This window comes from Streptococcus sp. HMSC076H09, from assembly GCF_001811765.1.
Lineage (GTDB): Bacteria > Bacillota > Bacilli > Lactobacillales > Streptococcaceae > Streptococcus > Streptococcus agalactiae.
On the sequence record NZ_KV806614.1, the window covers coordinates 1 to 57,671 of the forward strand.

Consider the following 57,671-nt stretch of genomic DNA (forward strand, 5'->3'; position numbering starts at 1 on the left):
CGCCGCCAACGCGATGTTGAGAACAAGAGCCAAGTAGGTCAACTTATAGAGAAAAATCCACTTCTTTCAAAGTCAACTGTATCTAGAGAAAATAATCACTCTAGTCAAGGTGACTCTAACAAACAGTCATTCTCTAAAAAAGTATCTCAGGTTACTAATGTAGCTAATAGACCGATGTTAACTAATAATTCTAGAACAATTCCAGTGATAAATAAATTACCTAAAACAGGTGATGATCAAAATGTCATTTTTAAACTTGTAGGGTTTGGTTTAATTTTGTTAACAAGTCTCTGCGGTTTGAGACGCAATGAAAATTAAGTATAATCAACCATTTAGTAACTATTATAATGATATATGCAATCAATAAAAAGGAATCGGATACGAGATTCCTTTTTATAATTAGGTTGGTTAGGGTGACTTTTTTCATTTGGCTATTCTTGAAAGTTTATAAAAATGTAGTATAATAGTCACATTAAAATGTTTTGAAAATATTGATGAACAACATCAACAAATAGAGGTCATTATATGGGATATACCGTTGCTATCGTAGGTGCTACAGGTGCCGTAGGAACACAAATGATTCGTCAATTAGAACAATCGAATTTACCAATAGAACAAGTGAAACTTTTATCATCAAGTCGCTCAGCAGGTAAGATTTTACATTTTAAAGATGAGGCTATACGTGTTGAAGAGACAACTAAAAAATCATTTTACGATGTTGATATTGCCTTGTTTTCAGCTGGTGGATCTATTTCAGCAAAGTTCGCTCCTTATGCAGTAAAGTCTGGAGCAGTTGTAGTAGATAACACGTCATATTTTCGTCAGAATCCTGATGTTCCACTAGTTGTTCCTGAAGTAAATGCTCATGCCATGATTGGTCATAATGGTATCATAGCTTGCCCCAATTGTTCTACTATTCAAATGATGATTGCTTTAGAGCCCATTCGTCAAAAATGGGGGATAGAGCGTGTTATAGTTTCCACCTATCAAGCTGTTTCGGGTTCAGGTGCACGTGCTGTTGAAGAAACTAAGGAACAGTTGAGACAAGTTTTAAATGATAACCTTTCACCTGATCAATTAATTGCAACGGTCTTGCCATGTTCTAGCGATCAAAAACATTATCCTATCGCATTCAATGCATTACCTCAAATTGATATTTTTACTGATAATGATTATACGTACGAAGAAATGAAAATGACTTTGGAGACAAAGAAAATTATGGAAGATGCTACTATTAAGGTTTCAGCTACCTGCGTCCGCATTCCCGTTTTATCGGGTCATTCTGAGTCTATTTATATTGAGACGAAAGAATTAGCCTCAATCTCTGAAATTAAAAAGGCTATTGCAAATTTTCCTGGTGCCGTCCTACAAGACCTTCCATCTCAGCAAATTTACCCTCAAGCGATTAATGCTGTAGGCCATAGGGAGACCTTTGTTGGTCGTATTCGAAAAGACCTTGATCAAGAAAATGGTGTTCATATGTGGGTAGTTTCAGATAATCTACTGAAGGGGGCAGCTTGGAATTCTGTTCAAATCGCAGAAACATTGCATAAGAATGGGCTGGTTAAACCAGCGAAAGAGTTAAAATTTGAATTAATATAGAAGAATATGACATTGCTTAATACTTATACTGACTTCTAGTGATATTAATTTTTCATCAATATCAGGTAAAACACTTGACAAATTATGAAAACATTTGCATAATGAAATTAACAAATGAAAATGATTGCAAATCGTTTTAACATTGTTTCCACATTAAGGAGGGGCTCTTATGCAAATCATCAAACGTGATGGACAGATTGTTGAATTTGATCCTGAAAAAATCTACCAAGCTATCTTGAAAGCTGCTCAAACAGTTTATGTGCTTGATGAGTCACTTCGTCAAGACCTTGCTCAAGTGACTAAAAAAGTAATCTTAGATTTAGAGGATGCTCAGGTTGAACGACCAACGATCAATATGATTCAGTCTTTGGTTGAAAATCGTTTATTGGATGCAGGATACATTCATATTGCTGAACACTATATTTCATACCGTTTGCAACGTGATTTAGAGCGAAATGGTTATGATGATCAAATCACTGTTCATTTACACTTTGAAAAAATTAAGTAAGGTTTGACTTTTAAGTTTAAACTCTCTATACTTGTATATGGAACTTACTATGTAATGTGCTAATTTAAAAACTTGTAGAGTGTCTCTATGAGTTTTTTAATAACCTCTATTATCAATCAAAGGATTTTAAATGAGTATTTTAGAAGTAAAAAACTTAAGTCACGGTTTTGGTGATCGTGCTATTTTTGAGAATGTTTCTTTTCGCCTTTTAAAAGGTGAACATATAGGACTTATTGGTGCTAATGGTGAAGGAAAATCAACATTCATGTCAATTGTTACAGGTCATCTTCAACCTGATGAAGGAAAAATTGAATGGTCAAAATATGTAACTGCTGGTTACCTTGATCAACATACTGTGTTAGAAGAAGGTCAAACAGTTCGTGATGTTTTGCGAACAGCATTTGATGAACTTTTTAAAACAGAGGCACGTATCAATGATATATATATATCCATGGCAGATGATGGCGCAGATGTAGATAGCCTTATGGAAGAAGTTGGAGAACTACAAGATCGTTTAGAATCACGTGATTTTTATACGCTTGATGCTAAAATTGATGAAGTCGCACGGGCATTAGGAGTTATGGATTTTGGTATGGATTCTGATGTTACTGAATTATCTGGTGGTCAAAGGACAAAGGTTCTTTTAGCAAAACTGTTATTAGAAAAGCCAGATATCCTCCTGCTTGATGAGCCTACAAACTACCTTGATGCTGAACATATTGATTGGTTAAAACGCTATTTACAAAATTATGAAAATGCTTTTGTTTTAATCTCACACGATATTCCATTTTTGAACGATGTTATCAATATTGTCTATCATGTTGAAAATCAAGATTTAGTAAGATATTCCGGTGATTATACTAATTTTGAATCAGTCTATGCAATGAAAAAGGCTCAATTAGAAGCAGCCTATGAACGTCAACAAAAGGAAATAGCTGATTTACAAGATTTTGTTAATCGTAATAAAGCACGCGTTGCAACACGTAATATGGCAATGTCTCGTCAAAAGAAACTAGACAAAATGGATATTATTGAGTTACAAGCAGAGAAACCAAAGCCAAGTTTTGAATTTAAAGAATCTCGCACACCAGGACGTTTTATTTTCCAAGCTAAAGATCTTCAAATTGGATATGATCGTGCTTTAACAAAACCTCTAAACCTAACATTTGAACGTAATCAAAAAATAGCTATTGTTGGAGCAAATGGGATAGGAAAAACAACATTACTTAAGAGTTTACTAGGTATTATCCCCCCTATTTCTGGTAATGTTGAACGAGGTGATTTTATTGATTTAGGTTATTTTGAACAAGAAGTACCCGGAGGGAATCGCCAAACTCCACTTGAAGCAGTATGGGATGCTTTTCCTGCTTTGAACCAAGCAGAGGTTAGGGCAGCTCTTGCTCGTTGTGGTTTAACTTCAAAGCATATTGAAAGTCAGATTCAGGTGTTATCTGGTGGGGAGCAATCAAAGGTCAGATTTTGCTTATTAATGAATCGCGAAAATAATGTCCTTGTACTTGATGAACCAACCAATCATTTAGATGTAGATGCTAAAGATGAGTTAAAACGTGCTTTAAAAGCTTATAAGGGATCAATCTTGATGGTATGTCATGAACCGGACTTTTATGAAGGATGGATGGATGATGTTTGGGACTTTAACCAACTTAGTTAAGTGGCTAGGGTAATAAAGTAGAAGGCAGGGCCAAATAAGATGCAAAATGATATGAGCGTTGTTCTTAGAGCTGGTAAATTACTGATTGAAAGCGGAGCAGAAGTCTATCGTGTCGAAGACACAATGAAGCATTTTGCTAAGGCTCTTCAGATAGAAAATTTTGAAGCTTATGTGGTTAGTAGCAGTATTATCGCTTCCGGGATTAACCGCTATGGTAAACAAGAAGCTAAAGTATGCAATACAGATGGTGTAACAGCAAATTTAGGTAGACTTGAAGCTGTTAATAACCTTTCTAGGCAAATTGCTAAACAAGACTTAGTATCTCCAGAAGAAATTGTAAAGCAGTTAGACTTAATTGAACATCAAAAAGATTATAGTTTGCTTGTTACTTTAATTTCTTATTTTTGTGGAGCGGGTAGTTTTTCTTTAGCCTTGGGTAGTTCCTTATTAGATTCATTTTCCGCTGCTGTAACAGGCTTAATTTTAGGATATTTTTTGAATTTGATGGAAAGTCGTATACATACAGGATTTCTTTTGACCATTCTAGGTAGTTCTGTAGTGGCTTTAAGTGCTAATTTATTATATTTTTCAGGATTAGGTGAGCATCGTAGCATTATCATATTAGGGGCACTAATGGTTATGGTGCCAGGGGCTGCCTTTGTTAATTCGGTGAGAGAATTTTCACAGAATAATTTTTCAACAGGTTTAGCTTTGATTATGTCTGCTTTACTCATTTGTATTTCTATATCAGCAGGCGTGGCTATTACAATTGAAATTATTCCGTTTGCAGAACAAATGACAGGTTCTTTTTCTGGTGTTCCTAATACCATCCTTGAGATTATCATCAGAACACTAATGGCCGGTTTAGGGACGATAGCCTTCTCTATTCTCTACCATGTTCCAAAACGTTATTTCCTTGACTTAGGTATACTAGGAGCAATATCTTGGATGCTCTACCTGATCTTATGGCAACAATTTCATATGGATGCTATAGCCGTATTTTTTCCAGGGCTTTTCATCACTTATTTTTCACGGCTATTAGCTGCTAAACGTAAATGTCCTGCCACTGTCTTTTTAGCGACAAGTATGTTTCCTCTTATTCCAGGACTTAGCTTCTATAGAGCTGTTTACTTTTTATTGACGGGAGCAGATGCTTTAGCAATGGAATATTTTAGATCCTGTTTTGTAACAGCTTTTACAATTGCTATAGCAATCAGTATTGTACAGCAGATTCCTCTATCGTTCTTTATTAGACGTAAAATGATAAAATAATTTAGTATTTATTTGACAAAATGATTGTAAACTTGTAGAATACCTACAAATGTATCTTTAAGTGAGTCCAGAGAGGCGAACAAGGTCACCATCATAAGTCAAATAGCGAGTGCTTTTTCGCTAACTTTTTATGAAACCTTGCCCTCAGGCAAGGTTTTTTGTGTCATACTGGTACATTTCCAACAATTATTATTTCTATAGAGAGGAATTATATGTTAGAAAAATGCCCTATCATTGCCTTAGATTTTTCTGATTTGGCTTCTGTAACAACTTTTTTAGAACATTTTCCAAAAGAAGAATTACTTTTTGTCAAAATAGGAATGGAGCTTTATTATTCCGAAGGTCCCTCAATTATTAGATATATTAAATCCTTAGGACATCGCATTTTTTTGGATTTAAAATTACATGATATCCCTAATACAGTTCGATCATCTATGTCTGTCTTAGCCAAATTAGACATTGATATGACTAATGTCCATGCTGCAGGAGGAGTCGAAATGATGAAAGCAGCTAGAGAAGGTTTGGGGGAGGGTCCAATACTATTAGCAGTGACACAATTAACCTCGACTTCACAAGAACAAATGCAGGTGGATCAACATATTAACTTAAGTGTAGTTGATTCGGTTTGCCATTATGCTCAAAAAGCTCAAGAAGCAGGCCTAGATGGAGTAGTCGCATCGGCTCAAGAGGTAAAGCAAATCAAGAAACAGACTAACGAACATTTCATTTGCTTAACGCCTGGTATCAGACCTCCACAAACCAATCAGTTAGATGATCAAAAAAGAACGATGACTCCTGAGCAAGCACGTATAGTTGGGGCTGATTATATCGTTGTGGGAAGACCTATAACGAAAGCAGAAAATCCATATCAAGCATATCTAGACATAAAAGAAGAATGGAATCGTATTAAATAAAGGAGTACTGAGATGGATTTAGCAAGACAGATTGCCATGGAACTATTAGATATTCAAGCTGTTTACTTAAGGCCCCAACAACCCTTTACTTGGGCTTCGGGAGTCAAATCGCCAATTTACACTGATAATCGTGTAACCTTATCGTATCCTGAGACAAGGACACTGATTGAAAATGGTTTTGTTAAACAAATACAGAAACATTTCCCAAACGTTGATATCATCGCAGGGACAGCGACTGCAGGCATACCACATGGCGCTATTATAGCTGATAAGATGAATTTGCCATTTGCCTATATACGCTCGAAGGCAAAGGATCATGGTGTGGGGAATCAAATCGAGGGACGTGTTTACTCAGGCCAAAAAATGGTTATCATTGAAGATTTGATTTCAACAGGAGGATCTGTTTTAGAGGCTGTTACGGCTGCGCAGAGTCAAGGTATTGAGGTTTTAGGGGTAGTAGTGATATTTACATATCAATTAGCTAAGGCTGAACAAGCATTTCGTGAAGCTGATATTCCTTTGGTGACTTTGACGGATTACAATCAATTAATTAAAGTTGCTAAAGTTAATGGATATATTACAGCTGACCAACTGGTATTACTGAAAAAATTTAAAGAAGATCAAATGAATTGGCAAAGTTAGAGAGGACAGATATGTATATCATTAAAAACGGATTGATTATCGACCCTCAAAGTGGTTTTAATCAAGTATCAGACATGCTGATTGATCAAGGAAAAATTAAACAAATATCGAAAGAAATTGATATTAAAGGCATTCCAATCATTGATGCAAGCAATAAAATTGTAGCTCCAGGATTAGTCGATATTCATGTACATTTTCGTGAGCCTGGACAGACACATAAAGAAAATATCCATACAGGGGCCCTATCAGCTGCAGCAGGTGGTTTTACGACAGTTCTTATGATGGCCAATACTAACCCAACGATTTCTAGCCTAGAAATTGTAAAACAAGTTAAGGAGAGTGCAGCAAAAGAAGCAATTAAGATTGAAACAGTTGCTACAATTACTAAATCCCTGAATGGTAAAGATTTAGTTAATTTCGAAGAACTATTAGAAGCTGGAGTTGCTGGATTCTCAGACGATGGTATTCCTTTGACAGATACTAAGGTTTTGCAAGAAGCTATGAACTTAGCTAGAAAACATGATGTTGTCCTATCGTTACATGAAGAGGATCCATCGTTAAATGGCGTTCTTGGTATCAACGAACATATTGCTCAGAAAATTTATCATGTCTGTGGAGCTAGTGGTCTTGCTGAATATTCAATGATTGCGCGAGATGCTATGATTGCTTACCAAACACAGGCGAAAGTCCATATCCAGCATTTGTCAAGTTCAGAATCAGTAGAAGTAGTTGATTTTGCGCAGAAGCTTGGTGCTAACTTAACAGCAGAAGTAACCCCCCAACATTTTTCAAAGACAGAGGACTTACTTTTAACTAAGGGTGCTAATGCAAAATTAAACCCACCACTGCGACTTGAAAAGGATAGACAAGCCCTCATTGATGGTCTTAAAAGTGGTGTTATTTCAATTATTGCAAGTGATCACGCTCCCCATCATATTATGGAGAAAGCAGCAGATAATATTAGTCAAGTGCCCTCTGGTATGACTGGCTTAGAGACATCATTAGCCTTAGGGATTACTTATTTAGTATCTACTAAAGAACTCTCAATGATTGACTTTTTGGCAAAAATGACATGTAATCCTGCACAGTTATATGGATTTGATGCAGGTTATCTCAGAGAAGGTGGACCTGCAGATATTGTTATTTTTGATCAAGCTGAAGAGAGAATAATAAAGGCAGAATTTGCCTCCAAATCCAGCAACTCTCCTTTTATCGGTGATAAATTGAAGGGAGTTGTTCACTACACAATTTGCAATGGTGAAATAGTCTATCAAAAAGATAGCCACGCAGCAACATTGGTATAGGTAAAACATTTCTTATTAATATCCTTTAAGGTATTGTCCAGAGAGGCAAACAAGGAATTGCGTTAACAAATAGTAAGTTAGTTCTCTATCTAGCTTACTATTTTGCAGAGCCTCCTTGTTTTAGGAGGCTTTTTTCTAGCTAAAATTTATAGAAAGAAATTATCATGAATCATCAAACACAAACACTTTCATTAGAACATTTTGTCAGTTTAGAAGAATTATCAAATCAAGAAGTTATGTCTTTGATAAAGAGAAGTATCGAAGTCAAAGAAAATCCTAGCAACATTGGTTTTGATAAAGATTACTATGTGTCAAATCTCTTTTTTGAGAATTCAACAAGAACACATAAGTCATTTGAAATGGCAGAACTCAAATTAGGATTAAAAACAATTGAATTTAATGCTGATACAAGTTCTGTTAATAAAGGAGAAACCCTTTATGACACTATCTTAACAATGAGTGCTCTAGGATTGGACGTTTGTGTCATTAGGCATCCTGATATTGACTATTATAAAGAATTGATTGCTAGTCCGAACATTCATTCAGCTATTGTCAATGGGGGTGATGGCTCAGGCCAACATCCAAGTCAATCACTTTTGGATTTGGTAACTATTTACGAAGAATTTGGATACTTCAAAGGGCTAAAAATTGCGATTGTAGGAGATTTAACTCACTCACGGGTAGCTAAATCTAACATGCAAGTGCTAAAACGGTTAGGAGCTGAAATTTTCTTTTCTGGACCAAAAGAATGGTATAGTAGTCAGTTTGATGAATATGGGCAATATTTACCAATAGACCAGTTAGTTGATCAAATTGATGTCCTTATGCTTTTACGTGTTCAACACGAACGTCATGATGGTAAAGGGGTGTTTTCAAAAGAAAGCTATCATCAACAATTTGGTCTTACAAAAGAACGCTATAAACATTTAAGGGATACAGCAATTATTATGCACCCAGCGCCCGTCAATAGGGATGTAGAGATTGCTAGCGATTTGGTAGAAGCAGATAAGGCTCGAATAGTGAAACAGATGAGTAATGGCGTCTATGCAAGGATAGCTATCTTAGAAGCAGTGCTCAATAGCAGACAATAAAGGAGATAAAATGAAGCGTCTATTATTACTGGAAGATGGTAGTGTGTTTGAGGGTGAGGCTTTCGGAGCGGATGTAGAAACAAGTGGTGAAATCGTTTTTAGTACAGGAATGACAGGGTATCAAGAATCTATAACAGATCAATCTTACAACGGTCAAATCATTACTTTTACTTATCCTCTTATTGGAAATTATGGGATAAATCGAGACGATTACGAATCTATCAGACCAACATGTAAGGGAGTAGTTGTTTATGAATGGGCAGAGTATCCAAGTAACTGGCGTCAACAGATGACACTTGATGAATTTTTAAAATTAAAAGGAATACCTGGAATTTCAGGTATAGATACTCGAGCATTAACAAAAATTATTCGAAAACATGGAACAATGAAAGCTTGTTTAATAAACGAGGGAAATTCTATTCATGAAGCACTAGAAAACCTTCAAGAAAGTGTTCTTTTAAATAATCAAATTGAACAAGTATCAACCAAATTAGCTTATGCTTCGCCTGGAGTTGGCAAAAATATTGTATTAGTTGACTTTGGTTTAAAACATTCTATTCTAAGAGAACTGTCACAACGTCAATGTCATATCACAGTGATCCCTCATACTACGACAGCGCAAGAAATCTTAAATCTCAATCCAGATGGAGTACTCTTATCTAACGGCCCTGGGAACCCAGAACAATTACCGAATGCTTTACAAATGATCCAAGAAATTCAAAGTAAAATTCCAATTTTTGGTATTTGTATGGGACATCAACTATTTGCTAAAGCCAATGGTGCAAAGACTTATAAAATGACTTTTGGTCATCGAGGTTTTAATCATGCTGTTCGTCATTTGCAAACAGGACAGGTTGATTTTACAAGTCAAAATCATGGTTATGCTGTTTCGAGAGAAGATTTCCCTGAGGCTCTCTTCATTACACATGAAGAGATTAATGATAAAACCGTCGAAGGTGTTCGACATAAATACTATCCTGCCTTTTCAGTGCAGTTTCACCCAGATGCAGCACCAGGGCCGCATGATACATCTTATCTTTTTGATGAATTTATTAATATGATTGATGATTTCCAGCAAAAAAGCTAGCTTTAAAATATAGAATTAGAGGAGTTTGATATGCCAAAGCGCACAGACATACGTAAAATTATGGTTATCGGTTCTGGCCCGATTGTGATTGGACAAGCAGCAGAGTTTGACTATTCTGGTACACAAGCCTGTCTCTCTTTAAAAGAGGAGGGATACCAAGTTGTTTTGGTCAATTCGAATCCGGCTACTATCATGACAGATAAAGATATTGCTGATAAAGTTTATATTGAACCTATTACCTTGGAGTTTGTCACAAGAATTCTCAGGAAGGAAAGACCTGATGCTCTCCTTCCAACTCTTGGAGGTCAAACTGGATTGAATATGGCTATGGCTCTATCAAAAAATGGTATCCTAGAAGAATTGAATGTTGAACTATTAGGGACCAAATTATCAGCCATTGATAAAGCTGAAGATCGTGATTTATTTAAACAGTTGATGGAAGAACTCAATCAACCTATTCCAGAATCCGAGATTGTTAATTCGGTAGAAGAAGCTATTCAATTTGCAGAGCAAATCGGGTATCCATTAATTGTTCGTCCTGCCTTTACTTTAGGAGGTACAGGTGGAGGCATGTGCGATAATCAAGAACAATTGGTTGACATCACGACGAAGGGGTTAAAGTTATCGCCTGTGACACAGTGCCTTATTGAACGTTCAATTGCCGGCTTTAAAGAGATTGAATACGAAGTTATGCGTGATGCAGCAGATAACGCTCTTGTTGTTTGTAATATGGAAAATTTTGATCCTGTTGGTATCCATACAGGGGACTCTATAGTTTTTGCACCCGCACAAACGTTATCTGATGTGGAAAATCAGTTATTACGAGATGCGAGTTTAGATATTATAAGAGCTTTGAAAATTGAAGGAGGATGCAATGTTCAACTAGCCCTTGATCCGAATAGTTTTAAATACTATGTCATTGAAGTTAATCCAAGAGTATCAAGATCTTCTGCTTTAGCTTCAAAAGCTACTGGATATCCAATTGCTAAATTAGCAGCTAAGATAGCTGTTGGTTTGACACTAGATGAGGTAATTAATCCTATTACAAAAACGACTTACGCTATGTTTGAACCTGCTTTAGATTACGTAGTCGCAAAAATGCCGAGATTTCCTTTTGATAAATTTGAAAGTGGCGATAGAAAATTGGGAACACAGATGAAAGCTACAGGCGAAGTCATGGCAATAGGACGGAATATAGAAGAATCTTTGTTGAAAGCTTGTCGTTCACTAGAAATAGGTGTCGATCACATTAAAATAGCAGATTTAGATAATGTATCAGATGATGTTTTATTAGAAAAAATAAGAAAGGCAGAAGATGATCGCTTATTTTATCTAGCAGAAGCTTTACGTAGACATTATAGTATTGAAAAATTAGCAAGTTTGACTAGCATTGATTCTTTCTTCCTTGATAAGTTAAGAGTGATTGTAGAGTTAGAAGATCTATTATCTAAAAACAGACTGGATATCAATATTCTCAAAAAGGTTAAAAATAAAGGTTTTTCAGATAAAGCTATAGCGAGTTTATGGCAAATAAACGAAGATCAAGTTCGTAACATGCGAAAAGAAGCAGGAATTCTTCCAGTTTATAAGATGGTTGATACATGTGCGTCTGAGTTTGATTCAGCAACGCCCTACTTTTATTCGACTTATGCCGTAGAAAACGAGTCATTGATATCAGATAAAGCCTCTATTTTGGTTTTAGGATCGGGCCCAATCCGAATTGGACAGGGAGTTGAATTTGATTATGCAACGGTTCATTCTGTTAAAGCCATCAGAGAGTCTGGTTTTGAAGCGATTATCATGAACTCTAATCCAGAGACGGTCTCAACGGATTTCTCTATTTCAGATAAGCTTTACTTTGAACCTTTGACTTTTGAAGATGTTATGAATGTTATTGACTTAGAAAAACCTGAAGGGGTCATCTTACAATTCGGTGGTCAGACTGCTATTAATCTAGCAAAAGATTTAAACAAGGCAGGGGTTAAAATACTAGGCACACAATTAGAAGATTTGGATCGTGCTGAAAATAGAAAACAATTTGAAGCCACTTTACAAGCTCTAAATATCCCTCAACCACCAGGTTTTACCGCCACTACGGAGGAAGAGGCAGTTAATGCAGCGCAAAAGATTGGTTATCCCGTGTTGGTTAGACCATCATATGTTCTTGGTGGACGAGCTATGAAGATAGTTGAAAACGAAGAAGATTTACGTCATTATATGACAACCGCGGTAAAGGCAAGCCCAGATCATCCAGTGCTTATAGATGCATACCTTATAGGTAAAGAGTGTGAGGTTGATGCTATATCCGATGGTCAGAATATACTGATTCCTGGAATAATGGAGCATATAGAGCGAGCTGGTGTTCATTCAGGAGATTCCATGGCTGTATATCCTCCTCAAACATTGTCTGAGACCATTATCGAAACTATTGTAGATTATACAAAACGCTTAGCAATTGGATTAAACTGTATCGGTATGATGAATATTCAGTTTGTAATCAAGGATCAGAAAGTATATGTTATTGAAGTTAATCCTCGTGCTAGTAGAACACTTCCATTCTTATCAAAAGTAACTCACATTCCTATGGCCCAAGTAGCAACAAAAGTTATCTTAGGAGATAAACTCTGCAATTTTACATATGGTTATGATCTCTATCCAGCTTCAGATATGGTCCACATTAAAGCCCCTGTCTTTAGTTTTACCAAACTTGCTAAAGTAGATAGTTTATTAGGTCCTGAAATGAAATCAACAGGCGAAGTGATGGGATCAGATATTAATCTTCAGAAAGCCTTGTATAAAGCCTTTGAAGCAGCATATCTCCATATGCCAGACTATGGTAACATTGTTTTTACAGTAGATGATACAGATAAAGAAGAAGCTTTAGAACTTGCAAAAGTCTATCAAAGTATTGGTTATCGTATTTATGCTACCCAAGGGACTGCAATTTATTTTGATGCTAATGGTTTAGAGACAGTTTTAGTAGGTAAGTTAGGAGAGAACGATCGAAATCATATTCCTGATTTAATTAAAAATGGTAAGATTCAAGCAGTTATCAACACAGTTGGACAAAATAACATTGATAACCATGATGCTCTCATCATCAGACGTTCTGCAATTGAACAAGGAGTTCCTCTATTTACATCTTTAGATACTGCACATGCAATGTTCAAAGTTCTTGAAAGCAGAGCATTTACATTAAAAGTACTAGATTAATCAAACGATCAAGGTAAAATTAACTTCCAGCAAAACAGAATCGGACTAGATTAAATATAGCTTGTTCTGTTTTTATAAAAAAAGCCTAATTGTGATAAAATAGGGAACAAACTTAAGGAGTTAATTATGTTAAAAACACGAACACATATTAATGAATTAGAAACAAAAATCGCCCTTGATTTAGTACACAGATATCTAGGTATTCAACAACTTGTTTTTTCAAAGTGGAGGCATTCTTTAGAAACTGGTTCATGGTCTTCTATTATAACAATAAATGGCGTTAATATTATCAATTACATTGTTGATGATATTAGTGACAGTAATAGTATTTCAGGTATTATTTGTCATCCTAAAAGTTTTCATCTCAGACCTAGAGAAAAAAAGGAACCTATTCAGTCTATTGATGAGTTAGATATCACCTGGTCTTTGAATAGAGAGGAAAATGAATGATTCCAGATAGTAGTTTTAAAGTGCTATCAGATATGGCATATAATATTGAAAAATCCAAAGCAGAAAGTAATGGACACCTTCAAATTATAGAAGGTAGTCAAATTATTGATTTCCATCAAAAACGCTCTTTTATGGTATTAGAGGTTAATGATGATATCAATAATGGTATGCAGGCTATGGCATGTCAGTCTTTGGATGAAAGTAATCATATTGTTATAGCATATTCAGGAACGAACGCTTTTAATAAGAAAGATATCTTAACAGATATCGATTCAGTTGTATTGGGGAAGAACAATAAATTGCTAACTTGTCCTTCAAGTATTACCCTGAGAGAGGATGGCATTTCTCTGCCTTGTAAAAATCCAAGTCAAATTACAACATCTAAACTATTTGCACAAAAAATTAAGATGAACTATCCTGATGCAACCCTCTGGTTAACAGGCCATTCTCTAGGTGGTTATTTGGCCATGATTGTGGCTTCAGAAATGAGATTATCAGCGCGTGTTTTTAATTCCCCTAGTCCCATTAACAATATGTCTGAAGCAGCCACATCCTATGTAATTTCACATCCAGAGAAGTATCATAGTTACCGTATTAATAAAGATTACATTGGTAATTTTGGTATTAATAGTTCAGATGATAAATTAGGTATTTCTAAAAGAGTCAATGCTAAGAAGCAACATGGTTTTTATAAAAAGATTTTCTTTCACGAATTGACACGATTTCGATTAAATCAACAAGGACAGATTGTTGATATAGATGAAAATAAACAGGATTAAACAATAATATTAAAAATAATTTTAAATAATGCAGTAAATTTGAATATATTTTAAAAAATATGTTGTAATAATTATGCAGTTGTTGCAAAAGTGTTTATAGAAAAAGGAGAAAATTTATGGCACAAATTAAATTAACACCAGAAGAACTTCGCTCATCAGCACAAAAGTACACAGCTGGTTCTCAACAAGTAACAGAAGTTCTTAATTTGCTTACTCAAGAGCAAGCAGTTATTGACGAAAATTGGGATGGATCTACTTTTGATTCTTTTGAAGCACAATTCAATGAATTATCTCCAAAAATTACAGAATTTGCTCAATTACTCGAAGATATTAACCAGCAATTATTAAAAGTTGCAGATATCATTGAGCAGACGGATGCAGATATTGCTTCTCAAATTAGTGGATAGTATCGTATCATAGTCTATAAGTGAATAGGAAGGCAAAGCCTTCCTATTTTGTTGAAAATAAAATATATTTTAGGAAGAATTATGAAAAGAAATAACTTTAGAATACTTTGGTATATTATAGCTGTTGCTCTCTTTTTAGTAGCTATTGCTGGCCTTAATCTTAAGCTTCAAGGCGATCATGCAAAAGAGAATAAAACAACACAGTCAGCTACTAACACTAAACTAAATATAGCATTAGTCAACGAAGATCAAAATGTATCTAATGGTAAAGAAAGTTATAATTTAGGAGCTAGTTATATTAAGTCTATCGAACGTGATAATAGTCAAAATTGGTCAGTTGTTAGTCGAGGTACTGCTCAAAATGGATTAGACAAAGGTGATTATCAATTAATGGTTATCATCCCTAATAACTTTTCTCAAAAACTTCTTGATGTCAATAAAGCAAATGCAGAGCAAACAACTATCTCTTATAAGGTTAATGCCAAGGGGAATTTAGCATTAGAGAAAAAGGCAACTGAAAAAGAGAAAGATATTGTTTCAGAGTTAAATAGCCACTTAGTAAATATGTACATGGCAAGTATTTTAAGTAACTTATATACAGCTCAAGAAAATGTACAGGCCATGGTAAATGTTCAGTCAGGTAATATCTCAAATTACCAAAAAAATCTTTTAGATTCTGCAACTAATTTCCAAAATATCTTTCCAGCCCTCGTTAACCAGTCTAGTAGTTCCATTACTGCTAACGAATCACTGAAAAAATCTTTAGAAGCTTCTGATAACATGTTTAATGATTTGGTGACAACCCAGACAAATACTGGAAAAGATTTATCAAGCTTAATAGAACAGCGCCATCAAGATAGCATTTCGTATGAAGCGTTTTCGACCTCATTACTAGAAATGAATAACGAGTTATTAGAGAAGCAATTATCTGATATTATCACACAAGCACAAAAAGACCAAGAAACATTATCATCACAACTCAATAGTATTATGGGTGATGATAACAATCATAATCATAAAGAAAACTCATCAGCTTATCTAAATGTTGCAAGGCAAAAAATCCAAGAACTATCTGAAGCACTCAAGTCACAAGATAACATTGCTAAAGATCAAAGTGAACAACTAGATAAAATTGTTAGAGAGGGACTAGCAAGTTACTTTGCTAAGAATAATAAAGATAATATTACTTTATTAGAATTATTGAAGAGTCATTCTACTAATGAGAAGACTTTGAAAGATTTTAAAGCTAAGGTAGCAGATTTCACAAATTCTCTCATTTCAAGCATTCCTTCACTAAACCTTTCGGAGTTGCACTTAACCCAAGAAGAAGAAAAAGCCATTCAGTTTACATCTTCTGATTCGGAAATCATTAAAAAAGTAAGCAACGAAAGAACTCTGTATTTAAATACTAATTTATTGAATCGTCTTTTTGAAGCTAGGAAAAATAGAGATGAAGCTAAAATAAAGTTAATCAATTAAAATTGTCATCTAGTTCTACTCGAACTGGTGAGCAGATAGTTTCTGTTGAATCAAATAATCCAGATTACAGGGTAGATACCTGGACGGTTAATGGTAAGCAAACAAGAACCTTGGACCCCAGCCAAAACAATAATATTATTATCAATAGCAGTTATCAAAGGGAATCATCTAACTCTAGTATTACGAAACCAAGCTATACAATCACTATCGGGAATCAGAAACAAATTGTACAAAATGATGACGGTAAAATCCAACGGTCTTACTTTGAGGCAGAGGCAACGTATCAACGAACTCTACAAGAAGTAAATGATGCATATAACACCACTCACGGATTAGTAGCTAAATACTACATTATTTCTGATGGCGAAGAACCGCAAAATTTATTTGATCAATTTTTAAATCAAAGTGTTAACGATACGATGGTTGATCTGGTCAAAAATGGTATAACTAAGTATTTGATGGATGAAAACACTGCTGATGCGCAACATAAAGTTAAAGATGTCATGGAGGAAGTTGAAAATAGTCAAGATGAATTGGCGGATCAAATGGCAAAAGTAACTGAGACAAATGTACGACTAACAGATGCAATCAAAAAACAGCTTGAAACCCTTCAATCAATTAACATGAAGGTCCAAAACATCACACAGGATCAATCTAAAGTAAACGACTCACAGAAAACAACTGATCAACAATTATCTGATTTGAAGAACCATCTAGATGGGCTAATGACCTCTGCAGCGGGCGTAAAAGATATGTCCAAATCTAATAGTCAAGAGGCGGACCAAGTTAATCAAATATTCACATCATTCAATAAAGATGTTCAAGATGCTAAAAATTCGGGCAACAAACTTTCGACGGATGCAACCGATTTAATGGCTAACTTCCAAAAAGAATTGGCCAATAATGGTGATTTCGTAGCTTCTTTCTCTAAAGTTTTTAATACTGCTTATAAAAATGGAGTGCCAAATGATATTCTCCTTAATTTCTTATCACGACCTGTCGCTGAATCAGCGTCTGCAGTTAGGGCAACTGAAAATACTTATCGCCCATTCACTTGGATACTATTATTAGAAGTTGTTAGCCTATTTACAGCATATATCTTTGCGACTCAAAACCTTATTAAGAAATTGACAGATAGGTATAATGTCAACCGCTGGCTTCAAACAGACTTTTTAAATGTCATTGTCATTTCAGGCCTCTCTCTTGTTATTGGTTTAGCACTGGGAGTTATCTCAAGCAGAAGTCTTCATGTCATGCCTGAATATGTACCATCTTGGTTCCTAGTTATGACTCTGTTTAGTTTTTTATTAATTCATAGTCAGTATTTCTTTATTAAAAATTTTAAAGCAGTTGGTATGGGTTTGGCTTTGTTTATGATTATTAGTTTTGTGTATCTATCAAATGCCGTAGGCACAGTAGCGACTGTTAGTGGACTTCCAAAATTACTAAAAGCTATTAATCCACTATCTATCCTTGAAAATCAATTATCATCTTATTTTGATAATGTGACAACTGGATTTATTTTCCTTATCTTAGTACTTCTTGTGGATGTTGCTTTTATTATCATGAATATTTTTATCACCTTAAATTTTGAAGCTAAAGTAAAAGAGTGAGGTTGTTGATGAAGTTGAAACGATTTTTAGCCTGTCTACTAATATTATCCTGTATGAGTCAAACATCAGTATTTTCTGATGGGTTAAAGAATAATGATATTCATTTTGATACAAAACGTTTAGAATCAGATTCACAAAAAAATTCTGGTTTTCAAACTGAATTAACTAAAGATTTATTTAAAAAAGAAGACCTTAAAAAATTGGATAAAAACCGTCAATCTAAAGTCTCACTCCAGAAAAAGCAGTCTAAGCAACTGTTTCAATATTCAAATAAAGGACAATCTGATAGGAAAAAACGTATCAAACAATTATTTTCTGAAGAAAGTAATCAATTTAAATTTGTTACAAGAACAGAAGAACCGACTGTTTCGGCTGATATTGGTCATATAATTATATACCTGGTTCTCATTAGTTTGGTACTAATATTAGCTTCTATAATGACTTTTAAAATAAAGGACAAAAAGGATGAATACACATATTAACATTACTCTAGATATGGGGGAAACCTCAAAAGATTTACGTATCCCTTTGAAAATTAGCGTTAAGCAATTAGTAATGGAATTAGATAGTATTTTTAGCCGTACTGAAAGGCGTACCAAATATCAACTAAGAGTTATAAATAAAGGTATTTTATTGGGAGAGAACGATATATTAGCGCACCATCCAGTAACAACTGGTGATCGTATAAGGATAGAGGAGTTTTATTAATGGAAACAGATTCGTTTGTATTTGAAGAACAAGACTTTCAATTTGAAAAAGGACCAGATTTTTGGCAGTTATCTCTTAAGCGTTCAAAAGTAGGAACTCAAAATCTGCAACAACTGCAATTGTTAGAAATTCACCATTCTTTGTTGATGCCTATGACAACTGCAATTGATGCAGATACCATTCAATTTCAATTCCAGACAGAAGCGCACGCTCTATTTTTTGAAAGCTTTAAAAAAGAAACTTTATCTGAAAAATTACGATTAGCCTTGAATGTCTTGGATTTAGATAAGGCTTTGTCTTTGTCAGTAAATTTCATTTTGCATCCCTCTAATCTATTTTTAACAAAAAATGCAACTGCTAAAATAGCTTATCGTAGCCTTCCTGGGATTATGAGACCTGAGAAATTTGGTCCAGAAGAGTTTTTATATCAATTCAAATGTTTTGTCTTTGCATTATTGACGCAACATGACTATATAGAGTTGTATAATGGTGCTATTTCTGTTATTGAAGTATCAGATTTCCTAAAAAGCATTTATCATGCAGAAACTATTCAGGCTGTTAGAGACATCATTACTATTGATTATGAGCAGCAAGTAGAAGTAGAAACTCATACGTTAGCAAAAGTATCAAGGGCAAAATATAAGCTTTATAAATACATAAGTGTTTGGCTAGGAGCTTTATCTACAATACTCTTGATTCCGCTAGTATATCTGGTTTTTATTCACAATCCATTCAAAGAAAAAATGTTGGCAGCGGATACTTCATTTATTAAAGTTGATTATAATCAAGTGATTAATCGACTAGAACATGTAAAAGTAAGTTACCTTATACACAGAAGTACGAGTTGGCCTATTCCTATATTAATGGAATGTCATTTTCTGAAGAACAGCGTGAAGTTATTTTAAACAATGTTACGCTCAAGACTGATGAGCTCTATCTTGATTATTGGATTAATATTGGCCGTGGTTTAGATGATGATGCTATTGATGCTGCCAAACGTTTAGACGATTCTGACCTTGTTATTTATGCTATTGTTCAGAAAATGGATCAGGTTAGAAAAGACAATAGTTTATCTGGTAAAGATCGTGAACAAAAACTTTCTGAGCTACAAACAGACTATGATAAATATTGGAAAGACCGTAAGACAGCCTTAACAGATGAGGAATCCAAATCGAAAAATAGCAATAATCATTCGACAAATTCCAACAAAGAGTCATCTGAATCATCAAGTACTACAGCAAGTACATCTTCTAAAACTAAAAGTAGGTAGGTGGATATGTTAGTTATTTGTTATTATCAATCACTCCGCTACGAATTTAATATTGAAGAGGAGAAATCCTTTCTAATATCATCAAACGGCAAGTCGCCAATACCAGTATTAGATTTAGAAAATGACATCACGCTAAAAAATATACAAGGTCAATTGGTATATATTATTGACCAAAAAGAAAAAGAGTTAACTAATGGTGTAGAGATTTCAGGAATTGTCTTCTATTTAGCGAATAATCAAAAAGAAATTTATACTCCCTTAGATTACGAAGATATATTAATCGGTGATAAAGAAGGGTATCGTGTCCGTTTTAAAGAAGGAGCCCCTAATTTATTACTGAAAAAAATAGAAAGTAATTGGCAGCTTAATTTATTTGAAGGTGATATTTATCTGAATAATCATCTTCAAAAAGTAGTGCAGCAGTTACCTTTAAGTTTAGGTGATGAGATTAGCTTCCAAGGAACAATTGTTAAGCTTTTCCCAGATGAAATTCAAATCTGGGGGGGGGCTGATTATGAAACATCATTAACTAAGAAAGTTATGTCAGCTTATCAATTTTACGAAGGCTATCCTGATTTTCACCGCTCACCTCGTATTATTTATCGTTCCAGTGAAGATAAAATTACAGTTAATGCGCCTGGTAATGAACCTAATAAGTCTAAAGATGAACTGTTAAAATTAATTGTTCCTCCTCTAGTGATGATTGGAGTCAGCATTCTTATTTCTATTTTTCGTCCTCGTGGTATCTATATCATTGCAACAATGTCAATGGCTCTAGTGACGATGATTTTCTCTATCACTGGTTACTTTAAAAATCGTAAACAGTATAAGCAGGACTTACAAGAACGCATTGATTCCTATCATGACTATTTATCTGATAAGTCAATTGAACTTCAGAAGTTAGCTAAAGAGCAAAAGCGTGGGCAACACTATCATTACCCAACGATTGAAGGTTTACAGGAAATGGCTGATACTTATCACCATCGTATTTATGAAAAGACACCACTTCATTTTGACTTCTTGTATTATCGCCTAGGTTTGGGAGAAGTACCAACGAGCTATAATATTCATTATTCTCAACCAGAACGTTCTGGGAAAAAAGATCCTTTAGAGAACGAAGGCTATAACCTCTACTTTAACAATCGTTATATTAAAAATATGCCGATTGTTGCGAATTTATCACATGGACCAGTTGGCTATATAGGACCACGAGGTTTAGTATTGGAGCAACTCCAATTGATGGTTAATCAATTAGCTTTTTTCCATTCTTACCATGATGTTCAATTTATTACTATTGTTCCAGAGGAAGAGATGGATAAGTGGTCTTGGATGCGTTGGTTGCCACATGAAACCTTACAAGATGTCAATGTTCGTGGCTTTGTTTATAATCAAAGAAGCCGTGATCAAGTGCTCAACAGTCTTAACCAAATTTTAAAATTACGTCGCACACAACGCGAAGATAAATCTGCCAAAGAAGGGACTTTATTTTCTCCGCATTATGTCGTTATTGTAACTGATGAAAAGTTAATTTTAGATCACGTCATCATGGAATTCTTTACGGAAGATCCTACAGAATTGGGATGTTCTCTCATCTTTGTTCAAGATGTTATGAGTTCACTTTCAGAAAATATCAAAACCATTATTAATATTAAAGACCGTAATACTGGTCAGTTAGTTATAGAAGAAGGAGAGCTTAAAGAAACAGATTTTGAATTAGATCATTTCTTAGAGGATTATGACAAGGAAAATATTTCACGTCGCCTAGCTCCGTTAAATCACCTACAAAATCTTAAATCTTCAATACCAGAAGCAGTTACTTTTATGGAAATGTATCAAGCAGAAGAATTTGAAGATTTGCATGTTCAAGAGCGTTGGATAAGCCATGCTCCGTATAAAAGCTCAGCTGTTCCACTTGGCTTACGTGGTCAGGATGATATTGTTTATCTAAACCTACATGAAAAAGCTCATGGTCCTCATGGATTAGTTGCAGGAACAACGGGATCAGGGAAGTCAGAAATTATACAGTCCTATATCCTTTCTTTAGCTGTTAATTTCCATCCACACGATGTAGCTTTCCTTCTCATAGACTACAAAGGTGGGGGGATGGCAAACCTCTTTAAGGACCTGCCACACTTACTTGGCACCATCACCAACTTAGATGGTGCCCAATCGATGCGTGCTTTGGTTTCTATTAATGCTGAATTGAAACGTCGTCAACGTTTATTTGCTAAAGCTGATGTTAATCATATTAACCAGTATCAGAAGAAATACAAACTTGGAGAAGTTTCAGAACCAATGCCTCATCTCTTCTTAATCTCCGATGAGTTTGCCGAATTGAAATCCAACCAACCTGAGTTTATGAAAGAGCTTGTCTCAACAGCGCGAATTGGGCGTTCCCTAGGGATTCACTTAATCCTAGCGACCCAAAAACCATCTGGTGTGGTAGATGACCAAATCTGGTCAAACTCACGCTTCAAACTAGCTCTTAAAGTAGCAGACCGCGGCGACTCCATGGAAATGCTCCATACTCCAGATGCCGCCGAGATTACACAAGCAGGACGTGCCTACCTCCAAGTTGGTAATAATGAAGTCTATGAACTCTTCCAATCAGCATGGTCAGGAGCAGATTACCAACCTGAAAAAGACGACCAAGGGATTGAAGACCATACCATTTATTCCATCAACGACCTTGGCCAATACGAAATCCTAAATGATGATCTTTCAGGCTTAGACCAAGCCGAAAATATTAAAGAAGTACCTACGGAATTAGATGCTATCGTTGAAAACATTCAAGCTTTAACCAAAGAAATGGGCATCTCAGACTTACCTCAACCGTGGCTACCGCCTCTAAGCAATCAGATTGCAGTAACCGATCTCCGTAAGGAGGGATCAGTAGACCTCTGGAGCAAGGCCCCATCTTACAAAGCTGTTCTTGGCTTTATGGATATACCAAGCCAACAAGCACAAGAAGTGGCTTACCACGATTTTGAAGACGATGGGCATTTGTCAATTTTTGCAGGACCAAGTATGGGGAAATCAACAGCCCTTCAAACTGTAACAATGGACTTAGCACGTCATAATAGTCCAGAATTTTTAGACCTTTACCTCTTTGATTTTGGTACCAATGGCCTCTTACCTCTAAGACGTTTGCCACATGTAGCAGATTTCTTTACCATTGATGATGACGAAAAAATAGCCAAGTTTATTGCCCGTATCAAAGTTGAAATGTCTGATCGTAAAAAAGCCCTCAGTCGCTACAATGTCGCGACAGCAAAACTTTACCGTCAGGTATCTGGGGAAACCATGCCTCAAATCCTGATTGTTATTGACAGTTATGAAGGGCTACGGGAAGCTCAAACACCGACTAACTTAGAAGCTTGTTTCCAAAATATTTCGCGTGATGGGTCGTCACTTGGCATTTCCTTAGTTATCTCAGCTGGTCGTACGGCAGCTTTGAGGTCGTCCTTAATGGCAAACCTTAAAGAACGTATCGCTCTTAAATTAACAGATGACTCTGAATCACGGACACTTGTCGGTCGTCACCAACACATCATGGAAGATATTCCAGGACGTGGATTAATCAAACGTGATGACATTGAAGTGTTACAAGTGGCTCTCTCAACAGAAGGCACTGAAACCTTTGACATCATCAATAACATCCAAAACGAATCTGACGCCATGAACAGCAAATGGACTGGACCAAGACCAAAAGCAATACCAATTGTTCCCGAAGAATTAACCTTTGACGACTTTATGGCTACAGATAGTGTTCAAGCTGACCTATCAGCTAATCGTTTACCACTTGGGCTTGAAATGGTTGACGTTGAAAGTTATAGTTTAGCACTTAATCGCTTTAAGCATATGCTTTACATGTCTGATTCTGACGAGTCACTCGAAGCAGTTGGTTCCCATATCATCAAGGTCTTGCTTAACGTCCCAAATTACCATACCATGATCATCGATTCGCTTGGCGAATATGAAAGCTATCAAGGTCAGGTACGTACTTATGTGGGTTCTGATATGATTGAAGATATGGCGGATCAGTTGATCTATGAGTTGCAGCAACGTGAAAGCCAATCTGAGATAGCTGAATGGTTTATCATGATTCCAGATTTTGAAAGCTTTGTGGCTAAGAGCAATATGAAGCTTGAACAGGTTCAGGCATTGCTTGACAATGGACCACGCTATGGTTTACATCTGATTCTTGGATCAAGCTATAACTATGTTGGGACTAAGATCGATGCTGTGCCTAAATACGTTCGCACAACGACCCAGTATGTGCTGGCTGGCATGAGGCTCATGGATCAAACCTTCCTTGAAAAAGTGTATAATAGTAAGGAAATCCGTCCAAACAAAGACGAAGCCTACATTCACGATAGAAAAACCTATCAAAAATTAAAACTCACCATAGACTAAGAAAGGAGACCAAATGGCAAAAATACAAAGTGATGCCTCCGTCGCATCCACCTGTGCAACTGCAATACAATCAGGAGCCAGTGGAATCACAGCAGTAGGAGCTCCAACTAAGGATTCAAACAGTGATTATAGTGGTAATAGCGATGCTTCAACTTACATCGATGGAGAGGCAAGTAGTAGTAGCCAAATTGCTGAAAAAATAAATGAGTTCATAGCTCTCATTCATTCTACGGTGAATGAGTTTGAAGCTATTGACCAAAAAATTAGCCAAGAGATTGCGGCAAATACTAAATATACAATGCCTAGTAATGACAGCTCTGTTATATCAAATCCGGATTTTAAGCCTAAATATGGTTTGTTTTAATAGGTGATGTTATGACTGAACGAACATTCGAAGATATTGAACTTGACTTAAAGTTATTCCAAATAAAGCTTGATAATGCTGAGAATAGTAAAAGGCTCTTACAAAAATTGAAAAACGACGTCATGGAGTTACAAATAGAGTTACTAGAATCATTAAAACTCGGTGATGCCTATTTAACAGAATCAGAAGAATTAGAAGAGAATAATGACTTTATTCTAACGGTAAATAGTGAAACACTAAGTTTAGAAGAATCCTATGACAATAGGATAAACTTAGTTTCTAAAGAGATTATGGATTATGAAAATGCATTAGATAAGTTGTATTATGAAAAACAGAGTTTGATGCAAAAAAGTAATGAAAGAAAAGGAGGTTAAAAATGGTAAAAGTTAGTGTAAGTTCTGTAGGAACTCAAGCATCAACAGTAGCTATTTCTATGTTTAGTCGTGTATCGGCTTTAAATGATGCAATAACAAAACTATCATCTTTTGCAGAGGCTGCAACTCTTCAAGGGACTGCTTATTCAAATGCAAAAAGCTATGCTACTGGAACGTTAACTCCGATGCTTCAAGGAATGATTCTTTTCTCTGAAACATTGAGTGAGAAATGTACAGAATTACAAACCTTATATGTCTCAATTTGTGGTGATGAGGATTTAGACTCTGTCGTTTTAGAATCAAAATTAGCAAGTGATAGGGCATCATTAAAGATTGCTGAAGCACTTTTAGAGCATCTTAACGATGATCCAGAACCTTCCAAATCTGCCATAAGTTCTACAAAAAGTAATATTAAAAAATTAAAAAAACGTATAAAATCTAATCAAAAGAAATTAGACAACCTTAATGAATTTAACGCCCATTCAGCAACAGTATTTGCGGACATTTCTAATGCACAGTCAACTGTTAACCAAGCACTAGCGGCTGTTTCAACAGGATTTTCTGGATATAATAGTAAAACCGGAGCTTTTGGAAAACCAACATCCGGACAGATGGAATGGACAAAGACAGTTAAGAAGAATTGGAAAGAGCGAGAAGACGCCAAAGCTGAAGAACTGAAAAGTAAAAAGGCTGAAGAAAGTAAGAAAGCTTCAAAAATTGAAAATACTACTAAAAAAAGTAATGTTTCAGTTGATAAAAAGAAATTAATAAAAGCGGCTAATGAAGCGTATAAATTAGGAGAAATTAAAAAAGATACCTATGAATCAATTATCAGTGGTTTAAGTAATGCATCGGCTGCCTTACTTAAAGAGGTAGCTAAATCAAAATTGACTGACACAGCTCGGCTATTGATGTAAATCCTTCTTACGCTAACTTCATTAGAGGCTCGAGCCAATTTGTAAAATATGGAGCGCCTGTACTTGGGGCTGCAATTGACTTTGGAGCAGCTCAAGTAAAAGGTGGAGAAGATGTAGAAGATGCAACTATGAAGACAGGAGCACCCGTAATAATTGGTAGTGCTGCAAAAGTTGTAGGAACGGCTGCGGGTACCGCAACAGCTGGACTATTAATTTCAACAGGTGTACTTGCACCGCCTGCTCCTGTTGTTGGTTCTGCTGTGGACTTTGGTGCTACAGCAGTAATAGGTGTAGGTGGATCGATGGTGTTCGATTATGTTTATGATAATAAAGATGAAATAAATCATATTATAAAAAGAGCATCGAAGGATACAATTAACAATGTTAGTGATTTTTTTGAATTAATGTATGATTCAACAGGTAGTATAAATTGAGAAGGAATTTATTTTGATACATAGAGAGAAATCATATGCAGAAATATATCATGACGGAAATCAAGGTTATTATTATAATTTTGATACAAAAATTTTTTACATTAAAAGTTTTGAAACGCCTAATTATCAAAAAGAAAATTTAGAAAATATTAAAAAATATTCTAGTATTATTACGTTTCTTGTTCTCATACTCATTCCTATTAATAATTGGTATAGAACAATAGCTAATTTAAAGTTGAATTTAATTCTTGCAATAATGTTTATCGTAATTGCACTAGTAGTAGTTAACAAATTAAACAATATAGTTTCGAAACAAAAGAGAAATATCGATAATATTAGTTACGAGAAAATGGAATTTGACAAAGAAAAAATAGCAAATATAATTGTTTCTGCTGAAGAATTGTCGAATAAACTGTTATTTTTATTAGTAATTTCATTATTTATATCCCTACTCCTAATAATGTTATATTTTAAATACTCAGTATTGATATTTTTTCCTATAGCACTTATGTTACTAATATTATCAAGATTGTTATTAGAAAATATTGATTTTTTTGAAAGAAAAAATGCAATAAATGAAATAAAAAAGCAATATAATTTTTAATTGTAAAAATAGAAGAAAAAATGGATAAAATACATACTCTAGGAAGTGTCATTGAATTAAAAAATGATAGTCAGAAAGTCATGATTACATCAAGATTTCCGTTATATGACAATGAAGGTCAATTGGGATATTTTGATTATTCTGGATGTATTTTCCCAATTAGTATAGTTGGAAATGAAACTTATTTTTTCAATTTGGAAGATATAGATAAAGTCTTGTTTGAAGGTTACTATGATGAAAATGAAGAGGAGATGCAAAAAATATTTTTGAAATAAATAAAAGATATCAAATACCCTCACTTTTCAGTAGACGTTTTAAAATAGTCATCTGAAGAATAAAAGAAAAGTAATTTTTAATATTAAATTCTTTAAACACTCTATAAACTATTAAGGAAAAACGTTTTGAAAAAAGATAAATATATTGCATTGTGTTTGTTGTGTGCAATTGCCACGTCAAACTTATCGGCTGTTACGGTTTTTGCTCAGGATGCACAAACTATTTTGACGCAAGCTACGACTGTAACTGATCAAACAAGTGAAAAAGCTGGAGAAAATTCATCAGCTGAGGCGACAAGCGCTTCTGAGTCAGTTTCATCAGAAGCGACGACAGTGGTACCTGAGGCAAGTCTGCCTTCAACTGATCTCCATGCCCAACCAGCAGATAGCAAAACAGCTCCTACTGAGACTGTAATTGAGGGACAAACAGAAACTAATCCGACGACTAGTCCAGATAAACAGTTCCTTCAACAAGTGATTCCAAAGGAGAAACACAGGCTGGGACGCAAACAGATACAAGCAAACCCGAAACTCCAGCTCCTAGTCAGTCTGTAACACCAGTGGTGCCAAGCCAACCTCAAGTGACAGCAACACCTCAGAAATCTGAAGTTGTGACACCAGCCATTACGAGTGGCATTGATTTGCCAGATGTTGCCATACCTACGGCAATGGCTAGCGCAGCTTATGTCAAACACTGGATAGGCAATGATGCTTATACACACAATCTATTGTCTCACCGTTACGGCATTACTGCCGCACAGCTTGATGGATTCTTACAGTCGACAGGTATCACATACGATAGCAGTCGCATCGACGGTCAAAAAATCTTAGACCGAGAGAAATCATCTGGTCTGGATGCGCGTGCAATCATTGCCATTGCTATCGCAGAAAGTTCGCTTGGTACACAAGGCGTTGCCACAGCACCAGGTGCTAATATGTTTGGTTTTGGGGCAGTTGACAACAATACAACTAACGCTCAAAACTTTAGTGATGACAAGGCTGTCATTAAAATGACGCAGGAAACCATCATCCAAAACCAAAACACCAGCTTTGCCATTCAAGACCAAAAAGCACAATTCTTGTCAACTGGCAACTTGAATGTAGCGGCTCGAGGTGGGGTTTACTTCACGGATGCTAGCGGTTCTGGTAAACGTCGTGCGGCCATTATGGAGAGCATTGACAAGTGGATTGACGCGCATGGCGGAATTTCTGAGATTTCAAAGGAACCGCTCAACACGTCGTCCGTCGCTATGATGGCAGTCCCAACGAGTTACTCTGTTTCAAGAGCTAATCAAGCGGGCAACTATGTGGCAGGCACTTACCCTTGGGGCCAAAGAACTTGGCTACCAGTTTGGACCATTTATGGGTAATGGTGGCGATTGGAAAAATAAGCCGGGCTATCAAACCACACACGAGGCAAAAACAGGCTACGCCATCTCATTTAGCCCCGGCCAAGCTGGTGCTGATAGAACTTACGGCCACGTGGCCATCGTCGAAGACGTTAAGGAAGACGGATCTATCCCGATCTCCGAATCAAATGTCCTAGGACTTGGCACCATCTCCTACCGCACCTTCAGTGCAGCAGAAGCAGCACAATTGACTTATGTAGTTGGGGAGAAGTAGATAATTATTCTTTGAAAAACAAAAGGTTCTTAGCTTGTCAAAATCTAAGACCCTTTTATCTTTCATAAGAACTTTAAAATCAACAGATTTTTATCACCAAATGGACTGGACCGAGACCAATAGCCATTCCAATTGTTCCAGAAACACTTACCTTTGAGGAGTTTAAGGCATATGAGGATGTTAAAAAAGCAAGTGAGACTAATCAGATTTCACTTGGTATTAGCTTAAAAGAAGTTGATAATTGTAGCATTCCACTTTCGAAATTCAAACAGTTACTTTTTACTTCTGACAATCCAGATAATTTGTCTAACTTGATGCGCTTCTTAGTTAAATCTGTTTCATTGATTAAAGATAGTAAGTTTATCTTTTAGACACTGCTTCTGATTATGATGATTTGACAGAACAACAAATTGAATATATCAATAATCGAAGTGAAATAGCAGGGCATTTAGAAGCTATTGTTTCAGAAATCTATTTAAGAGAAGAATCTGGTAAAATAGAATCATGGTTTGTTACTATTCCTGATATGAATAGTTTTGTGGCAGAAACAAATATGGATAGAGAACAGATTTTATTCTTACTTGACTCGGCTCACAAATATCATATTTATTTCTTATTTGGTGGTTTAGCATCATACCTTATGACTAATATCTCAGATGTTCCAAAAGCTATTAGAACACAGGCACAGTATGTTCTCTTAGGAATGAGAGTTATGGATCAGTCAGTATTACCGAAATCATATAATTCAAAAGAACCTTATTTGAAACCAGATATGATTTATATTCATGATAGAAGACAAGAAAGAATGCTTAAAATCACTCAAGAAATAGAAATGGAGCATTGAGCATATGAAAAAACAAAAACTATTACTGCTTATTGGAGGCTTATTAATAATGATAATGATGACAGCATGTAAGGATTCAAAAATCCCAGAAAACCGCACAAAGGAAGAGTACCAAGCTGAACAAAATTTTAAACCGTTTTTTGAGTTTTTAGCACAAAAAGATAAAGATTTGAGCAAAATACAAAAATACTTACTATTAGTATCGGATTCAGGTGATGCATTAGATTTAGAATATTTCTATAGTATTCAAGATTTAAAAAAAAATAAGGATTTAGGGAAGTTTGAAACAAGAAAAAGTCAAATAGAAAAGCCGGGTGGCTATAATGAGTTAGAAAATAAAGAGGTCCCATTTGAATATTTTAAAAATAATATAGTTTATCCAAAAGGGAAACCGAATATTACATTTGATGACTTTATTATCGGAGCAATGGATACTAAAGAATTAAAAAAATTAAAAGTAAAAAGTTATTTATTAAAACATCCGGAAACTGAGTTGAAAGATATAACATATGAATTGCCGACACAGTCGAAGCTTATTAAAAAATGAGAGATAAATTTAAAATATCTGATATTAAGGAAGCAGATATTACTTTTACAAAAAGTGGAAAAAATAATTTTGACTATACACTAAGGATAAAAACTAAAAACAAGAGATACTATTTGGGTGAGACCTATAGTTTTAGAAAATAAACGGAGAAGTTATGGGAAATGATAATGTAACTATAAAACTAGAACATCGGGTTAAAACATCAGCAGATTTATCAGATTATGTATACAAATATGAGAGGGCTTATACAGATGCTTTAAATAATGGTGATGACATAAAAGAAGCAAGTGAAAGTACTAAAAAAGAGTTAAATCAACTAATTGATAGAACTGATTTAACTTATAGTGACGGTATGTATGACAAAGAGACTGGTATTGCAGCTATTGCTGTAAAAGATAAAAATACTGGTGAGACTTATATAGCTTATGCGGGTACTAATAAGGATGCTGATGGGGCAACCGACTTTATTTCAGATGCAAATATCGGTGCTAATAACTCTGCTTATTTAAAACGATTAGGAGACAAAGCTACTAGCTTTTATGATCGTGTTCAAAGTAATGGCGATAATATTACTGTCACAACAGGTCATTCTTATGGTGACTTTCTCGCTTCTAGAGTGGCAATTGAGCTAATTCCATTCTTTATTAACTTTAGAAAAGTTAATGATTCATTTCACTTTTGTTATTAGCTTGTGATCACTTATAAAGTGACAGCTAGTTCATGAAATCTCTTAGGAGTTTTCTGGCATTAAAGGTAACCTATGATTTAAAAAATATCTCATGGAATTCAATGCGGAATCCTCAACAGTCTTTTGTGGACTAACAGAAGTTCAGGATGTCGTTTCGGCAGGCCTTAACTATTCTCAGAAGGTTTTGGAAATTTCAATGGTACATTTGATACCTCAGGTAAGGGATTAGAATGGACAAAAACAATTCAAACAGGTATGAAAAAACGAGAAGAAGATGCTAAACAGTTGAGAAAAAAGCTTTAGAAGATTCAAATAAGCTCAGAAAAATTGCGTCAAAAGGAGTTACTTTGAATAATGCAGCAATAAAATCCCTTAAAAATGAAGTCCTTGAATTAAATCCCAAAAATGCTTTTAAAGGATGGGGAAAATTAGGAAGAATTGCTAAAGCTGGTAAAGTATTAGGTTGGACTGGGAAAATAGTCAATATAGAAACTAATGCCAAAAAAGACTTTTTTGATGATAAGACTTCTACACTAGATCAAAAAATCAAAAACTTTGCTATAGATTCAGGTGTAGATGCATTGTCCGGTGCAGCAATAGGAACTTTGGTAGGAGGACCTGTGGGAACCGTTGTTGGAGCAGTGCAGGGCTGGCATTTGATTTTGCTTTGAATTTTAAAGTTAAGGAGTTGGGTAATGAATCAATTACAGGTTTTGCTAAAAAAGGATTAAAAGATTTATTTGGAGGGTAAAATTTTTGAAACAGAGCAACCATAGATATCATGGACCGTTAATTGAGTTTGAAATAGAATATTCATATATTAAAATTTTTCCATGGATTGGACTATTTATATCTTGCATAGGGTTATATGCAAGTAATTTTGGTGATCCTTTAGGTTTTATAAAATTCATATTTTCTGTATGCATTTTTGTTAATTTGGTCTCAATAATTATTTCGCTTTTTTTTAAAAAAATATCTAATTTTTTAAAAAAAATTTCTTATATTTTATTATCATTAGTATTCCTAACACTTATTATAGGTTTTGATTTTATAGGCTTGGCAATGTTTTTAAATAATAGAAATTTTGGACATATTCAATCAATTTATTATACTGAGATGGCAAAAATGTATATTATGATAATGTTAATTATTTTTATTGTATTTTCTGGAATATATTATTTCTATTATTTACCAAAAAATCAGGGGAAAAAATGGAAATTTAATCAGTGGAAATTACAAAAAGGAAAAAAGGAACAATTAAAAATTAATTATGGAATTATTTTTGGTTTAGTGATGCTTTCTCCAGTCTTTCTTGTAGGTAGTATTGAAAATATTTTTGGTTTGATTGGAGGTGTATTATTTACGGCAACTTTTCCAGCTCTGATTGTCGATTCCCTTTATGCAACATATTATATTCATAAGCATCCCGAATATGAGTGATAAATTAATTAATTTAAGGTAGGAGCAATAAATATCTAGAAAAAATGAAGTAGGTAGAATAGTCTCTACGCTTGCTGAGAGTGTTTTTGTAGTAATCATAACAGCTCCAATTTGTACCAGTAGTAGCAGTTGTTATAGGTACTTTGGCCATTGTGGAGTAAAAGCACTCTATGAAAATGTTAAAGATGTAAGAAATTTTGTGGAGCCATTTCATGAGCAAATATTATTGATCAAGATGATATTTTGATTATCTGGCAGGATTTTTCCAGAGAGCTCAATTTAGAACAAGTATATTATTTCAATGAGGAAGATATTGATGAAGTAATTTTTGGAGGTACCATGACGAAGAGCAAGAAAGAGTAGCTCGTGTCATTGAAAATTGGAAAAATATTTCTAAGGGTAAGACTAGTGTAGAATAGAAATAATACACAAAAAGGGAAATTAAATCTCATGAAATTAAGGGAAATAGTAAAAATATTTTTTGATTTTTTATCGTTATGTTTTATAAATACTCTGGTGATATTGATTTTTTTAACAGATAATAGAATTCATATTCAGTTTCTAATACCAAAACCTATGCCATGCTTCAAGCGCGATGATACCATTAATTGATGGAATGACCCTCTGTAGGATTTAAAGTACTTTGTTTAACTATTGATACGAAGGAGTGGGAAGAAAGAATCAGTCTAGAAAAAGTAGAAGAAGGTTTTTTTGTGAAATCAAAAATAGCTAATCCTGAATATCATACAAATAATATGAATTTAAAAATCTTGATTCTTACATTGATATGTATACCATAACTATATTGCATTGAGTTGGTTGTTTGCGATAGCAACGTCAAGACAGCAATAAAATTGAAAAAATCAATAAGATAAGAGGAAAAGTGATGTTTAAAGGATTTAAAAAATTGATTATTATTATGGGAGGGATAAGCTTAATGATGATTTTAACAGCATGTGACTTAGTAAAAAAAATCACCAATGGGTTCAAGAACATTGAAAATACTTAGAAGCTGGATCAAAAGTTATCAAAGAAGTCAGCCAAAACATTCAACCAGTTATTTCTGATCTGAATAGCTATCTCAATGGAGCGGCAAGTGCTTTTGAGCAATCGGATTCGAGTGCAGCTACTCATATTAAAAATAACACCATCGCCCAATTTTAAAAAGCAGTACCAAATCGTGTGAGAAATTACCAGGCTAATTGTGAGTGAGAATCTATTGTTCTCACTTTTTTATTATCAAAACGCTTAAATTCTTTACTTAGACCTCACCTACACACTTCAGATAATGGGTGTTACATATTAATTAATAAATATGTAAAAAATAATATTTGATATGCTATAATAATAATATATTTGATTAATCAAAATTTTTTAGTGAAAGTATCTATCATCCTTAAGTAGTTGTTTTCATAATAGTTGTTGATGGATATCCCCTTAATTGTCTTGAGAATACTTGATAGAGAGACATTTTAAATGAGTAATGAAATGAATCATTTTATACCTATGTTATAACGGACTAATTAATACTTTGGAGAGATTTAATGACACTCTTTTTAATTATGATGGAGCGAGCGGGGTTAATCATATTATTAGCCTATGCCTTTGTGCATATCCCCTTTATAAAACAAACTTTGAAGCAACCCGAATTAAAAAAACACCAGTATATTCTGCTTATCTTATTTAGCTTATTTGCTATTATTTCTAATTTTACAGGGGTAGAAATTCAGTCAGATTTATCTATCATTCCACAAACTCTTAATCATATAGCAGATCAATCATCGGTTGCCAACACACGTGTTTTAACCATTGGTGTATCAGGTCTAATCGGTGGCCCCATAGTCGGTATTATAGTTGGTCTCTTATCTGTATTCGTTAGGTACTTGCAAGGAGGATTAGCCCCTCATATTTATGTCATTTCTTCCTTACTAATTGGTTTATGCTCTGGGTTATCAGGCAATTATCTTCGTAAAAATTATAATAAAATTCGTGTTTTAGATGCAATGGTTGTTGGTTTCGGTATGGAAATTCTACAAATGATCTGTATCCTCATTTTTAGTGTTGACTTTAATCAGGCGTTTCGATTAGTATCTTTTATCAGCATGCCAATGATTTTAAGTAATACTTTAGGTTTAGGTATATTTATATCCATTATTTCATCTACTCAAAAATTAGAAGAACATGCTAAAGCATTTCAAACCCATCAAGTACTTGAATTAGCAAATTTAACCCTTCCTTACCTTAGAAAGGGACTGACAACAGAATCTTGTCAACCAGTAGCTGAAATTATTCATAAACATATGGATGTGAGTGCTGTTAGCCTGACTAGTCAATCAGCCATTTTAGCCTATGTAGGAGATGGAGCTGACCATCATCTTCCTAATACTCAAATATTAACAAAGCTTGCTAAAAGAGCAATAGATACTGGTAAAGTTAGTGTCGCAACTGATAAAAGTGAAATCGAATGCGACCATAACAATTGCCCACTTAGTTCAGCAATTGTTATTCCATTACACATCCACGATGTTATAGTGGGTACTTTGAAATTATATTTTTCAGACGCACAACATATGACTTACGTTGACCGTCAATTAGCTGAAGGATTAGGCAATATCTTTTCCACTCAGTTAGCTTTGGGACAAGCTGAGGAAGCAACAAGGCTACTACAGGATGCGGAAATGAAGTCTCTCCAAGCGCAGGTTAATCCGCATTTTCTTTTTAATGCACTCAATACTATTTATGGTTTAATTCGCATGGATAGCGAAAAAGCAAGAAAGCTCGTCCAAGATTTTAGCAAGGTTATTCGTGCTAATCTTCAACGGGCAAAGCAAAATTTAATTCCTCTCCATGATGAATTGGAACAGGTTAACGCCTATTTAGCCCTTGAAGAAGCAAGATTTCCTAACATGGTGGCCTTTAATTTAGACAACCAAACAAATTCAGATGACAACTTAATGATTCCTCCCTTTACATTGCAGGTCTTGATTGAAAACTCTTATAAACACGCTTTTAAGCATATTAATAAAAATAATCAGCTAAAGGTTACTATTACAAGAAATAATGATAGGCTTCATATCATTGTCCAAGACAATGGTATTGGGATTCCAAAAGAAAAATTAATAACGCTTGGAAAAAAAACTCAAATTTCAAAACAAGGTTCTGGTACAGCTATTGAGAATCTCGTTCGTCGCTTGAATATTATTTATGATGGACAAGCAAGTTTAAAATTTGAATCAAATGATTCAGGAACTTGTGCTATTGTTAATATCCCCATTAAAAATTAGAAAGGTATTGTATGAAAGTTTTAGTAGTTGATGATGAACCAGTTGCACGTAACGAATTAATTTACCTTCTTAATAAGTATGATTCTAACCTCGTTATAGCAGAGGCGCATGATATGGCTACTGCATTAGCTATTTTACTTAGAGAAACTTTTGATGTAGCACTGTTAGATATCCATCTCAGAGATGATTCTGGGTTGCAATTAGCAGAGTATATCAATAAAATGCCCAAACCACCATTATTGATATTTGCGACTGCTTATGATCAATATGCTATTCAGGCTTTTGAGCATGATGCGCGTGATTATTTGTTAAAACCCTATGATTTTGATAGGCTAAAGCAAGCTATGGATAGAGTAAAAGGAGCGCTAAGTACATCTACAATTATAGAGAGCGTAACTTCCGGTCCTCTCTTCAAGCAACAGTATCCATTGACAGTAGAAGATCGAATCTATCTGGTGTCGGCGGATGATATCCTTTTGATTGAAGCTATGCAAGGAAAACTGATTATACAAACACCTGATAAAAATTATGAAATTGATGGCTCTCTACAACAATGGCAAGATAAACTACCATCATCTCAATTTGTACGGGTACATCGCTCTTACATTGTGAACATTAATGCTATTAAAACGATTGAACCTTGGTTTAACCAAACACTTCAGTTACACCTTTGTAATAAAATAACAGTTCCTGTTAGCAGAGCAAATGTAAAACCCCTAAAACAAATGTTAGGCATATCTACCTAACTAATGAAAAGTTATTCATCATAAAACTTAGACTATTCATTTCTAAAAAACAACCATTCATCTTGAAAATAGGAAATTTCAATTTTTCAATGCTATACTAAAGTCATGAAAACGCTTAATAAAATTAAGCAAAAAAATTTTTAGGAGGCAGTGATATGGTAACATTTTTAGGAGGGGTAGCCCTTTTAATTGTTGGTTATTTCACGTACGGTAGATACATTGAAAAGAATTTTCAAATTGATGAAAATCGCCAAACACCTGCAGAAGCATTAAGGGATGGATATGATTTTGTTCCTATGCCAAAATGGAAGAATGGGATGATTGAGTTATTGAACATCGCAGGAACCGGACCTATCTTTGGACCTATTTTAGGAGCACTCTATGGTCCAGTTGCTTATATCTGGATAGTCTTAGGATGTATTTTTGCAGGGGCTGTTCATGATTATATGATTGGAATGATTTCTCTTAGAAATAATGGTGCATATCTTCCTGAATTAGCTAGTCGCTATCTTGGAAAGTCAATGAAGCATGTGATCAACATTTTTTCAATGCTATTACTTATTTTAGTTGCAACCGTATTTGTGGTAACTCCAGCTAATCTTATCCTAAGTATTTTACCAGCTGGGACACTATCTTTACCTTGGATAATCGGTCTTATTTTCGTTTATTACCTTATTTCTACAGTCTTACCTATTGATAAAGCACTTGGTAAAGTTTATCCTGTATTCTGCGTCATCTTAATGGTTAGTACGGCAGCAGTTGGCTTCCGTTTATTAACTGGTGGCTTTGATATGCCAAACTTAACTTTTGAAACCTTTAAAAATATGCATCCAGCTGGGCTTGGGATATTCCCTGCTTTATTCTTTACCATTTCATGTGGAGCCATCTCTGGTTTCCATGCTACCCAAGCACCTATGGTCTCAAGAACAACTGTTAATGAGAGAGAAGGGCGTTTCACTTTCTACGGCATGATGATTGCAGAAGGAGTAATTGCGATGATTTGGGCAGGTGCTTCAATGAGCTTGTTCAAAGGTCAAAATCTCTATGAAATGATTGCTGCTGGGACACCTTCTGCAGTTGTCAATCAAGTAATGTTAATGTTACTCGGTAGTGTAATTGGAACTATCGCTATCATTGGTGTTATTGTTCTCCCTGTTTCATCTGGTTTATCAGCTTTCCGTAGCTTACGTACTATCGTTGCTGATTATATCCATGTCAAACAAGATACTCTTCCAAAAATCTTTGCTGTAACTATCCCATTATATGTTATTTCATTTGTCCTTACACACGTTGATTTTAATCTCCTATGGCGTTACTTTAACTGGGCAAATCAAGTAACTGCTGTTATTGGTTTATTAGTTGCTACAAGATATCTCATCCTAAAAAGACGAAATTATTGGGTAACATTTGTACCAGCTATGTTCATGTTGTATGCAGTAGTTGTTTATATTTTATCTCAACCAATTGGATTTAATATGGGCTTAGGCATCTTAACTTATTCACTTGCTTTAGTGTTAACAGGTATTCTTGTTGGACTTTTCTGGAAATCTGGTCAAAAACAATTAAAAACTGTTCATCCTGAAGCATTCCTGTTTAACGATCATAGACCAATTAATTATTACAGTAGTTTAGATTCTTAATATTATTTTGAAGCCATGTTATTAAGACTTACAGTTATCACAATAACCTCGAATGAAGTATCATTCGAGGTTATTTTTCTACTAAAAATTCCAGTAAATATTTCTGTTTGATTACAAATGTTACAAAAATATTTGACAACCTTCTTTCAGAAACTTATAATAGATTTGTCCATAACAGAGCAAAAGAGAGAGGATAGTACATGAGAAAACGTTCAATTTTGCCAATATTAGCTGTCTTATTTGTTTTCATGAGTATCTTTAGCGTATATTCTATTTTTCGTGGTGATAAAGCCAAAGAAAAAGCAAGTGTCATAAAACAAGCATCTCAAACAAGTCAAACTTCAAAAAAAGAGGTCTTACAAAAGAAGACTTATCCAAATCTAAATAAATATTCAAATCTAGAAATTCATGTTTCATCTACGAGGCAAACAATGACAATAACCTCGAATGACAAGGTCATCTTTAAAACGATTGTTTCAACAGGAGCAAAAGAGAGCCCTACCCCAAAAGGAACTTTTGTCATAGAACCGGAACGAGGAGATTTTTTCTATAACGCCTCATCAAAAGAAGGAGCCTATTATTGGGTCTCCTTTAAAGAACATGGTATTTATCTCTTTCATAGCGTTCCGACTGATCAACAAGGAAATGAGATTCCAGAAGAAGCAAAGCAATTAGGAAAAGCCGCCTCACATGGCTGTGTGCGTATGTCAAGGGCGGATGCAAAATGGTTCTATGAAAATATTCCTCAAGGAACGACTGTTACCATCAAATAGTCTTAATGTGGTAAAAATCATGTTATTAAAAGCTCGGAGTAAACTTCCAGAGCTTTTTCGTATATCCCTTAAACTCAATTAGTAAACGAAACCTATCAGCGGAATAAATGTATAAAGTATTTCGATATCATTAAAAAAATGATAGAATAATAGTGTTAATCGAATATTTTATCGACCTTTATATGCGGTTGAAAAAGAATAAAACTAAAAAATTAGACCTCTAACAAATAGATGTAGACTTTTAAGGTAGTCTATACATAAGGAGAATTTATTTCATGGCTACTATTCAATGGTTCCCAGGACACATGTCCAAAGCTCGCCGTCAAGTTCAAGAAAATATTAAGCATGTTGATTTTGTTACAATTTTAGTGGATGCAAGGTTACCTCTTTCTAGTCAAAATCCAATGCTAACCAAAATCGTCGGAGACAAACCCAAACTAATGATCCTCAATAAAGCTGATCTAGCAGATCCTATTCGAACTAAAGAATGGAGAGATTTTTATGAATCTCAAGGTTTAAAGACATTAGCTATTAATTCTAAAGAACAATCAACAGTTAAAAAAGTAACCGACATCGCTAAAATATTAATGTCCGATAAAATTGCTAAGCTACGGGGACGTGGTATTCAAAAAGAGACACTTCGTACGATGATTATTGGAATTCCGAATGCAGGTAAATCGACTCTAATGAATCGCCTAGCAGGTAAAAAAATTGCAGTGGTTGGTAATAAACCAGGTGTCACAAAAGGTCAGCAATGGCTCAAATCTAATAAGGAACTGGAAATTTTGGACACTCCTGGTATCTTGTGGCCCAAATTTGAAGATGAATTAGTTGGATTAAAGCTAGCATTAACAGGGGCAATCAAAGATCAATTATTGCCTATGGATGAGGTAACAATATTTGGATTGAATTACTTTAAAACCTATTATCCTGATCGTCTCAAAGAGCGTTTTAAAAGCATTAATTTAGAGGATGAAGCTCCTGAAATCATCATGGCCTTAACACAAAAATTAGGTTATCGTGACGATTACGATCGCTTTTATAATTTATTTGTCAAAGAAGTTCGCGATGGTAAATTAGGACGCTATACGTTAGATATCGTCGGAGAACATGATGGCAACAATTAAAGAAATCAAAGCAATTTTAGAGACTATTGTTGATTTAAAAGACAAACGTTGGCAAGAATATCAAACAGATTCACGCGCAGGTGTTCAAAAAGCAATCCTTCAACGAAAAAAAAATATTCAGTCAGATTTAGACGAAGAAGCGCGCTTAGAACAAATGTTGGTCTACGAAAAAAAACTTTACATTGAACATATAAACCTTATTGCAGGAATCGATGAAGTAGGTAGAGGTCCTTTAGCGGGACCAGTAGTAGCTGCTGCTGTTATTCTTCCACCAAACTGTAAAATAAAACATCTCAATGACTCCAAAAAAATTCCAAAGAAAAAGCATCAAGAAATCTATCAAAATATTTTAGATCAAGCGTTAGCAGTTGGTATTGGTATTCAAGACAGCCAATGTATTGATGATATCAACATTTATGAAGCTACAAAACATGCTATGATTGATGCAGTTTCTCATTTATCTGTGGCTCCTGAACATCTTTTAATTGATGCTATGGTTTTAGATCTATCAATTCCACAAACTAAAATTATCAAAGGTGATGCTAATTCACTCTCTATTGCAGCAGCTTCAATCGTAGCTAAAGTGACCAGAGATAAAATAATGTCTGATTATGATAGCACATATCCTGGATATGCATTTTCTAAAAATGCTGGCTATGGTACTAAAGAGCATTTAGAAGGTTTGCAAAAATACGGTATTACTCCGATACATCGTAAAAGTTTTGAACCTATAAAATCAATGTTGTAAATAATACGGAAGAGGAAAAGATGACCGAAAAAGAAAAAATGTTAGCAGGACAATATTATCGTCCATCAGCACCTGAACTACGCAAGGATAGAGAAGTTGCACTAAAAAATATGCAAGCCTTTAACAATGAAGATAATAGTAGCAAACGTAACGTCATTTTACAAAAATGGTTTGGTGCTACTGGGAAGAGTATCCATATGGAACAACGTTTTGTCTGCGATTATGGTTGTAATATTTATGTTGGTGAAAACTTCTACGCCAATTTTAACCAAACTTTCTTAGATGTTTGTGAAATTCGTATTGGCGATAACTGTATGTTTGGCCCAAACTGTCAACTCCTCACCCCACTCCATCCTCTAGATCCAATAGAAAGAAATTCAGGATTAGAATACGGTGCCCCAATCCAAATCGGGAATAATGTCTGGCTAGGTGGAGGAGTGACTATTTTACCAGGTGTTGTATTAGGAGATAATGTCGTCGTTGGCGCTGGAAGTGTCGTTACGAAATCATTTGAAAATAACGTTGTTATAGCAGGAAACCCTGCTAAGATAATCAAAAAATTAGCTTAAAATTAGAAAAAACCTTTAATTATAACGAAGGTTTTTTCTAATTTCAAAAATAGGTAAAGTAAATATTCTGCTAATTTAATCTATCTTATTTATAATGATTTTAAATAGAAAAACCTTGATATAATAATGTTTTCTTAAGTATAAAATTCTTTAAAAAGTAGATATTTTTCCAAAAAATTATGTTATTATAGATTTGTGCTCATTTTTGAACACTTTATCTTTCATTTTAAGGAGTTTTATGAAAAAGCTATTAACCACTCCTGTAATGGGTTGTACTTTGGTTATACTTTCTCTAACGTCCCTATTTGTTGGTGTGAAATCTATCCCACTGGAGCAAATAACACACCTTGATCAATCACAGGTAGATATTTTTTTAACGAGTCGCTTACCAAGAACCATTAGTATCCTAATATCTGGTGCAAGTTTGTCAGTCTGTGGCCTGCTGATGCAACAACTAACCCAAAACAAGTTCGTTTCACCGACAACTTCAGGGACTATGGATTGGGCGAAATTAGGAGTAGTTGTTACGCTGATTTTCTTTAAAAATACCTCTATTTTTATTCAACTATGTATAGCTTCAGGTTTTGCCATTTTAGGATCGCTTCTTTTTGTAACCATTTTAAAAATGATTACTTTTAAGGATAATATTTTTATACCTCTTATCGGACTGATGCTTGGACAAATTGTAGCAGCAGCAACAGTATTTTTAGGAACACATTTTCAAGTACTACAATCTGTCAACAGTTGGCTTCAAGGTAATTTTTCCATCATGACTAGCCATCGCTACGAAATTCTTTACTTAGCATTGCCATGTTTGTTTTTAGTATATTTTTTTGCTCATCAGTTTACCATTGTTGGGCTTGGAGAAAGCTTCGCTAAGAATTTAGGGGTTGCTTATGAAAAGATGATTTACTTTGGTTTAGTTTTGGTTTCAATTATGACATCCCTAGTCATTATTATCGTAGGAGCTTTACCTTTCTTAGGTTTAATCGTACCTAATCTAATTAGCATAACTAAAGGAGATCATATGTCCTCAACTATCTTAGAGACATCGCTTTTAGGGGCTTGTATCGTCATGATATGTGATCTTTTTGGTCGCTTAGTTATTTTTCCTTATGAAGTCTCAATAGGAGTTACGCTAGGAGTATTAGGTAGTGCCTTTTTCCTGATTTCAATTATAAGAAATGAGGGAAAATCATGATTAAGGATTTAGAGATACCAAAATTACTTATTTTACTGATACTACTAATTGCTGCTATTATTTTGTTTTTAATTTATGGTATTCCAACTGACGCAAATGAATTTTTGATTATCTATATCCTAAAAACACGTTATCAAAAACTGATTGCATTAATTTTGGTTGGTATCTGCATTGGTAGTTCTAGTCTTATTTTTCAAACTCTAACCAATAACCGACTTTTAACTCCGTCCATTATTGGTTTAGATAGCTTATATATCCTTATCCAAACAGGATTAATGTATTTAATCGGAGCTCAGCGTGTCATAAAATTTTCATCTTTTAGTAGCTTCCTCCTTTCATTATTATTAATGGTTGGATTTGCTTACTTATTATTTACGATACTTTTTCGAAATAAAAAACAGTCTTTGTATTTTGTTCTATTAGCTGGACTCATATTTAATACATTATTTTCTTCTATCTCATCCTTTATTCAAGCCATTATGGACCCCAACGATTTTATGATTTTACAAAATCAGCTCTTTGCTAGTTTCAATGCTATTAACACCAAGATCCTTTGGATTTCTTTCATTATCATTGTCGTTAGCTTTGTCATTAATTGGCCTTTTATAAAGGAATTGGATGTCTTACTATTGGGTAAAGAAAATGCGATATCACTCGGCATCTCATATCAAAAGCTTACTACTAGATTTTTTTTATGGTTAGCATTGATGGTAGCTATAGCAACAGCATTAGTTGGGCCGATTACTTTTTTAGGCTTACTTGTAGCACATATTACCTATCACAGTTTTCATACCTTTAGACATCAAATATTAGTTCCTATAGCCATTGTTATCTGTATCTTTACACTTGTCTTAGGGCAGCATCTCGTTCAAAATCTATTACACCTCACTGTTCAACTAAGTGTTCTCCTCAACCTTATCGGGGGAAGTTATTTTATATTCACCTTAATCAAAGGAAGGAAAAACTTATGATTCAAATAAACAATTTACATAAGTTCTATGGCCAAAAGGAAATATTAAAAGACATTAATATTTCGATTCCTAAAGGAAAAGTAACAGCTATTTTAGGTCCAAATGGATCTGGAAAGAGTACATTGCTGAGTTGTATCAGTCGACTTGAACCTTATGATAATGGTGAAATTTTCCTTGATAAAGTACCATTAGCCCACTACAGTTCAAATGACTTAGCCAAAACATTAGCCATATTAAGACAATCTAATCACTTAACACTCAAGATAAAGGTGAGAGACTTGATAGGATTCGGTAGATTTCCTTATAGTAAAGGACGGTTAAGTCAAAAAGATAAAGCTGTCATAGAATCAGTTATATCTTATATGGATTTAAACGATATAGCTGACGAGTTCATTAATAACCTCAGCGGAGGTCAAATTCAAAGAGCTTTTATCGCAATGACAATGGCACAAGATACTCAATATATTTGCTTAGATGAGCCACTCAACAATTTAGATATGAAATATGTTGTTCAAATGATGGATCTTATCAAACGATATGCGTATGAGTTTAATAAAACTATAGTGATTATTATTCACGACATCAATTTTGCAACTCACTACGCTGACAATGTTGTCGCTTTAAAAGAAGGACAAGTGGTGACTTGTGGGACTGTCGAAGATGTTATGCAAGAAAAAATCCTTTCTCATTTATTTGATATGCCTATCCGTATCGAAACTGTTGATGGTAAACCAATTATCCTTTTTTGTACAACGTAAATAAAGAGATTTATGTAGGATAACATTTTTAGTTTTTATCTATTTTAGGAGATTTTATTTAATGACAAAAAAACTTATTATTGCTATATTAGCACTATGCACTATCTTAACCACTTCTCAAGCTGTTTTAGCTAAAGAAAAATCACAAACTGTTACCATAAAAAACAACTATTCGGTCTATATTAAAAAAGAAAAAAGAGACAAGCCGGATAATAAAAAGCAAATCAGCGAGACACTTAAAGTTCCTTTAAAACCCAAAAAAGTAGTTGTTTTTGATATGGGAGCTTTGGATACTATCACAGCTTTAGGAGCTGAAAAATCTGTTATTGGTATCCCGAAGGCTAAAAATGCTCTAAGTTTATTGCCCAATAACGTCAAATCTGTTTATAAAGCTAAGAGATACCAAGACGTAGGAAGTCTCTTCGAACCAAACTTTGAAGCTATTGCTCGTATGCAACCTGATGTGGTTTTCCTAGGAGCACGTATGGCTTCTGTTGATAATATTGAAAAATTAAAGGAGGCTGCACCTAAAGCAGCATTAGTATATGCTGGAGTCGACTCAAAAAAAGTATTTGACAAAGGAGTTGCTGAGCGTGTCACAATGTTAGGGAAAATCTTCGACCAAAATAAAAAGGCAAAAACCTTTAATAAAGATATCGCACAAGCTGTTCTTAAATTGCAGAAAACTATTGAGAAAAAAGGTAAACCTACAGCTCTATTTGTAATGGCAAACAGCGGTGAACTTTTAACTCAATCACCTTCTGGTCGTTTTGGTTGGATTTTCTCTGTAGGTGGATTTAAAGCAGTCAATGAAAATGAAAAACTAAGTTCACATGGTACTCCCGTATCTTATGAATACATCGCTGAAAAAAATCCTAACTATCTCTTTGTTTTAGATCGTGGAGCGACTATTGGACAAGGAGCTTCATCAAAAGAACTTTTTAATAACGATGTTATTAAAGCAACTGATGCTGTCAAAAACAAACGTGTTCATGAGGTAGATGGAAAAGATTGGTATATCAATTCAGGCGGAAGCCGAGTAACACTCCGTATGATTAAAGATGTACAGAACTTTGTTGATAATCGTTAATTTTTTGTCAAAGGCTAGGAAAAATCCTAGTCTTATTTTTTTGAAAAAATAGCTATTATCAATGCTTCAGAGTATAGATTGATCTTATCACTTTATTTTGTCTATTATTTTCGAATATAGTCAATGGAGGTAACCTTATGAATCATTTTGAACTATTTAAGCTTAAAAAAGCTGGATTAACAAATCTTAATATCAACAATATTATCAACTATCTCAAAAAGAATAGTTTAACTTCTCTATCTGTTCGCAATATGGCCGTAGTATCAAAATGTAAAAATCCTACTTTCTTTATAGAAAATTATAAACAGCTAGACCTTAAAAAACTTCGACAAGAATTCAAAAAATTTCCAGTTCTATCGATTTTGGATTCTAACTATCCTTTAGAGTTAAAAGAAATATATAATCCACCAGTTCTACTTTTTTATCAGGGTAATATTGAACTTCTATCTAAACCTAAATTAGCTGTAGTGGGGGCAAGACAGGCATCTCAGATAGGTTGTCAGTCTGTTAAAAAGATTATCAAGGAGACTAACAATCAATTTGTTATCGTAAGTGGTTTAGCGCGTGGCATTGATACAGCAGCACATGTTAGTGCTTTAAAAAATGGCGGCAGTAGTATAGCTGTTATCGGGAGTGGTTTAGATGTTTATTATCCAACGGAGAATAAGAAACTTCAAGAATATATGTCATATAATCATCTCGTATTATCAGAATATTTTACCGGAGAACAACCCTTGAAATTTCATTTCCCCGAACGTAACCGTATTATTGCAGGGCTGTGTCAAGGTATTGTGGTTGCCGAAGCTAAGATGAGATCTGGAAGTTTAATTACCTGTGAAAGAGCATTAGAAGAGGGACGAGAAGTTTTTGCCATTCCCGGAAATATTATCGATGGCAAATCAGATGGATGCCACCATCTTATCCAAGAAGGAGCTAAATGCATTATTTCAGGAAAAGATATCCTTTCTGAATATCAGTAGTGTTTTGCTTTCTACTATAGGAGAAGTTTTCTATTGACAGTTTAAGAAAAGTGAGTTATTATGCTATAAGTTTACGATATAGAAAGTGATACCTATGGCAACTACGACAAAAACGTCGACCAAAAAAACAAGTAAAAAAAAATCAGCTACTGCTAAAAAAAATCTAGTTATTGTGGAGTCTCCTGCAAAAGCAAAGACTATCGAAAAATACTTAGGACGTAACTATAAAGTTGTAGCCTCAGTAGGTCATATCCGTGATTTAAAAAAGTCAAGTATGTCCATTGATTTTGAGAATAATTACGAACCACAATATATTAATATTCGTGGTAAAGGACCTCTCATTAATGATTTAAAAAAAGAAGCTAAAAAGGCTAAAAAAGTTTACCTCGCGAGTGACCCGGACCGTGAAGGAGAAGCTATTTCCTGGCATTTAGCGCATATTTTAGATTTAGACAAAGAAGACAGAAACCGTGTTGTTTTCAATGAAATCACAAAAGATGCTGTTAAAAATGCTTTTGTGGAACCTCGTCAGATTAACATGGATCTCGTTGATGCTCAGCAAGCACGACGTGTTTTAGATCGCATTGTTGGTTATTCTATCTCACCTATTTTATGGAAAAAAGTAAAAAAAGGGCTATCAGCTGGACGTGTACAATCAGTTGCTCTTAAACTAATCATTGATCGTGAAAATGAGATTAAGGCTTTCCAACCGGAGGAGTATTGGACTATTGACGGTTCCTTTAAAAAAGGAACACGTAAATTCAATGCCACTTTCTACGGTTTAGACGGAAAGAAATTCAAATTATCGAATAATGAAGACGTCAAAACAGTTCTAAAACGTATTAAAACTGATGAATTCTTAGTTGAAAAAGTTGAAAAAAAAGAGCGTCGTCGTAATGCACCATTACCGTATACAACTTCTTCATTGCAACAAGATGCAGCTAATAAAATCAATTTTCGAACTCGTAAAACCATGATGATTGCGCAACAGCTGTACGAAGGACTTAGCTTAGGCACAGCAGGTCATCAAGGTCTGATTACCTATATGCGTACTGATTCTACACGTATTAGTCCGTTAGCACAAAATGAAGCAACAGAATTTATTACTAACCGTTTTGGTGCAAATTATTCTAAACATGGGAATAAAGTTAAAAATGCTTCTGGAGCACAAGACGCTCACGAAGCTATTCGCCCATCTAGTGTTAATCATACACCCGAAAGTATTGCTAAGTATTTAGACAAAGATCAACTAAAACTTTACACTCTTATCTGGAACCGTTTTATTGCAAGCCAAATGACAGCAGCAGTCTTTGACACAATGAAAGTTAATTTAACGCAAAATGGTGTTACTTTTATTGCTAATGGTAGCCAAGTCAAGTTTGATGGTTACATGGCTGTTTATAACGATACTGACAAAAATAAAATGTTACCAGATATGGAGGAAGGAGAAAGTGTTAAAAAGGTTAATACGAATCCTGAACAACACTTCACTCAACCTCCTGCAAGGTTTTCAGAAGCAAGTCTCATTAAAACACTTGAAGAAAACGGTGTAGGTCGTCCTTCAACTTATGCCCCAACGCTTGAGACTATTCAAAAACGTTATTATGTTAAGCTTGCAGCTAAACGCTTCGAACCAACTGAACTTGGTGAAATTGTTAATAGCCTTATTGTAGAATTTTTCCCAGATATTGTTGATGTTACCTTCACTGCCGAAATGGAAGGGAAACTAGACGAAGTTGAGATTGGTAAAGAGCAGTGGCAAAAGATTATCGATGAATTTTATAAACCATTTGAAAAAGAACTTGCAAAAGCAGAAACTGAAATGGAGAAAATTCAAATAAAGGATGAACCTGCTGGATTTGATTGCGAGCTATGTGGATCACCAATGGTAATAAAACTAGGACGTTATGGAAAGTTTTATGCGTGTAGCAATTTCCCTGAATGTCATAACACAAAAGCTATCACTAAGGAAATAGGTGTTATTTGTCCTATCTGTCAAAAAGGACAAGTTATTGAGCGAAAAACAAAACGCAATCGTATCTTTTATGGCTGTGACCGCTACCCAGAATGTGAGTTTACATCTTGGGACAAACCTATTGGACGAACTTGCCCCAAATCAAATGATTTCTTAGTGGAGAAAAAAGTACGCGGTGGTGGTAAACAAGTTGTTTGCTCAAATGAAAAATGCGACTACCAAGAAGAGAAAATTAAATAAAGTGGAATCTGAGTGTTTAGCTCAGATTTTTAAAAAAATTATTATTTTACATAACTTAATTTATGTATTTATTTTTATGGGAGAATTAATAAAAAAGTGCTATAATATAGGTGTATTCATAGTGTGAGGTGCCGTTATGTCCTATATTGAAATGAAGCATTCCTATAAGCGTTATCAAACAGGTGAAACCGAAATTGTTGCTAACAATGATATTAGTTTCAGTATTGAAAGAGGTGAGTTGGTGGTTATTCTTGGTGCATCCGGCGCTGGCAAATCTACTGTTCTCAATATACTAGGAGGGATGGATAGTAATAGCGAAGGTGAAGTTTTAATTGATGGTAAGAATATTGCTAATTATACCATCAGGGAATTGACTCGTTACCGTAGATATGATGTCGGGTTTGTTTTTCAATTCTATAACTTAGTCCCTAATCTAACAGCACTAGAGAATGTAGAATTGGCTTCAGAAATTGTTCCAAAGGCATTAGATGCCCAACAGGCATTAGAAAACGTAGGTTTGGGACACCGTATCAATCATTTTCCAGCACAGCTTTCCGGTGGCGAACAGCAACGCGTTGCAATAGCACGAGCTATTGCCAAAAAACCTAAACTGTTACTTTGTGATGAACCTACTGGTGCTTTAGATTACCAAACTGGAAAACAAGTACTAGCCATCCTGCAAAAGATGGCGCAATCAAAAGAAACAACTGTGATCATTGTTACTCATAATACTGCCTTAGCGCCAATTGCAAATCGCGTGATCCATATGCATGATTCAAAAATCAGTGATATTGTAATAAACGAGAATCCAAGTGATATTCAGAACATAGAATATTAGAGGTTATACAGATGGGAAAGACATTTTGGAAAGATATCTATCGATCAATTACGACTTCAAAAGGTAGATTTTCATCAATCCTCTTACTTATGATGTTAGGCTCATTTGCTTTTATAGGACTGAAGGTCTCAGCACCTAATATGCAAAGAACAGCACAAAATTACCTTGCTCATCATCATGTTATGGATATTACCGTTTTCAATTCTTGGGGACTTGACAAACATGATCAAACTGTTTTAGAAAGCTTAAAAGGATCACAAGTTGAATTTTCTTACTTTGTAGATACAACCCCTCAACAGAATAGTAAATCTTATCGATTGTATTCCAATACCAAAACGATATCAACCTTTGATCTTGTTAAGGGACGTCTCCCTTTAAATAAATCAGAAATTGCTCTCTCATTTCAGGAACGAAAAAAATATGCAATAGGTGATAAAATTAATTTTAAACAAGATAAAAACAAACTGTTTTCAAATACAGGTCCTCTAACTATTGTAGGTTTTGTTAATTCTACCGAGATTTGGTCTAAGACAAACCTTGGTAGTTCTCAAACAGGGGACGGCGACTTAGATAGTTATGGCGTATTAGATAAGACAGCATTTCACTCTCCAGTATATACAATGGCAAGGGTAACTTTTAAAGATCTTAGGTTGATTAACCCTTTCTCAATAAGTTACAAAGAAAAAGTAGCGAAATACCAAGAAAAGGTATCGCGAAAATTAAATATTCACAATAAAATAAGATATACCAAAACAAAAAAAGAGAGCCTACGTAAAATCGATGAGGAGGAAAAAAGCCTACTAAAAGCTCAAAAACAAATCAATCGGTTAGATAATGATAGCCTAGCGATGCCACTATCTCAAAGACAAGCTATTCAAATGAAAATTAAACAAGACCGACTATCTCTTTTGAAACGAACAAAAGAGCTTCTAAAATTGAGACATAACACCCAAATAATGGAATCGCCTCAAATTATTGTCTACAACCGTACTACCTTTCCTGGAGGACAAGGATATAACACTTTTGACTCCAGTACAAATAGCACTTCTAAAATCAGTAATCTTTTCCCCATTATTTTATATTTAGTCGCAGCATTAGTAACCTTAACAACAATGACTAGGTTCGTCGAGGAAGAAAGAACCAACGCAGGCATATTAAAAGCACTAGGCTATAGTGACCGCCAAGTTATCTTTAAATTTATTATTTATGGTTTTATAGCAGGAACATTAGGGACTACTTTGGGTATCATTGGAGGGCATTATCTTTTACCTCGTATTATTTCTGATATCATTTCCAAAGACCTGACTATTCCAAACACACAGTATCATCTTTTCTTAAATTACAGTTTACTAGCCTTTGTTTTTTCATTATTAAGCATTGTTCTTCCAGTTTTTGTTATCACTCGACGTGAGTTGAAAGAAAAAGCAGCATTTTTATTATTACCAAAACCACCAGCTAAAGGATCTAAAATAGCTTTAGAGTATATCAATTGGATTTGGAAAAAACTGTCCTTCACACAAAAAGTAACTGCTAGAAATATTTTTCGTTACAAACAAAGGATGATTATGACCATATTTGGAGTTGCTGGATCAGTAGCGCTCTTATTTTCAGGTCTAGGAATACAATCCTCCTTAAAGCAAACCGTCAATGAACATTTCGGTCGTATTATGCCCTATGATATATTGCTAACATATAACACAAATGCTTCTCCCCCAAAAATACTTGAACTACTTTCAAAAGATTCAAAAATAGACAAATACCAACCAATACACCTTGAAAATCTTGACGAATCCATTCCTGGACAAATTAATAAACAGTCAATTTCCCTATTCATAACAGACAAAAAACAATTACTACCTTTTATTTATTTACAAGAAGCAACAACTAATAAGTCATTGCACTTGAATAATAAAGGGATTATTATTTCTAAAAAATTAGCTCAATTTTATCATGTTAATACCGGTGATTTTATCCATTTATCTCATTCACAAACACTTCCTTCTAGAAAATTAAAAATAACAGGAGTTGTCAATGCGAATGTTGGTCACTATATTTTTATGACAAAACAATACTATCGAACTATTTTTAAGAAAGAAGCTAAAGATAACGCTTTTTTGGTTAAGTTAACCAAACATAAAATCGCAAATAACTTAGCAGAAAAACTTTTAGAAATTAATGGAGTTGAGTCTCTTACGCAAAATGCTCTTCAGCTGGCTAGTGTAGAAGCCGTTGTGCGTTCTTTAGATGGCTCTATGACTATTTTAGTTGTCGTATCTTTATTGTTAGCCATTGTAATTCTCTATAATCTCACTAATATTAATTTAGCAGAACGTAAGCGGGAGCTATCAACTATAAAGGTATTAGGTTTTTATAATGAAGAAGTAACTTTATACATTTACCGCGAAACCATTATTTTATCAACCATCGGTGTGATTCTAGGCACCATTAGCGGTACTTATTTACACCGTCAAATGATGTTGCTAATTGGTTCAGATCAAATACTTTTTGGTGAAAAAGTATCACCAACTACATTTATAATACCAATAAGCGTAGTAGTCATCATTCTAATAAGTCTAGGTTTTATAGTTAACCATCAATTAAAAAAACTCAATATGTTAGATGCCTTGAAATCAGTAGATTAGTTTATAATAAAGATTATCTTTTCTAATCTTTTCGATAACGATTGACAGCAAGTAATCTTAATTGTATAATATAACAGTATAAAGTTAGATAAAAGTGAGATATTTATGAGAGAGTCTATTTTTGAGGAAACTGCAAAAGGTAAAGTATCAAGGCATGTCCTTTTAACTATATTATTGGCTTTGATATTACTATTTACAGCAGATTTCCTTACCTATATTATTATTGAATTGATTATCTCGCTTGATTTTTGGAAACTAGAGTGGGATAGCGATATCGTCCAGTTAATCATTTTACTAGCAACTTCAATTAGTACGGTAATGTTATTTATGTGGGTGAAATTTAAAGAGAAGCGTCCAATTAGTTCTCTAGGGCTATTTAAAGAAGGAGCCCTAACAGAATTATCTAGAGGATGGTTAGTCGGGAGCGTTCTCTTTGGAGCCTGCTTAATATTAACAATAATTTCAGGCTCTGGAGTTATCGAAACTGTTCGTTTTACAGCTGATAAATTGATTTGGTTTCTTATTTTTGCTGTTGGATGGCAGGTACAAAGCGCATCTGTTGAAATATTGTGTCGTGGATGGTTACTTCCGGTGAGTGCCACAAAGTATAGTAAGATAGTTTCTGTCAGTATCAGTTCAATCTTTTTCGGTCTTCTGCATAGCGCTAATAATCATGTAAGCCTTATCTCGATTTTCAATCTGTGTCTCTTTGGACTATTTCTATCGCTCTATGTTATTTTAAAAGGTAACATCTGGGGGGCGTGTGGTATTCATGGCGCCTGGAACTGTGTACAAGGGAGTGTCTTTGGAATCGAAGTTAGTGGAGAGCCAATGTTGTCTAACTCCCTAGTCCATGTTAAAACCTATGGTGCTGACTGGATTAGCGGTGGAAAATTTGGTGTGGAAGGAAGCATGATTACCAGTATTGTTCTTATCGTAGCATGTTATTGGCTTTATCAAAAATCGAATTTTCCTTACGACTAATAGATTTAATCTAAATAAGCTTCTCTTACTGAAAGCTTATTTTTTATTTTAGTATTAAAAAACTATGTTTTGTGATATAATATTTTAAAGACGAAAGGAGTCTATTGTGCCACAAAATCCAACAAGTAACCCAGAGAAAAAAACTTATTTATTATCTGAATTGGTAGACTGCTTTAAAGGTAAAGCTGTGCCTTCAAAAGCAGAAGCAGGTGATATCCGTATTATTAATTTGAGTGATATGTCTCCTTTAGGAATTGACTACCATAACTTAAGAACATTCCAAGATGAACAACGATCGCTTTTAAAATATCTACTTCAGGAAGGCGATGTTTTAATCGCTTCAAAAGGAACTGTCAAGAAAGTTGCTATTTTTGAAGAGCAAGATTACCCTGTCGTTGCCTCTGCTAATATTACAATACTAAGGCCTACACAACACATTAGAGGGTACTACTTAAAGCTTTTTTTTGATTCAGAAGAAGGTCAACAGGCACTTGAGAATGCTAACAAAGGAAAAGCTGTGATGAATATTAGCACAAAGGAACTGTTAAATATTGCAATACCAAGTATCCCGCTTTTTAGACAGGATTATCTTATCCAACGTTATAAACAGGGGCTCAACGATTACAAACGTAAGATAGCACGTGCAGAGCAGGAGTGGGAACGTATCCAAAATGACATCAGACAACAACTTAGCTAGAACCAAATACAAAACATCATAGGAAGAGTTATCATGAACGAAATCAAATGCCCTCATTGTGGAACAGCTTTTGCCATCAACGAGTCTGAATACCATCAATTACTAGAACAAATTCGTGGAGATGCTTTTGACAAAGAAGTAAGTGAACGGTTGGAAAAAGAACGTCTAATATTAGGGGAGCAAGCAAAAAATCAATTACAGGAAGTTGTTGTAGAAAAAGACAAGGAGATAGCTAAACTTCAGTACAAAGTCAAACAATTTCTTATAGAAAAAGACAATCTTCTCAAAGACAATGAGTACCAACTCGCTGAGCAATTAAATCAAAAAGACATGATGCTTCGCGACCTTGAAAACCAAATCGATAGACTACGTTTAGAGCATGAAAATAGCTTGCAAGAGGCGCTAACAAAAGTCGAACGAGAAAGAGATGCAATACAAAATCAGTTGCACATTCAAGAAAAAGAAAAAGATTTAGCTTTAGCTTCAGTAAAAAGTGATTATGAAGTACAACTAAAGGCAGCCAATGAACAAGTAGAATTCTATAAAAACTTCAAAGCTCAACAGTCTACTAAAGCAGTAGGAGAAAGTTTAGAACATTATGCTGAAACAGAATTTAATAAAGTGCGACATTTGGCCTTTCCTAATGCTTATTTTGAGAAGGACAATACATTATCAAGTCGTGGCTCAAAGGGGGACTTTATCTATCGAGAAAAGGATGAAAATGACCTTGAGTTTTTAAGTATCATGTTTGAAATGAAAAATGAGTCTGATGATACTATCAAGAAGCATAAAAATGAAGATTTTTTCAAAGAATTAGATAAAGATCGTCGTGAAAAATCTTGCGAATACGCAGTTTTAGTAACTATGCTTGAAGCAGACAATGACTATTATAATACTGGAATTGTTGATGTTAGTCACAAATACCCTAAAATGTACGTTATACGTCCACAATTTTTTATCCAATTAATTGGTATTCTAAGAAATGCAGCACTCAATACCTTAAAATATAAACAAGAGCTTGCTTTGATGAAAGAACAAAATATTGACATCACACATTTTGAAGAAGATTTAGATATTTTCAAAAATGCATTTGCTAAAAATTATAATTCTGCAAGCAAAAATTTCCAGAAAGCAATCGATGAAATAGATAAATCTATTAAACGTATGGAAGCTGTTAAGGCTGCTTTAACAACGTCTGAAAATCAACTACGTCTTGCAAATAATAAATTAGACGATGTTTCTGTCAAGAAATTAACAAGAAAAAATCCAACAATGAAAGCAAAATTCGATGCTCTAAAAGACTAAGAGGTTATGATTATGAAGATTAGAACTGCTACACTAGACGATAGTGAAAAATTAGTCCCTTTGTATCAAGAATTAGGATACGCAATATCATTATCAGAGATTCAATCTATTTTAAAGGTTATTCTTACTCATTCAGATTATGGCTTTTTGATAGCTGAGGATAATGGCAAACTACTCGCCTTCGTTGGATATCATAAACTTTACTTTTTTGAAAAAAGTGGGACTTACTATCGTATTTTAGCACTAGTAGTTAATGAAAAGCACCGTCGTAAAGGCATCGCTAGTCAACTTATTAATCACGTTAAACAGCTAGCTAAAACAGATGGAAGTGAAGTACTGGCTTTAAATAGCAGTTTAAAAGAATATCGTCAGGAAGCTTATCATTTTTATGAAAACCTAGGGTTCAAGAAGGTTAGTACAGGCTTTTCATACTATTTAGATTAGGTATAAATCCTTATAGCACTATACCAAAAGAGCGTAAGTTTTTACGCTCCTTTCTTTGTGTTACCGCTTATTTACTGATATAATATAAAACATGATTACAGGAATAATTAATTTAAAGAAAGAAGCTGGAATGACATCACACGATGCTGTATTCAAGCTTCGAAAGATATTACATACAAAAAAAATAGGACACGGCGGAACTCTTGATCCAGATGTTGTTGGGGTTTTACCAATTGCGGTTGGAAAAGCCACTCGTGTTATTGAATATATGACAGAAAGTGGCAAAATTTATGAAGGAGAAATCACTTTAGGATATGCCACAAGTACAGAAGATTCTAGTGGAGAGGTCATTTCAAGAACTCCACTAACTCAATCCGATCTTAGCGAGGATGTTGTGGATCATGCGATGAAAAGTTTTACCGGTCCAATTACACAAGTTCCTCCTATGTATTCAGCAGTTAAAGTAAATGGTAAAAAACTCTATGAATATGCTCGTTCAGGAGAAGAAGTAGAGCGACCTAAACGACAAATAACAATTTCTGAATTTAGACGCACAAGCCCATTGTACTTCGAAAAAGGCATCTGCCGTTTTAGTTTCTATGTCTCATGCAGTAAAGGTACCTATGTTAGGACGTTAGCTGTTGATCTAGGAATAAAACTAGGATATGCTAGCCATATGTCTTTCCTAAAAAGAACCTCATCTGCAGGATTATCTATTACACAATCATTAACGCTTGAAGAAATTAATGAAAAATATAAGCAAGAAGATTTTTCATTTTTACTTCCAATTGAATATGGTGTTTTAGATCTCCCAAAAGTTAACCTAACTGAGGAAGATAAAGTTGAAATCTCATACGGACGTCGTATCTTATTAGAAAATGAAGCAGATACCTTAGCAGCTTTTTATGAAAATAGAGTTATCGCTATACTAGAAAAACGTGGCAATGAATTTAAACCACACAAAGTATTGTTATAAAGAAAGTCAATCATGAAAATCCATTACATTAATGATTATAAAGATATTCAAGCTAAAGAAGATTGCGTCTTAGTTTTGGGCTATTTTGATGGCTTACATCTGGGACATAAAGCCCTCTTTGATAAAGCTAAAAAAATCGCGACCGAAAAAAATTTGAAAATTGTCGTCTTAACGTTTAATGAGACACCTCGTCTAACCTTCGCTCGCTTCCAACCTGAATTATTGCTACATCTTACCTCTCCAGAAAAACGTTCTGAAAAATTTCAAGAGTATGGCGTCGATGAGTTATATTTAATGAATTTTACCAGTCATTTTTCAAAAGTATCTTCTGACCTTTTTATTAAGAAATATATTTATGGTCTCAGAGCAAAAGCTGCTGTTGTCGGTTTTGATTATAAGTTCGGTCATAATCGTACCAGTGGTGATTATCTAGCGCGTAATTTCAAGGGACCAGTCTATATTATTGATGAAATTTCTGAAGGTGGTGAAAAAATCTCTTCTACACGTATTCGTCAATTGATTACAGAGGGTAATGTTGAGAAAGCTAACCAACTTTTGGGTTATGAGTTTTCAACCTGTGGCATGGTAGTACATGGAGATGCTAGAGGACGAACTATAGGGTTCCCAACTGCTAATCTAGCTCCTATTAATCGCACTTACTTACCTGCAGACGGTGTTTATATTTCCAATGTTCTGATTAATGGAAAATATTATAGAGCAATGACGAGCATTGGAAAAAATATCACTTTTGGTGGTACAGAACTTCGTTTAGAAGCTAATATCTTTGATTTTGATGGCGACATTTATGGAGAAACTATTGAAATTTTCTGGTTAAAAAGAATCAGAGAAATGGTAAAGTTTAATGGTATTGACGATCTTGTAAAACAACTTAAAAAAGATAAAGAAATTGCTTTAAATTGGAAAAAAGATAGTCAAACTCTTTAATTTTTTGTATAATAGTCTCTAGTAAATACAAGAGGCGGTTATATGATTACCTTATTTTTATCACCCAGCTGTACTAGTTGTCGAAAAGCGCGTGCTTGGCTAAGTAAGCATGAGGTTGCTTTTGAAGAGCATAACATTATTACAAGTCCACTCAATAAAGAAGAACTATTACAAATTCTATCGTTTACAGAAAATGGTACA

The 57,671-nt window shown here is 34.5% G+C and carries 53 protein-coding genes and 5 pseudogenes (1 of these 58 running past the window's edge); all 58 read left to right on the forward strand.

The features are described 5' to 3' along the window. A pseudogene (gene fbsA, locus HMPREF2818_RS07105) lies at positions 1–318 on the forward strand (fibrinogen-binding adhesin FbsA); the annotation flags it as partial. Between the two features lie 207 nt (positions 319–525). Continuing rightward, positions 526–1,602, forward strand: coding sequence for an aspartate-semialdehyde dehydrogenase (locus tag HMPREF2818_RS07110; RefSeq protein ID WP_000542452.1), 1,077 nt, complete (start codon positions 526–528; stop codon positions 1,600–1,602). Positions 1,603–1,771: 169 nt separating this feature from the next. Continuing rightward, entirely contained in the window at positions 1,772–2,110 is a 339-nt protein-coding gene (locus HMPREF2818_RS07115) for an ATP cone domain-containing protein (RefSeq protein WP_001165746.1), read from the forward strand. A gap of 130 nt (positions 2,111–2,240) precedes the next feature. After that, a complete protein-coding gene (locus HMPREF2818_RS07120; protein WP_000025410.1) occupies positions 2,241–3,782 on the forward strand; it encodes an ABC-F family ATP-binding cassette domain-containing protein in 1,542 nt (513 codons plus the stop codon). Positions 3,783–3,821: 39 nt separating this feature from the next. Further along, the gene (locus HMPREF2818_RS07125; protein ID WP_001178655.1) at positions 3,822–5,054 is read left to right on the forward strand and encodes a threonine/serine exporter family protein; all 1,233 of its coding nucleotides are present in this window, start codon (positions 3,822–3,824) and stop codon (positions 5,052–5,054) included. Between the two features lie 212 nt (positions 5,055–5,266). Next, complete coding sequence (gene pyrF / locus HMPREF2818_RS07130; RefSeq protein WP_000890171.1) at positions 5,267–5,968, forward strand: orotidine-5'-phosphate decarboxylase; 702 nt, start codon at positions 5,267–5,269, stop codon at positions 5,966–5,968. 12 nt (positions 5,969–5,980) lie between these two features. Continuing rightward, positions 5,981–6,610 carry an orotate phosphoribosyltransferase gene (gene pyrE / locus HMPREF2818_RS07135; RefSeq protein ID WP_000362329.1) on the forward strand — a complete coding sequence of 210 codons (630 nt, stop codon included), beginning with the start codon at positions 5,981–5,983 and terminating at the stop codon, positions 6,608–6,610. Positions 6,611–6,621: 11 nt separating this feature from the next. Beyond that, positions 6,622–7,914: a dihydroorotase gene (locus HMPREF2818_RS07140; RefSeq protein WP_000275471.1), complete on the forward strand. Its 1,293-nt coding sequence runs from the start codon at positions 6,622–6,624 to the stop codon at positions 7,912–7,914. Between the two features lie 164 nt (positions 7,915–8,078). After that, a complete protein-coding gene (locus HMPREF2818_RS07145) occupies positions 8,079–9,005 on the forward strand; it encodes an aspartate carbamoyltransferase catalytic subunit (RefSeq protein ID WP_001016474.1) in 927 nt (308 codons plus the stop codon). Between the two features lie 10 nt (positions 9,006–9,015). Then, positions 9,016–10,092, forward strand: a complete 1,077-nt coding sequence (locus tag HMPREF2818_RS07150) for a carbamoyl phosphate synthase small subunit (RefSeq protein WP_000826112.1) — start codon at positions 9,016–9,018, stop codon at positions 10,090–10,092. A gap of 30 nt (positions 10,093–10,122) precedes the next feature. Beyond that, complete coding sequence (gene carB, locus HMPREF2818_RS07155; protein ID WP_001126465.1) at positions 10,123–13,305, forward strand: carbamoyl-phosphate synthase large subunit; 3,183 nt, start codon at positions 10,123–10,125, stop codon at positions 13,303–13,305. Between the two features lie 126 nt (positions 13,306–13,431). Next, entirely contained in the window at positions 13,432–13,755 is a 324-nt protein-coding gene (locus HMPREF2818_RS07160) for a hypothetical protein (protein WP_000921241.1), read from the forward strand. After that, positions 13,752–14,534 (forward strand): lipase family protein, encoded by a 783-nt coding sequence (locus HMPREF2818_RS07165; protein WP_000611754.1) that lies wholly within the window; start codon positions 13,752–13,754, stop codon positions 14,532–14,534. The genes HMPREF2818_RS07160 and HMPREF2818_RS07165 overlap by 4 nt, the downstream gene beginning before the upstream one ends. A gap of 116 nt (positions 14,535–14,650) precedes the next feature. Further along, complete coding sequence (locus tag HMPREF2818_RS07170) at positions 14,651–14,941, forward strand: WXG100 family type VII secretion target (RefSeq protein ID WP_000057251.1); 291 nt, start codon at positions 14,651–14,653, stop codon at positions 14,939–14,941. 81 nt (positions 14,942–15,022) lie between these two features. After that, positions 15,023–18,033, forward strand: a pseudogene (esaA, locus tag HMPREF2818_RS09940) (type VII secretion protein EsaA). An 8-nt stretch (positions 18,034–18,041) separates the two neighbouring features. After that, complete coding sequence (gene essA / locus HMPREF2818_RS07185) at positions 18,042–18,515, forward strand: type VII secretion protein EssA (RefSeq protein ID WP_000769477.1); 474 nt, start codon at positions 18,042–18,044, stop codon at positions 18,513–18,515. Next, positions 18,499–18,741, forward strand: coding sequence for an EsaB/YukD family protein (locus HMPREF2818_RS07190; RefSeq protein WP_001091721.1), 243 nt, complete (start codon positions 18,499–18,501; stop codon positions 18,739–18,741). The genes essA and HMPREF2818_RS07190 overlap by 17 nt, the downstream gene beginning before the upstream one ends. Next, positions 18,741–20,011: pseudogene (gene essB, locus HMPREF2818_RS07195) on the forward strand (type VII secretion protein EssB). The gene HMPREF2818_RS07190 and the pseudogene essB overlap by 1 nt, the downstream one beginning before the upstream one ends. Before the next feature lie 6 nt (positions 20,012–20,017). Next, positions 20,018–24,427, forward strand: a complete 4,410-nt coding sequence (essC, locus tag HMPREF2818_RS07200; RefSeq protein WP_017650977.1) for a type VII secretion protein EssC — start codon at positions 20,018–20,020, stop codon at positions 24,425–24,427. 13 nt (positions 24,428–24,440) lie between these two features. Beyond that, positions 24,441–24,791: a TIGR04197 family type VII secretion effector gene (locus HMPREF2818_RS07205; protein WP_001063013.1), complete on the forward strand. Its 351-nt coding sequence runs from the start codon at positions 24,441–24,443 to the stop codon at positions 24,789–24,791. A gap of 11 nt (positions 24,792–24,802) precedes the next feature. Beyond that, positions 24,803–25,165 (forward strand): hypothetical protein, encoded by a 363-nt coding sequence (locus HMPREF2818_RS07210; RefSeq protein ID WP_000140207.1) that lies wholly within the window; start codon positions 24,803–24,805, stop codon positions 25,163–25,165. 2 nt (positions 25,166–25,167) lie between these two features. Then, entirely contained in the window at positions 25,168–26,082 is a 915-nt protein-coding gene (locus tag HMPREF2818_RS07215; RefSeq protein WP_000241584.1) for a hypothetical protein, read from the forward strand. A 128-nt stretch (positions 26,083–26,210) separates the two neighbouring features. Further along, positions 26,211–26,516 (forward strand): hypothetical protein, encoded by a 306-nt coding sequence (locus HMPREF2818_RS10230; protein ID WP_000847738.1) that lies wholly within the window; start codon positions 26,211–26,213, stop codon positions 26,514–26,516. Between the two features lie 13 nt (positions 26,517–26,529). After that, the gene (locus tag HMPREF2818_RS07225) at positions 26,530–27,120 is read left to right on the forward strand and encodes a hypothetical protein (RefSeq protein WP_000581833.1); all 591 of its coding nucleotides are present in this window, start codon (positions 26,530–26,532) and stop codon (positions 27,118–27,120) included. A 20-nt stretch (positions 27,121–27,140) separates the two neighbouring features. Continuing rightward, positions 27,141–27,395, forward strand: coding sequence for a DUF4176 domain-containing protein (locus HMPREF2818_RS07230; RefSeq protein WP_000357796.1), 255 nt, complete (start codon positions 27,141–27,143; stop codon positions 27,393–27,395). A gap of 126 nt (positions 27,396–27,521) precedes the next feature. Then, positions 27,522–27,950 (forward strand): hypothetical protein, encoded by a 429-nt coding sequence (locus HMPREF2818_RS07235; protein WP_000710899.1) that lies wholly within the window; start codon positions 27,522–27,524, stop codon positions 27,948–27,950. Between the two features lie 8 nt (positions 27,951–27,958). Continuing rightward, positions 27,959–28,765: a hypothetical protein gene (locus HMPREF2818_RS07240; protein WP_223297800.1), complete on the forward strand. Its 807-nt coding sequence runs from the start codon at positions 27,959–27,961 to the stop codon at positions 28,763–28,765. After that, positions 28,758–29,018 carry a CHAP domain-containing protein gene (locus HMPREF2818_RS07245; protein ID WP_001866146.1) on the forward strand — a complete coding sequence of 87 codons (261 nt, stop codon included), beginning with the start codon at positions 28,758–28,760 and terminating at the stop codon, positions 29,016–29,018. The genes HMPREF2818_RS07240 and HMPREF2818_RS07245 overlap by 8 nt, the downstream gene beginning before the upstream one ends. Positions 29,019–29,412: 394 nt before the next feature. Beyond that, positions 29,413–29,862, forward strand: coding sequence for a hypothetical protein (locus tag HMPREF2818_RS07250; RefSeq protein WP_001867149.1), 450 nt, complete (start codon positions 29,413–29,415; stop codon positions 29,860–29,862). 4 nt (positions 29,863–29,866) lie between these two features. Continuing rightward, a complete protein-coding gene (locus HMPREF2818_RS07255) occupies positions 29,867–30,409 on the forward strand; it encodes a hypothetical protein (RefSeq protein ID WP_001867152.1) in 543 nt (180 codons plus the stop codon). A gap of 154 nt (positions 30,410–30,563) precedes the next feature. Continuing rightward, on the forward strand, positions 30,564–31,097 hold the full coding sequence (locus tag HMPREF2818_RS07260; RefSeq protein WP_000526054.1) for a hypothetical protein: 534 nt from the start codon (positions 30,564–30,566) through the stop codon (positions 31,095–31,097). A 91-nt stretch (positions 31,098–31,188) separates the two neighbouring features. Next, positions 31,189–31,394 (forward strand): annotated as a pseudogene (locus HMPREF2818_RS10465) (hypothetical protein); the annotation flags it as partial. Positions 31,395–31,444: 50 nt separating this feature from the next. Then, complete coding sequence (locus HMPREF2818_RS07265) at positions 31,445–31,768, forward strand: hypothetical protein (RefSeq protein WP_001057649.1); 324 nt, start codon at positions 31,445–31,447, stop codon at positions 31,766–31,768. An 85-nt stretch (positions 31,769–31,853) separates the two neighbouring features. Beyond that, positions 31,854–32,537 carry a hypothetical protein gene (locus tag HMPREF2818_RS07270; protein ID WP_000814337.1) on the forward strand — a complete coding sequence of 228 codons (684 nt, stop codon included), beginning with the start codon at positions 31,854–31,856 and terminating at the stop codon, positions 32,535–32,537. A 239-nt stretch (positions 32,538–32,776) separates the two neighbouring features. Further along, positions 32,777–32,956, forward strand: a pseudogene (locus HMPREF2818_RS09955) (DUF4176 domain-containing protein); the annotation flags it as partial. Between the two features lie 467 nt (positions 32,957–33,423). Continuing rightward, positions 33,424–33,546 carry a lipoprotein gene (locus HMPREF2818_RS09960; RefSeq protein WP_000472358.1) on the forward strand — a complete coding sequence of 41 codons (123 nt, stop codon included), beginning with the start codon at positions 33,424–33,426 and terminating at the stop codon, positions 33,544–33,546. Positions 33,547–34,081: 535 nt separating this feature from the next. Further along, complete coding sequence (locus HMPREF2818_RS07275) at positions 34,082–35,821, forward strand: sensor histidine kinase (protein WP_000171901.1); 1,740 nt, start codon at positions 34,082–34,084, stop codon at positions 35,819–35,821. An 11-nt stretch (positions 35,822–35,832) separates the two neighbouring features. Next, positions 35,833–36,567 (forward strand): response regulator transcription factor LtdR, encoded by a 735-nt coding sequence (gene ltdR, locus HMPREF2818_RS07280; RefSeq protein WP_000866959.1) that lies wholly within the window; start codon positions 35,833–35,835, stop codon positions 36,565–36,567. Positions 36,568–36,722: 155 nt separating this feature from the next. Beyond that, positions 36,723–38,207: a carbon starvation CstA family protein gene (locus HMPREF2818_RS07285; protein WP_000256021.1), complete on the forward strand. Its 1,485-nt coding sequence runs from the start codon at positions 36,723–36,725 to the stop codon at positions 38,205–38,207. A gap of 200 nt (positions 38,208–38,407) precedes the next feature. Beyond that, positions 38,408–38,980: a L,D-transpeptidase gene (locus HMPREF2818_RS07290; RefSeq protein WP_001231800.1), complete on the forward strand. Its 573-nt coding sequence runs from the start codon at positions 38,408–38,410 to the stop codon at positions 38,978–38,980. Between the two features lie 275 nt (positions 38,981–39,255). Beyond that, positions 39,256–40,107 carry a ribosome biogenesis GTPase YlqF gene (gene ylqF / locus HMPREF2818_RS07295; RefSeq protein ID WP_000201281.1) on the forward strand — a complete coding sequence of 284 codons (852 nt, stop codon included), beginning with the start codon at positions 39,256–39,258 and terminating at the stop codon, positions 40,105–40,107. Next, complete coding sequence (locus HMPREF2818_RS07300; RefSeq protein WP_000201088.1) at positions 40,094–40,855, forward strand: ribonuclease HII; 762 nt, start codon at positions 40,094–40,096, stop codon at positions 40,853–40,855. The genes ylqF and HMPREF2818_RS07300 overlap by 14 nt, the downstream gene beginning before the upstream one ends. Before the next feature lie 20 nt (positions 40,856–40,875). Then, complete coding sequence (locus HMPREF2818_RS07305; RefSeq protein WP_000136509.1) at positions 40,876–41,424, forward strand: sugar O-acetyltransferase; 549 nt, start codon at positions 40,876–40,878, stop codon at positions 41,422–41,424. Positions 41,425–41,662: 238 nt separating this feature from the next. Then, a complete protein-coding gene (locus HMPREF2818_RS07310) occupies positions 41,663–42,625 on the forward strand; it encodes an ABC transporter permease (RefSeq protein WP_000735588.1) in 963 nt (320 codons plus the stop codon). Further along, positions 42,622–43,596 carry an iron chelate uptake ABC transporter family permease subunit gene (locus HMPREF2818_RS07315; protein ID WP_000588576.1) on the forward strand — a complete coding sequence of 325 codons (975 nt, stop codon included), beginning with the start codon at positions 42,622–42,624 and terminating at the stop codon, positions 43,594–43,596. The genes HMPREF2818_RS07310 and HMPREF2818_RS07315 overlap by 4 nt, the downstream gene beginning before the upstream one ends. Then, a complete protein-coding gene (locus HMPREF2818_RS07320; RefSeq protein ID WP_000614755.1) occupies positions 43,593–44,354 on the forward strand; it encodes an iron ABC transporter ATP-binding protein in 762 nt (253 codons plus the stop codon). Before HMPREF2818_RS07315 ends, HMPREF2818_RS07320 begins: the two co-directional genes overlap by 4 nt. A gap of 61 nt (positions 44,355–44,415) precedes the next feature. Beyond that, positions 44,416–45,444, forward strand: a complete 1,029-nt coding sequence (locus tag HMPREF2818_RS07325; protein WP_000162771.1) for a siderophore ABC transporter substrate-binding protein — start codon at positions 44,416–44,418, stop codon at positions 45,442–45,444. 137 nt (positions 45,445–45,581) lie between these two features. Then, positions 45,582–46,424 (forward strand): DNA-processing protein DprA, encoded by an 843-nt coding sequence (gene dprA, locus HMPREF2818_RS07330; protein WP_001015250.1) that lies wholly within the window; start codon positions 45,582–45,584, stop codon positions 46,422–46,424. 94 nt (positions 46,425–46,518) lie between these two features. Then, the gene (gene topA / locus HMPREF2818_RS07335) at positions 46,519–48,639 is read left to right on the forward strand and encodes a type I DNA topoisomerase (RefSeq protein ID WP_000246611.1); all 2,121 of its coding nucleotides are present in this window, start codon (positions 46,519–46,521) and stop codon (positions 48,637–48,639) included. A gap of 136 nt (positions 48,640–48,775) precedes the next feature. Continuing rightward, positions 48,776–49,477, forward strand: coding sequence for an ABC transporter ATP-binding protein (locus HMPREF2818_RS07340; RefSeq protein WP_000120355.1), 702 nt, complete (start codon positions 48,776–48,778; stop codon positions 49,475–49,477). 11 nt (positions 49,478–49,488) lie between these two features. Then, positions 49,489–52,119: an ABC transporter permease gene (locus tag HMPREF2818_RS07345; protein WP_000520616.1), complete on the forward strand. Its 2,631-nt coding sequence runs from the start codon at positions 49,489–49,491 to the stop codon at positions 52,117–52,119. A gap of 105 nt (positions 52,120–52,224) precedes the next feature. After that, complete coding sequence (locus tag HMPREF2818_RS07350) at positions 52,225–53,103, forward strand: CPBP family intramembrane glutamic endopeptidase (protein WP_001209260.1); 879 nt, start codon at positions 52,225–52,227, stop codon at positions 53,101–53,103. A 106-nt stretch (positions 53,104–53,209) separates the two neighbouring features. Beyond that, positions 53,210–53,800 carry a restriction endonuclease subunit S gene (locus tag HMPREF2818_RS07355; RefSeq protein WP_001135934.1) on the forward strand — a complete coding sequence of 197 codons (591 nt, stop codon included), beginning with the start codon at positions 53,210–53,212 and terminating at the stop codon, positions 53,798–53,800. A gap of 33 nt (positions 53,801–53,833) precedes the next feature. Beyond that, positions 53,834–55,105 (forward strand): DUF2130 domain-containing protein, encoded by a 1,272-nt coding sequence (locus HMPREF2818_RS07360; protein WP_001002583.1) that lies wholly within the window; start codon positions 53,834–53,836, stop codon positions 55,103–55,105. A gap of 12 nt (positions 55,106–55,117) precedes the next feature. Further along, positions 55,118–55,549, forward strand: a complete 432-nt coding sequence (locus tag HMPREF2818_RS07365) for a GNAT family N-acetyltransferase (RefSeq protein ID WP_000702703.1) — start codon at positions 55,118–55,120, stop codon at positions 55,547–55,549. A gap of 91 nt (positions 55,550–55,640) precedes the next feature. Continuing rightward, on the forward strand, positions 55,641–56,525 hold the full coding sequence (gene truB, locus HMPREF2818_RS07370; protein WP_001873502.1) for a tRNA pseudouridine(55) synthase TruB: 885 nt from the start codon (positions 55,641–55,643) through the stop codon (positions 56,523–56,525). 12 nt (positions 56,526–56,537) lie between these two features. Further along, the gene (locus HMPREF2818_RS07375; protein ID WP_000690921.1) at positions 56,538–57,470 is read left to right on the forward strand and encodes a bifunctional riboflavin kinase/FAD synthetase; all 933 of its coding nucleotides are present in this window, start codon (positions 56,538–56,540) and stop codon (positions 57,468–57,470) included. A gap of 42 nt (positions 57,471–57,512) precedes the next feature. Beyond that, positions 57,513–57,671: the 5' portion of a Spx/MgsR family RNA polymerase-binding regulatory protein gene (locus HMPREF2818_RS07380; RefSeq protein ID WP_000631264.1), read on the forward strand. The gene runs 255 nt beyond the window's last position; 159 of the gene's 414 nt are visible here — the first part of the coding sequence; its start codon is at positions 57,513–57,515; its stop codon lies beyond the right edge, outside the window.

Excerpts from the sequence above, each read along its gene's own strand:
- HMPREF2818_RS07110 (WP_000542452.1), top strand. The coding sequence starts at position 526 with ATGGGATATACCGTTGCTATCGTAGGTGCTACAGGTGCCGTAGGAACA.
- HMPREF2818_RS07115 (WP_001165746.1), top strand. The coding sequence starts at position 1,772 with ATGCAAATCATCAAACGTGATGGACAGATTGTTGAATTTGATCCTGAA.
- HMPREF2818_RS07120 (WP_000025410.1), top strand. The coding sequence starts at position 2,241 with ATGAGTATTTTAGAAGTAAAAAACTTAAGTCACGGTTTTGGTGATCGT.
- HMPREF2818_RS07125 (WP_001178655.1), top strand. The coding sequence starts at position 3,822 with ATGCAAAATGATATGAGCGTTGTTCTTAGAGCTGGTAAATTACTGATT.
- pyrF (WP_000890171.1), top strand. The coding sequence starts at position 5,267 with ATGTTAGAAAAATGCCCTATCATTGCCTTAGATTTTTCTGATTTGGCT.
- pyrE (WP_000362329.1), top strand. The coding sequence starts at position 5,981 with ATGGATTTAGCAAGACAGATTGCCATGGAACTATTAGATATTCAAGCT.
- HMPREF2818_RS07140 (WP_000275471.1), top strand. The coding sequence starts at position 6,622 with ATGTATATCATTAAAAACGGATTGATTATCGACCCTCAAAGTGGTTTT.
- HMPREF2818_RS07145 (WP_001016474.1), top strand. The coding sequence starts at position 8,079 with ATGAATCATCAAACACAAACACTTTCATTAGAACATTTTGTCAGTTTA.
- HMPREF2818_RS07150 (WP_000826112.1), top strand. The coding sequence starts at position 9,016 with ATGAAGCGTCTATTATTACTGGAAGATGGTAGTGTGTTTGAGGGTGAG.
- carB (WP_001126465.1), top strand. The coding sequence starts at position 10,123 with ATGCCAAAGCGCACAGACATACGTAAAATTATGGTTATCGGTTCTGGC.
- HMPREF2818_RS07160 (WP_000921241.1), top strand. The coding sequence starts at position 13,432 with ATGTTAAAAACACGAACACATATTAATGAATTAGAAACAAAAATCGCC.
- HMPREF2818_RS07165 (WP_000611754.1), top strand. The coding sequence starts at position 13,752 with ATGATTCCAGATAGTAGTTTTAAAGTGCTATCAGATATGGCATATAAT.
- HMPREF2818_RS07170 (WP_000057251.1), top strand. The coding sequence starts at position 14,651 with ATGGCACAAATTAAATTAACACCAGAAGAACTTCGCTCATCAGCACAA.
- essA (WP_000769477.1), top strand. The coding sequence starts at position 18,042 with ATGAAGTTGAAACGATTTTTAGCCTGTCTACTAATATTATCCTGTATG.
- HMPREF2818_RS07190 (WP_001091721.1), top strand. The coding sequence starts at position 18,499 with ATGAATACACATATTAACATTACTCTAGATATGGGGGAAACCTCAAAA.
- essC (WP_017650977.1), top strand. The coding sequence starts at position 20,018 with ATGTTAGTTATTTGTTATTATCAATCACTCCGCTACGAATTTAATATT.
- HMPREF2818_RS07205 (WP_001063013.1), top strand. The coding sequence starts at position 24,441 with ATGGCAAAAATACAAAGTGATGCCTCCGTCGCATCCACCTGTGCAACT.
- HMPREF2818_RS07210 (WP_000140207.1), top strand. The coding sequence starts at position 24,803 with ATGACTGAACGAACATTCGAAGATATTGAACTTGACTTAAAGTTATTC.
- HMPREF2818_RS07215 (WP_000241584.1), top strand. The coding sequence starts at position 25,168 with ATGGTAAAAGTTAGTGTAAGTTCTGTAGGAACTCAAGCATCAACAGTA.
- HMPREF2818_RS10230 (WP_000847738.1), top strand. The coding sequence starts at position 26,211 with ATGAAGACAGGAGCACCCGTAATAATTGGTAGTGCTGCAAAAGTTGTA.
- HMPREF2818_RS07230 (WP_000357796.1), top strand. The coding sequence starts at position 27,141 with ATGGATAAAATACATACTCTAGGAAGTGTCATTGAATTAAAAAATGAT.
- HMPREF2818_RS07245 (WP_001866146.1), top strand. The coding sequence starts at position 28,758 with ATGGGTAATGGTGGCGATTGGAAAAATAAGCCGGGCTATCAAACCACA.
- HMPREF2818_RS07255 (WP_001867152.1), top strand. The coding sequence starts at position 29,867 with ATGAAAAAACAAAAACTATTACTGCTTATTGGAGGCTTATTAATAATG.
- HMPREF2818_RS07260 (WP_000526054.1), top strand. The coding sequence starts at position 30,564 with ATGGGAAATGATAATGTAACTATAAAACTAGAACATCGGGTTAAAACA.
- HMPREF2818_RS09960 (WP_000472358.1), top strand. The coding sequence starts at position 33,424 with ATGTTTAAAGGATTTAAAAAATTGATTATTATTATGGGAGGGATAAGC.
- HMPREF2818_RS07275 (WP_000171901.1), top strand. The coding sequence starts at position 34,082 with ATGACACTCTTTTTAATTATGATGGAGCGAGCGGGGTTAATCATATTA.
- ltdR (WP_000866959.1), top strand. The coding sequence starts at position 35,833 with ATGAAAGTTTTAGTAGTTGATGATGAACCAGTTGCACGTAACGAATTA.
- HMPREF2818_RS07285 (WP_000256021.1), top strand. The coding sequence starts at position 36,723 with ATGGTAACATTTTTAGGAGGGGTAGCCCTTTTAATTGTTGGTTATTTC.
- HMPREF2818_RS07290 (WP_001231800.1), top strand. The coding sequence starts at position 38,408 with ATGAGAAAACGTTCAATTTTGCCAATATTAGCTGTCTTATTTGTTTTC.
- ylqF (WP_000201281.1), top strand. The coding sequence starts at position 39,256 with ATGGCTACTATTCAATGGTTCCCAGGACACATGTCCAAAGCTCGCCGT.
- HMPREF2818_RS07300 (WP_000201088.1), top strand. The coding sequence starts at position 40,094 with ATGGCAACAATTAAAGAAATCAAAGCAATTTTAGAGACTATTGTTGAT.
- HMPREF2818_RS07305 (WP_000136509.1), top strand. The coding sequence starts at position 40,876 with ATGACCGAAAAAGAAAAAATGTTAGCAGGACAATATTATCGTCCATCA.
- HMPREF2818_RS07310 (WP_000735588.1), top strand. The coding sequence starts at position 41,663 with ATGAAAAAGCTATTAACCACTCCTGTAATGGGTTGTACTTTGGTTATA.
- HMPREF2818_RS07315 (WP_000588576.1), top strand. The coding sequence starts at position 42,622 with ATGATTAAGGATTTAGAGATACCAAAATTACTTATTTTACTGATACTA.
- HMPREF2818_RS07320 (WP_000614755.1), top strand. The coding sequence starts at position 43,593 with ATGATTCAAATAAACAATTTACATAAGTTCTATGGCCAAAAGGAAATA.
- HMPREF2818_RS07325 (WP_000162771.1), top strand. The coding sequence starts at position 44,416 with ATGACAAAAAAACTTATTATTGCTATATTAGCACTATGCACTATCTTA.
- dprA (WP_001015250.1), top strand. The coding sequence starts at position 45,582 with ATGAATCATTTTGAACTATTTAAGCTTAAAAAAGCTGGATTAACAAAT.
- topA (WP_000246611.1), top strand. The coding sequence starts at position 46,519 with ATGGCAACTACGACAAAAACGTCGACCAAAAAAACAAGTAAAAAAAAA.
- HMPREF2818_RS07340 (WP_000120355.1), top strand. The coding sequence starts at position 48,776 with ATGTCCTATATTGAAATGAAGCATTCCTATAAGCGTTATCAAACAGGT.
- HMPREF2818_RS07345 (WP_000520616.1), top strand. The coding sequence starts at position 49,489 with ATGGGAAAGACATTTTGGAAAGATATCTATCGATCAATTACGACTTCA.
- HMPREF2818_RS07350 (WP_001209260.1), top strand. The coding sequence starts at position 52,225 with ATGAGAGAGTCTATTTTTGAGGAAACTGCAAAAGGTAAAGTATCAAGG.
- HMPREF2818_RS07360 (WP_001002583.1), top strand. The coding sequence starts at position 53,834 with ATGAACGAAATCAAATGCCCTCATTGTGGAACAGCTTTTGCCATCAAC.
- HMPREF2818_RS07365 (WP_000702703.1), top strand. The coding sequence starts at position 55,118 with ATGAAGATTAGAACTGCTACACTAGACGATAGTGAAAAATTAGTCCCT.
- truB (WP_001873502.1), top strand. The coding sequence starts at position 55,641 with ATGATTACAGGAATAATTAATTTAAAGAAAGAAGCTGGAATGACATCA.
- HMPREF2818_RS07375 (WP_000690921.1), top strand. The coding sequence starts at position 56,538 with ATGAAAATCCATTACATTAATGATTATAAAGATATTCAAGCTAAAGAA.